The organism is Clostridioides sp. ES-S-0049-02 (assembly GCF_020658465.1).
Taxonomy (GTDB): Bacteria; Bacillota; Clostridia; order Peptostreptococcales; family Peptostreptococcaceae; genus Clostridioides.
The window spans coordinates 461,374-519,044 of the sequence record NZ_JACVWG010000001.1; the positions used below are offsets into that span (position 1 = coordinate 461,374).

General features: G+C 29.6%; 50 protein-coding genes and 2 riboswitches (2 of these 52 only partly in view). Of the genes, 45 read left to right on the forward strand and 5 right to left on the reverse strand.

All coding sequences use genetic code 11. The annotated features are described in order from the left end of the window. Nucleotides 1-963, reverse strand: partial view of a carbon starvation CstA family protein gene (locus IC213_RS02135; RefSeq protein WP_227862686.1) — the 5' portion only. It extends 495 nt beyond the left edge of the window; only the first 963 of its 1,458 coding nucleotides appear in the window; its start codon is at nt 961-963; the stop codon falls past the left edge of the window. Between the two features lie 419 nt (nt 964-1,382). Between IC213_RS02135 and nadA the strand changes: the two genes are divergently transcribed. The 12 genes from nadA (at nt 1,383) to saoL (ending at nt 11,074) form a co-directional block, all read left to right on the forward strand. Further along, on the forward strand, nt 1,383-2,297 hold the full coding sequence (nadA, locus tag IC213_RS02140) for a quinolinate synthase NadA (RefSeq protein WP_227830724.1): 915 nt from the start codon (nt 1,383-1,385) through the stop codon (nt 2,295-2,297). Between the two features lie 12 nt (nt 2,298-2,309). After that, nucleotides 2,310-3,611, forward strand: coding sequence for an L-aspartate oxidase (locus IC213_RS02145; protein ID WP_227482814.1), 1,302 nt, complete (start codon nt 2,310-2,312; stop codon nt 3,609-3,611). Next, the gene (nadC, locus tag IC213_RS02150; RefSeq protein WP_227432665.1) at nt 3,592-4,428 is read left to right on the forward strand and encodes a carboxylating nicotinate-nucleotide diphosphorylase; all 837 of its coding nucleotides are present in this window, start codon (nt 3,592-3,594) and stop codon (nt 4,426-4,428) included. Before IC213_RS02145 ends, nadC begins: the two co-directional genes overlap by 20 nt. 306 nt (nt 4,429-4,734) lie before the next feature. Then, nucleotides 4,735-5,067 (forward strand): DsrE-related protein SaoD, encoded by a 333-nt coding sequence (saoD, locus tag IC213_RS02155; RefSeq protein WP_227830721.1) that lies wholly within the window; start codon nt 4,735-4,737, stop codon nt 5,065-5,067. An 87-nt stretch (nt 5,068-5,154) separates the two neighbouring features. Then, entirely contained in the window at nt 5,155-5,412 is a 258-nt protein-coding gene (gene saoT, locus IC213_RS02160) for a thioredoxin-like (seleno)protein SaoT (protein ID WP_255613171.1), read from the forward strand. Nucleotides 5,413-5,438: 26 nt separating this feature from the next. Next, on the forward strand, nt 5,439-6,524 hold the full coding sequence (gene saoE / locus IC213_RS02165; RefSeq protein ID WP_227482810.1) for an efflux transporter SaoE: 1,086 nt from the start codon (nt 5,439-5,441) through the stop codon (nt 6,522-6,524). After that, entirely contained in the window at nt 6,517-6,975 is a 459-nt protein-coding gene (saoC, locus tag IC213_RS02170; protein ID WP_227860514.1) for a Cys-Cys-COOH (seleno)protein SaoC, read from the forward strand. The genes saoE and saoC overlap by 8 nt, the downstream gene beginning before the upstream one ends. A 35-nt stretch (nt 6,976-7,010) precedes the next feature. Further along, complete coding sequence (saoX, locus tag IC213_RS02175; protein ID WP_227862687.1) at nt 7,011-8,099, forward strand: ABC transporter substrate-binding subunit SaoX; 1,089 nt, start codon at nt 7,011-7,013, stop codon at nt 8,097-8,099. A 4-nt stretch (nt 8,100-8,103) separates the two neighbouring features. After that, the gene (gene saoB / locus IC213_RS02185) at nt 8,104-8,901 is read left to right on the forward strand and encodes an ABC transporter substrate-binding (seleno)protein SaoB (RefSeq protein ID WP_255612854.1); all 798 of its coding nucleotides are present in this window, start codon (nt 8,104-8,106) and stop codon (nt 8,899-8,901) included. Then, nucleotides 8,862-9,668 carry an ABC transporter permease subunit SaoP gene (gene saoP, locus IC213_RS02190; protein ID WP_255606496.1) on the forward strand — a complete coding sequence of 269 codons (807 nt, stop codon included), beginning with the start codon at nt 8,862-8,864 and terminating at the stop codon, nt 9,666-9,668. Before saoB ends, saoP begins: the two co-directional genes overlap by 40 nt. After that, nucleotides 9,668-10,420 (forward strand): ABC transporter ATP-binding protein SaoA, encoded by a 753-nt coding sequence (gene saoA, locus IC213_RS02200; protein ID WP_227482806.1) that lies wholly within the window; start codon nt 9,668-9,670, stop codon nt 10,418-10,420. Before saoP ends, saoA begins: the two co-directional genes overlap by 1 nt. A 12-nt stretch (nt 10,421-10,432) precedes the next feature. Continuing rightward, nucleotides 10,433-11,074 (forward strand): MerB-like organometallic lyase SaoL, encoded by a 642-nt coding sequence (gene saoL / locus IC213_RS02205; protein WP_255606497.1) that lies wholly within the window; start codon nt 10,433-10,435, stop codon nt 11,072-11,074. Between the two features lie 127 nt (nt 11,075-11,201). Here saoL and yidA read toward each other — a convergent pair whose 3' ends face one another. After that, a complete protein-coding gene (yidA, locus tag IC213_RS02215) occupies nt 11,202-12,023 on the reverse strand; it encodes a sugar-phosphatase (protein ID WP_227432677.1) in 822 nt (273 codons plus the stop codon). Nucleotides 12,024-12,529: 506 nt separating this feature from the next. Here yidA and IC213_RS02220 point away from each other — a divergent pair. The 11 genes from IC213_RS02220 (at nt 12,530) to IC213_RS02270 (ending at nt 25,164) form a co-directional block, all read left to right on the forward strand. After that, the gene (locus IC213_RS02220) at nt 12,530-14,224 is read left to right on the forward strand and encodes a M3 family oligoendopeptidase (protein ID WP_227432678.1); all 1,695 of its coding nucleotides are present in this window, start codon (nt 12,530-12,532) and stop codon (nt 14,222-14,224) included. Between the two features lie 319 nt (nt 14,225-14,543). Next, nucleotides 14,544-14,654: riboswitch (glycine riboswitch) on the forward strand. Nucleotides 14,655-14,757: 103 nt separating this feature from the next. Continuing rightward, nucleotides 14,758-15,129 (forward strand): GrdX family protein, encoded by a 372-nt coding sequence (locus IC213_RS02225; protein WP_227432679.1) that lies wholly within the window; start codon nt 14,758-14,760, stop codon nt 15,127-15,129. A 97-nt stretch (nt 15,130-15,226) separates the two neighbouring features. Continuing rightward, nucleotides 15,227-16,174 (forward strand): thioredoxin-disulfide reductase, encoded by a 948-nt coding sequence (gene trxB / locus IC213_RS02230; RefSeq protein ID WP_227432680.1) that lies wholly within the window; start codon nt 15,227-15,229, stop codon nt 16,172-16,174. Between the two features lie 76 nt (nt 16,175-16,250). Further along, complete coding sequence (trxA, locus tag IC213_RS02235; RefSeq protein ID WP_227432681.1) at nt 16,251-16,568, forward strand: thioredoxin TrxA; 318 nt, start codon at nt 16,251-16,253, stop codon at nt 16,566-16,568. A gap of 269 nt (nt 16,569-16,837) precedes the next feature. After that, on the forward strand, nt 16,838-18,124 hold the full coding sequence (locus tag IC213_RS02240) for a glycine/sarcosine/betaine reductase component B subunit (RefSeq protein ID WP_227482802.1): 1,287 nt from the start codon (nt 16,838-16,840) through the stop codon (nt 18,122-18,124). A gap of 134 nt (nt 18,125-18,258) precedes the next feature. Then, nucleotides 18,259-18,732 (forward strand): glycine/sarcosine/betaine reductase complex selenoprotein A, encoded by a 474-nt coding sequence (gene grdA, locus IC213_RS02245; RefSeq protein WP_227432683.1) that lies wholly within the window; start codon nt 18,259-18,261, stop codon nt 18,730-18,732. Nucleotides 18,733-18,763: 31 nt separating this feature from the next. Further along, nucleotides 18,764-20,074: a glycine reductase complex selenoprotein B gene (grdB, locus tag IC213_RS02250; RefSeq protein ID WP_227432684.1), complete on the forward strand. Its 1,311-nt coding sequence runs from the start codon at nt 18,764-18,766 to the stop codon at nt 20,072-20,074. Between the two features lie 252 nt (nt 20,075-20,326). Beyond that, nucleotides 20,327-21,859, forward strand: coding sequence for a glycine/sarcosine/betaine reductase complex component C subunit beta (grdC, locus tag IC213_RS02255; RefSeq protein WP_227432685.1), 1,533 nt, complete (start codon nt 20,327-20,329; stop codon nt 21,857-21,859). A 10-nt stretch (nt 21,860-21,869) separates the two neighbouring features. Next, nucleotides 21,870-23,015, forward strand: coding sequence for a glycine/sarcosine/betaine reductase complex component C subunit alpha (gene grdD, locus IC213_RS02260; protein ID WP_227824134.1), 1,146 nt, complete (start codon nt 21,870-21,872; stop codon nt 23,013-23,015). Nucleotides 23,016-23,362: 347 nt separating this feature from the next. Continuing rightward, on the forward strand, nt 23,363-24,442 hold the full coding sequence (locus tag IC213_RS02265; protein ID WP_227824133.1) for a M24 family metallopeptidase: 1,080 nt from the start codon (nt 23,363-23,365) through the stop codon (nt 24,440-24,442). Nucleotides 24,443-24,555: 113 nt separating this feature from the next. Further along, the gene (locus IC213_RS02270; protein WP_227862688.1) at nt 24,556-25,164 is read left to right on the forward strand and encodes a hypothetical protein; all 609 of its coding nucleotides are present in this window, start codon (nt 24,556-24,558) and stop codon (nt 25,162-25,164) included. A gap of 186 nt (nt 25,165-25,350) precedes the next feature. On the opposite strand, the gene IC213_RS02275 is transcribed toward IC213_RS02270, so the two are convergent. After that, entirely contained in the window at nt 25,351-26,223 is an 873-nt protein-coding gene (locus IC213_RS02275) for a LysR family transcriptional regulator (protein WP_227824132.1), read from the reverse strand. 427 nt (nt 26,224-26,650) lie between these two features. Between IC213_RS02275 and IC213_RS02280 the strand changes: the two genes are divergently transcribed. The 9 genes from IC213_RS02280 to IC213_RS02320 all read left to right on the forward strand — a co-directional run bounded on the left by IC213_RS02280 (nt 26,651) and on the right by IC213_RS02320 (nt 38,105). Then, entirely contained in the window at nt 26,651-28,054 is a 1,404-nt protein-coding gene (locus IC213_RS02280; protein ID WP_227482798.1) for a hypothetical protein, read from the forward strand. Nucleotides 28,055-28,080: 26 nt separating this feature from the next. Continuing rightward, nucleotides 28,081-29,625 (forward strand): acetyl-CoA hydrolase/transferase family protein, encoded by a 1,545-nt coding sequence (locus IC213_RS02285; RefSeq protein WP_227824131.1) that lies wholly within the window; start codon nt 28,081-28,083, stop codon nt 29,623-29,625. A gap of 31 nt (nt 29,626-29,656) precedes the next feature. Beyond that, nucleotides 29,657-31,048: an aldehyde dehydrogenase family protein gene (locus IC213_RS02290; RefSeq protein WP_227482796.1), complete on the forward strand. Its 1,392-nt coding sequence runs from the start codon at nt 29,657-29,659 to the stop codon at nt 31,046-31,048. A 194-nt stretch (nt 31,049-31,242) separates the two neighbouring features. Next, complete coding sequence (gene abfD / locus IC213_RS02295) at nt 31,243-32,739, forward strand: 4-hydroxyphenylacetate 3-hydroxylase family protein (protein ID WP_227432693.1); 1,497 nt, start codon at nt 31,243-31,245, stop codon at nt 32,737-32,739. A 142-nt stretch (nt 32,740-32,881) separates the two neighbouring features. Beyond that, entirely contained in the window at nt 32,882-33,157 is a 276-nt protein-coding gene (locus IC213_RS02300; protein WP_227432694.1) for a hypothetical protein, read from the forward strand. 16 nt (nt 33,158-33,173) lie between these two features. Further along, on the forward strand, nt 33,174-34,490 hold the full coding sequence (locus IC213_RS02305; RefSeq protein ID WP_413926662.1) for an acetyl-CoA hydrolase/transferase family protein: 1,317 nt from the start codon (nt 33,174-33,176) through the stop codon (nt 34,488-34,490). 19 nt (nt 34,491-34,509) lie between these two features. After that, nucleotides 34,510-35,628 (forward strand): 4-hydroxybutyrate dehydrogenase, encoded by a 1,119-nt coding sequence (locus tag IC213_RS02310; RefSeq protein WP_227432696.1) that lies wholly within the window; start codon nt 34,510-34,512, stop codon nt 35,626-35,628. Between the two features lie 283 nt (nt 35,629-35,911). Next, the gene (locus tag IC213_RS02315; protein WP_227862689.1) at nt 35,912-36,829 is read left to right on the forward strand and encodes a 5-bromo-4-chloroindolyl phosphate hydrolysis family protein; all 918 of its coding nucleotides are present in this window, start codon (nt 35,912-35,914) and stop codon (nt 36,827-36,829) included. A 118-nt stretch (nt 36,830-36,947) separates the two neighbouring features. Continuing rightward, entirely contained in the window at nt 36,948-38,105 is a 1,158-nt protein-coding gene (locus tag IC213_RS02320; protein WP_227862690.1) for a toxic anion resistance protein, read from the forward strand. A 74-nt stretch (nt 38,106-38,179) separates the two neighbouring features. Here IC213_RS02320 and IC213_RS02325 read toward each other — a convergent pair whose 3' ends face one another. Continuing rightward, nucleotides 38,180-39,679 carry an IMP dehydrogenase gene (locus IC213_RS02325; RefSeq protein ID WP_227432699.1) on the reverse strand — a complete coding sequence of 500 codons (1,500 nt, stop codon included), beginning with the start codon at nt 39,677-39,679 and terminating at the stop codon, nt 38,180-38,182. Nucleotides 39,680-40,218: 539 nt separating this feature from the next. On the opposite strand from IC213_RS02325, the gene IC213_RS02330 reads away from it, so the two are divergent. The 7 genes from IC213_RS02330 to IC213_RS02360 all read left to right on the forward strand — a co-directional run bounded on the left by IC213_RS02330 (nt 40,219) and on the right by IC213_RS02360 (nt 50,166). Next, nucleotides 40,219-41,640, forward strand: coding sequence for a PTS mannitol transporter subunit IICB (locus tag IC213_RS02330; protein ID WP_227862691.1), 1,422 nt, complete (start codon nt 40,219-40,221; stop codon nt 41,638-41,640). Nucleotides 41,641-41,666: 26 nt separating this feature from the next. Beyond that, complete coding sequence (locus IC213_RS02335; protein ID WP_227862692.1) at nt 41,667-43,805, forward strand: BglG family transcription antiterminator; 2,139 nt, start codon at nt 41,667-41,669, stop codon at nt 43,803-43,805. A gap of 31 nt (nt 43,806-43,836) precedes the next feature. Continuing rightward, a complete protein-coding gene (locus IC213_RS02340; protein WP_227432702.1) occupies nt 43,837-44,259 on the forward strand; it encodes a PTS sugar transporter subunit IIA in 423 nt (140 codons plus the stop codon). A gap of 18 nt (nt 44,260-44,277) precedes the next feature. Beyond that, nucleotides 44,278-45,429 (forward strand): mannitol-1-phosphate 5-dehydrogenase, encoded by a 1,152-nt coding sequence (locus IC213_RS02345; RefSeq protein ID WP_227432703.1) that lies wholly within the window; start codon nt 44,278-44,280, stop codon nt 45,427-45,429. Between the two features lie 106 nt (nt 45,430-45,535). Beyond that, a riboswitch (purine riboswitch) is annotated at nt 45,536-45,637 on the forward strand. A gap of 187 nt (nt 45,638-45,824) precedes the next feature. After that, nucleotides 45,825-46,397, forward strand: coding sequence for a xanthine phosphoribosyltransferase (locus IC213_RS02350; protein WP_227855559.1), 573 nt, complete (start codon nt 45,825-45,827; stop codon nt 46,395-46,397). Between the two features lie 57 nt (nt 46,398-46,454). Next, nucleotides 46,455-47,105, forward strand: coding sequence for a fructose-6-phosphate aldolase (gene fsa, locus IC213_RS02355; RefSeq protein ID WP_227432705.1), 651 nt, complete (start codon nt 46,455-46,457; stop codon nt 47,103-47,105). Between the two features lie 136 nt (nt 47,106-47,241). Beyond that, nucleotides 47,242-50,166, forward strand: coding sequence for a sigma 54-interacting transcriptional regulator (locus IC213_RS02360; protein ID WP_227432706.1), 2,925 nt, complete (start codon nt 47,242-47,244; stop codon nt 50,164-50,166). Nucleotides 50,167-50,781: 615 nt separating this feature from the next. On the opposite strand, the gene IC213_RS02365 is transcribed toward IC213_RS02360, so the two are convergent. Then, entirely contained in the window at nt 50,782-52,260 is a 1,479-nt protein-coding gene (locus IC213_RS02365; RefSeq protein ID WP_227824130.1) for an arylsulfotransferase family protein, read from the reverse strand. A gap of 487 nt (nt 52,261-52,747) precedes the next feature. Here IC213_RS02365 and IC213_RS02370 point away from each other — a divergent pair, with 487 nt between their 5' ends. From IC213_RS02370 to IC213_RS02395, 6 genes are all read left to right on the forward strand, one after another. Next, the gene (locus IC213_RS02370; protein ID WP_227824129.1) at nt 52,748-53,206 is read left to right on the forward strand and encodes a PTS sugar transporter subunit IIA; all 459 of its coding nucleotides are present in this window, start codon (nt 52,748-52,750) and stop codon (nt 53,204-53,206) included. Nucleotides 53,207-53,273: 67 nt separating this feature from the next. Beyond that, nucleotides 53,274-53,549, forward strand: a complete 276-nt coding sequence (locus IC213_RS02375; protein ID WP_021385190.1) for a PTS sugar transporter subunit IIB — start codon at nt 53,274-53,276, stop codon at nt 53,547-53,549. A gap of 57 nt (nt 53,550-53,606) precedes the next feature. Beyond that, on the forward strand, nt 53,607-54,881 hold the full coding sequence (locus IC213_RS02380) for a PTS galactitol transporter subunit IIC (protein WP_227482790.1): 1,275 nt from the start codon (nt 53,607-53,609) through the stop codon (nt 54,879-54,881). A 130-nt stretch (nt 54,882-55,011) separates the two neighbouring features. Further along, complete coding sequence (locus IC213_RS02385; RefSeq protein ID WP_227432710.1) at nt 55,012-56,064, forward strand: galactitol-1-phosphate 5-dehydrogenase; 1,053 nt, start codon at nt 55,012-55,014, stop codon at nt 56,062-56,064. Next, nucleotides 56,065-57,096, forward strand: coding sequence for a zinc-binding dehydrogenase (locus tag IC213_RS02390; RefSeq protein WP_227432711.1), 1,032 nt, complete (start codon nt 56,065-56,067; stop codon nt 57,094-57,096). It begins immediately after the preceding gene. Nucleotides 57,097-57,187: 91 nt separating this feature from the next. After that, nucleotides 57,188-57,671: the 5' portion of a transketolase gene (locus tag IC213_RS02395; RefSeq protein ID WP_227432712.1), read on the forward strand. It continues 329 nt past the right edge of the window; the window shows 484 of its 813 coding nt (coding positions 1-484); the start codon lies at nt 57,188-57,190; its stop codon lies beyond the right edge, outside the window.

Here is a 57,671-nt window from a genome sequence, read left to right on the forward strand (position 1 = left end):
AACAGAACCAAGTAAGTCTCTAGCAACTAAACCTATTACATCAGGAGAACCTATTAATTCACTAGGTATTCCTTTATTGTAAATACCCATAGCAGCTGCCGCCCAAATCATGGCAATTAAACCTTCCAAAATCATCATATTATAAAAAGTGCTTCTACCTTCTTTTTCATTTGAAACTGATCTTGCTATAAGAGTAGCTTGAGTTGAGTGGAATCCAGAAACAATACCACAAGCAACTGTAACAAAGAATGTAGGGATAAGAGGAACTCCATTAGGATGGATACCTTTCCAATTTGCTAGGCTTAAATTGGCTAAGTCATAACCCTGTGTAAATATTCCAATTCCAACACCAGCAGCAGATAAAAGTAGAATGGCTCCAAATATTGGATATATTTTTCCTATTATTTTATCAATTGGAAATAGTGTTGCACATAAATAATATACAAAGATGATTCCATAAACTATCCAAACGACTGGATTATTGATAGTTGATTTCATATTTAGAATTTGAGTAACTACCAAATCTCCAGGTGTATAAATAAAAACTGCACCAACCAAAAGCATTAATAAGCAAAGGAAGATATTATAAACTTGAAAGACCTTATTACCTAAAAATCTGCTGATAAGAGAAGGCATCTGTGCTCCTTTTTCTCTTATACTAATCATTCCACTCATATAGTCATGTAAAGCTCCTCCTAATACACAACCAATAGGAATTAGTATAAACGCAATTGGACCAAATAAAATACCTTGTATAGGTCCTAAAATCGGTCCTGTACCAGCTATATTAAGCAACTCAATAAGACTATTTTTCCATTTTTTCATTGGAACATAGTCTACTCCATCACTCTGAGCAAGTGCAGGTGTTTTTCTGTCATCTGGGCCAAATACTTTTTCACAATAAGCGCCGTATAAAGCACCTCCTATTAGTAAAATAGCCAAACCAATTAAGAATGTTGTCATAACATCACCCCATTTATAAAATTTTTTGGATTCTGTATACATATTGTCTAAATGTGTAAGTTTTTATAAGATTTTATACTTAAAACACTTACAAATTCTATAAAGTATTAAAACTAATATAATTTCAGAAATAAATACATATACATAATCATGCACTTAGTATACAGGTATTTGGAAAAAAATTCAATATTATAACAAGAAAGAATATAAAAAATATTCTGATAATATTCTACAAAAAATTAAAAAATACAAAAAAAATAATTTAAATAGAGGTAAAAAAATGATAAATTAATTGATAGTGTAAGTGTCTATATCTTAACAATATTAAGAGGTCTAAAATTCTTGAAGAAAAAATAGTCAAGTGATATAATGAATTTACAGGTGTATATACACTAGTACATATAGAAAGCGGTGCAATTATGGATAAAGATTTAACATATCAAATCAAAGAGCTAAAGAAAGAAAAAAATGCAATAATACTTGCTCATTTTTATCAACCACCAGAAATACAAGAATTAGCAGATGCAGTTGGAGATTCGTATTACTTAAGTGAAATTGCTAGAGATTGTAAAGAAGAAGTGGTTGTATTTTGTGGTGTGAGATTTATGGGAGAAAGTGCTAAGATATTATCACCTGAAAAAACTGTATTGATGCCAGTAAGTAACGCTGGATGTGCTATGGCAGATATGGTAGATGAAGAAGGCGTGATAAAACTAAAACAACAGTATCCAAATGCTTTGGTTGTATGTTATATAAACTCTACAGCTAAAGTTAAAGCACATTGTGATGTTTCAGTTACATCATCTAGTGCAATTAAAATATTAGAAAACATAGATAATAAAGAAATTATATTCCTCCCAGACAAGAACCTAGGAGGATATATTGCAGAAAAATTCCCTAATAAAGAATTTATATTTTGGGATGGATATTGTAAATATCACAACAATATAAAAGTTGCAGAAATAATTGAATTAAAAGAAAAGTATAAAGATGCAGAAGTATTGGTACATCCAGAATGTAAAAAAGAAATAAGAGACTTAGGTGATTATGTAGGTAGTACATCAGGAATAATAAAATATGCTACTAACAGCAAAAATACAGATTTTATAATAGCAACTGAAGAGGGTATCTTACATGAATTAAAGAAAAACAATCCTAATAAAAATTTTTATATTCCTGGTGGAAGAATACTATGTACAGATATGAAAAAAACAACATTAGAGAATTTGTATAGTACTCTTAAAAATATGGAAAACGAAGTTATTGTAGAAGATGAAATTATGGAAAAGGCTTTAAATTCACTGCTTAATATGCACAGATTAGCAGAAGGATAGAGGGATAGACTTATGAATTTAGAACAGGATGTTTTAATAATTGGAAGTGGTGTTTCGGGACTATATTGTGCATTAAATTTGGATAAAAATTTAAATGTGTTAGTAGTATCAAAATCTACAATTGAAAACAACAATACATATCTTGCACAAGGAGGAATTTCAACTGCTAGAAATATTGATGATATAGAATCTTTTGTAGAAGATACAATGAAGGCTGGTCAGTATAAAAATAGGGTTGAAGCAGTCAAAGTTCTTGCAGATGAATCTATAGAAAATGTAGGTCAAATAGTAGACTATGGTATGCCTTTAGACAAAGAAAATGGAGAGATAGACTATACAAGAGAGGGAGCTCATAGCGTAAATAGAATAGTTCATAGCAAAGATAATACAGGAGAAGTTGTTTTTAAGACTCTATTAAAAGAAGCTAAAACTAGGGAAAATATAACTCTTATAGAAGATGCTTATCTTTTAGATATATTAAAAGATGGTAATAAGTGTATAGGAGCTAGAATTTTTAAGTCTCAAAAAGAAATTCATATCTTTTCAAAGGTAGTAGTTTTAGCTACAGGTGGAATTGGTGGACTTTTTAAAAATTCTACGAATCAAAGACACCTTACAGGAGATGGAATTGCTATAGCATTAAGAAATAATATTAAAATAGAAAATTTAGAATATATTCAAATACACCCAACAGCTTTCTATGAAGAAAATAGTGAAGGTAGAAGGATGCTTATATCTGAATCTTTGAGAGGAGAAGGGGCTAAACTTTTAAACAAAAACAAAAAAAGATTTGTAGATGAACTTCTTCCAAGAGATGTAGTTTCAAAAGCTATTTTTGAACAAATGGAAAAAGATGATTTGCCTTATGTATATTTAGATGCAACACACTTAGATAGTGAATATTTAATCAATAGATTTTCTTTTATATACAATGAATGTTTAAATAGAGGAACAGATATAACCAAAGAATATATAAAAGTATCTCCTGCACAACATTATTTTATGGGAGGGATACATGTTGATTTAGATTCAAAAACATCTATGGAGAACCTATATGCAGTGGGTGAAATTAGTTGTACAGGTGTTCATGGAGCTAATCGACTAGCAAGTAATTCACTACTTGAAGGTCTTGTATTTTCAAAAAGAGCAGCTAAAAATATAAACTCAGTTATAGGTAGTATAGAAGTGAAGTTTATAGAAGTACCAAATATAGAGGTGGATGTAGAAAAAATAAAGGAAGAGAATAAAATATTAGTTATAAAAGAAATAGAAAGAACAAGTGAGGATTTTGGCGATGAATTATTTGATTATTGATAAAATGATACAAGATGCTTTAATAGAAGATGTTCCAAGTGAGGATATAACAACTAATTCTATTGTAGATGAAAATTCGAAGTCTACTGTAGATTTAATTTGTAAACAAGATGGTATAATAGCGGGTTTAGGTGTGTTTAAAAGGGTTTTTGAAATACTTGGAGATGTAGAGGTAGAGTTATATAAAAATGATGGCGATAGGGTAAATAATGCAGAAAAGATAGCTGTATTAACTGGAAATACTAGAAACTTACTTGTGGGAGAACGTGTAGCGTTAAATTATTTACAAAGAATGAGCGGAATAGCTACTGCTACAAGTATGTATGTGGAAAAACTTGAAGGTACAAATACTAAACTATTGGATAGTAGAAAAACAATACCTAATCTTAGAATTTTAGACAAATATTCTGTAAAAGTAGGTGGAGGATGCAATCATAGATTTAATTTATCTGATGGAATATTACTTAAAGATAATCATATTGGAGCTGCAGGTGGCGTCAAAAACGCAGTTGAATTAGCTAGAAAAAACACATCTTTTGTCAGAAAAATAGAGGTAGAAGTGGAAACTCTAGAAATGGTAAAAGAAGCTATAGAAGCTAAAGCAGATATAATAATGTTAGATAATATGAATTTGGAGACAGCAAAAAAGGCTATAGAAATGATAAATGGGAGAGCAGTTGTAGAGTTTTCTGGAAATGTAAATTTAGATACAATAGAATCTATAGGAAAAATTGGTGTTGATGTTGTCTCTGTGGGAGCGCTTACACACTCAGTGAAAGCACTTGATATAAGTATGAAAAACTTAAGAAATATATAAGACAGGACTAAAATAAATTTAATAAAAAAGTATTGAATAGATTTAATTTAATAATGTGATAAATAATTAAAATAGATTACTTAAATAAGCTAGATAAATTTAAGTAATCTATTTTTTATTTATTAAAGTTAACCAAAATGATGAAATAATCAAAAAATAATTAAATAAATATAGAAAAACACTATATTTCTATTGGATAATATTGTTATTATCTATTTTACAGATAAATACGAATAAACTTATAATATAATTACATATGTAAAATTTTGTATAAAATTTAGATAAAAAAGTATAGGGGGAATAAAAATGAAAGTAGCTTATATTTTTAGTAGTACTAACGCACATAAAATTCTAGACAAAATGATAATACCACAATTAGAACAAGGAACTCATGGAGTAGATGTCCTAGGTATGTTTTTCTTTATGGATAATACCTTATTTTTGTCTAAAGGTAACCCAGTGGGAGAAAGATTAAGTAAATTACATGAAAAGACAGATATGATAATAATGGCTTGTGACCAGTGTGCTATAGAAAGAGGGATAGAGGATAATTTGGTCGATGGAGCTACAATTGGATGTTTCCCAAATTTATATGCTTGTTTAGGTGGTGCAGGTGTAGACCAAGTTATAACATTATAAAATCTTGCGGAATACAATCCATAGAAAAAATTTTTCTGTGGATTATTTTAAGTAAAAGATAAATTGTTTAGAGTAGGGGATGAACAAATGTCTAAAATTTTAGTTGAATTCATAAATACTTGACCATCTTGTGATGAGCATGGAGTGTTTATAAAAAAAATTTCTGAGAAGTATACTGACAAGTTAGAAGTAAAACTTTACCAAGCAGGTAAAGATTTCTCATATGTCAAGAAGTATGGAATCATAACAAAAGGAACCTTAATAATAAACCAAAAAAAGAAGTACGATAGATTAAACAAAGATAACATTGAAAAGGCAATAGTAGAAGCTATAAATAATAGTTAAAAGTTTAAAAATTAGGAGCAGTAAAAATGAATATATTAGAAATTGTTTTAAGTGGAGTGAAAAACACTGTGGTAGCTTCTATAGTTACACTAAATGGAGCATCAGGATGGCTTATGATAAGTTTTATATTGGCAGGAGTTCTTCACAATGTTTTAACACCAAAAAGGTTTCAAAAGCAACTTGGAAATAAGAAGTTTTCTTCTCTGATTAAAAGCACTATTTCAGGAATGTTTTTACCAATTTGTAGTTGTGGCGTAATACCATTGGGCATAAGTATGTACTATTCCGGAGCATACTTAGGGCCAGTACTTGCCTTTATGACATCAACTCCAATAATAAATCCAATAGCTGTAGTTCTTTGTTTAGGTCTTTTGGGACCTAAAATTACAATCATTTATCTTATATCTGGATTTTTAGTACCATTTTTAGTAGGAGTTTTGGGGAATACCTTTGGAAAAGAAGAATTATTTTTGCAAAATGACTCAGATGAAGAAGCTATAGAATTAGAAGAAGAAAAGAGAAGCTTTATAGAAAATATGGTTGATGGGCTTAAATGGTCCTTTGGAGAGTTAGCACTTACTATTAGTAAATATGTAATAATGGGAATGCTTTTTGCGGGATTTATAACAACAATTTTTCCAAATAGTATAATTCAAAAATACTTAGGAAATCCAGGTTTACTATCTCTTGGAAGTATATCAATACTTGCATGTGTTATGTATGTATGTGCTGTAGGACATATTCCATTTATAGCAGCCCTTGTTGCAAGTGGAGCATCTCCTGGGATAGCGATAACATTTTTGATAGCTGGTGCAGCGACAAACTTACCAGAACTTATAAGTATGTGTAAACTTATTGGAAAAAGAACAGTTGTTATATACTCAGTTACACTAACACTCTGTTCAATAATAATAGGTTATATAACCAATTTACTTTTGGCAAACAACAATACTGTGAATTTAGAGACAACAAATTCTTCAATACAATTAGCAAATAAACTAATGTTAAATATACCAGATAGTTTTGAATATATATGCACTATTTTGATTATTTTATTTGCACTTAAAGCAGTAATACCAAAGATGAAAGAGGTCATAGGAAATCATGCTTAAAAAGGTAGTTATAATATCATGTGTAGTAATTGCATTAATAGTCTTATCAAGGGTAGTAGATGATAACCTTAAACAAAATGACTCTATTCCAAATGTAAATCAAGAAACATTAACATATTTCAAGAAAAATCATAAGGAAGATATAATAACCTGTGCTGAAGAAGACTTAAATAATGATGGAAAAAAAGATTTAGTAGTTATATATAAAAAAGGTAATAATTCAAATGAAATGGCAGTGGTAGTTTCTGATGAGGAGAGCCATTATATAACAAAACCAATACCAGCACCTATAGAGAATCAAACTATAACTTTTAAAAATATTGATGAGAAGCTACCAATAGAAGTAATAGTGTCAGGTTCTAAAAATGGCAATGTAGGATACGCTATTTATAGAGTAGAGGGTAAAAAACTTGTCGATTTATTTGGAGAAGATATGGACAAGTGTTGCTAAAAATAAAAATAATACATAAAAGAGGGGAAATTGAAATGAAAGTATCTAAAAAGATTCAAGCATTAATCTTAGTTAGTGCAGTGGGGGCATCTATATTAACTGGATGTAGCAGTAAACCAAAGGAAGAGGATGAAAAATCTGGAAAAGATGATTATGCGATAACAGTAGGGTATTATAATTGTGACCATATGACAGCTGGACCAGTAGCAGAAGCAGCAGGAATATATAAAGATTTAGGTCTTAATGTAAAAACTGTTGGGAATGGTAAAGTTCCTGAAGCCATGGCAGCAGGTAAGATGGATGCTGGTTATATAGGAACAAAGGGTCTAGTAGGAGCTATACCTAAAGGTTCACCAATAACAATAGCAGCAAATAATCACACTGGTGGGTCTGAATATTTAATAGTTTCAAATGATATAAAAGAACCTAAGGATTTAGTGGGCAAAAAAATTGCAACAGATATGAGTGATTTCTTATGGATAAGTGATTATGGTCCAGAAACAGGTTTACCAACTGACCCATCAAAATATGAAGTTGTAAATATGGATTCAGATAAAGATAAATATTTAGCTCTTAAAACTGGAAAGATACAAGCATTTACATCTTGTGACCCTTGGGGTTCTGTAGCTGAAAATGATGGAGTAGGAAAAATAATAGCATCAACTCAATATAAAGAAAAAGCTAATAATAAAGAATATAACTGTTGTTCATTCTCATTAAATAAAAACTTTATAAAAGAGCACCCAGACTTAGCAAAAAAATTGGTTTTAGCTCATACTAAAGCAATAGAATATATATATACAAATCCAGCAGAAGCAGCTAAAATATTTGCAAAATATTATAATGTAGAAGAAGAAGTTGCACTTAGAACTATTTATAAAAAGACAGTTGGAGAAGGTAGAACGCTTACTTGGAAAGTTACAGGAGAAGAATACAAAAACAATTTACAAATGTATAAAGATTTAAAGGCATTAGATGAGATACCTAAGTATGAAGATACAATTGATACAAGCTTATTAGATTCTTGTGGGGCAGACGACTTTGATAAGTTTATAAAAGAAAAAGTTAATCCCAAATTTCCAGAAGGTATGAGTTATGAAGATTGGAAAGCAAAGGTATTATAAATAAATGGAGAGAATAAAAAATATAATAATACTTTTTGTCATTATTTTAGGAAGTATATTTATAATATTTTTTAATTTTGAAGATAAAGAAGAAATAAAAGGAAAATTAAGAATAGGGGTATCTGATGATACCTCTGGTTTTGTAATAAATTATATGATAAACAAAGATTACTTTGAAAGCATAAAAGTAAGTGATGTAATGGAGACTTTTACAATTAATGATTGCTGAGCAAGTACAATGCAATGGGCTCTGAGTTCAGAGGAAATAGATATAGCAATCATATGTAAAGATGCAGCAAAACAGTATATAAATGCAACTAGTGAGTTTGAAATTGTTGGTACAGTAGTTCAAAATTCAGATATATTTTTATTAAAGAAGAACAATCCTCAAAAAATAGGAATAATTCAAAATAGAAATTATCAATCTGAATTAGTAAAAAAATACTATGAAAATATAAAAGTTTCTCCATTATTAGGGACAGCACTAGCATATGGGCTAGAAAGTAATTTAGTAGATGGTGTTGTAATAGACTGTATAAAAGCAATTGGATTAGAAGGCGAAAAAAAATCTACAGCTAAATTAGGTGACTATGATACCTATGTATTAGTTGTGAATAAGGAGTTTGAGAAAAGCAAGTCGTATAGTGATTTTATAAAACTATACAATAAAAGTGTTGATAATTTAAGGAAAGAAACTATATTTAAAAAAGCATTAAAAGAGTATAAGAATATAAGAAATATAGATATGGAGGAAATAAGAAGTTGGAAATTAAAATTTCTAAAGATAGAGGAGATACAATAGCTAAGAAAAAATCTAAAAGTAGTATGGACATTTTATATAAAATAATACTTTTAGTTAGTATATTTTTAGTCTGGCATTTTGCAGCAAAAGATATAGGGAGTTCTTTATTACTCCCAATGCCAGTAGATGTAATAAAAGGTTTCTTTTACTGTGTGACAGATGTAGAGACAGTGACTAATCTGTTTATAACATTGCAAAGAGTGCTTAAAGGATTTATGTATGCATTATTGTTTGGACTTCCAATAGGATTTATTATGGGATTTTCTAAGACTTTTGAAAAGCTTTTATCTCCAGTAGTAGATTCTGTAAGACAAGTTCCTATAATGGCGTGGGTTCCTCTTACAATAGTATGGTTTGGTATAGGGGATGGTCCAACAATATTTTTAATAGCTTTTTCAGGAGTTTTTCCTATAATTTTAAATACTATTCAAGGTGTAAGAGCAATATCAAAGGATTATTATAATGCAGCTAGAAGTATGGGGGCATCGCCAATTGTAATATTTGCAAATGTAATAGTACCAGCATCTCTTCCAGATATATTGACTGGTTCAAGAATTGCCATAAGTACAGGATGGATGTCTGTTATCTGAGCCGAGTTCATAGCTACGAGTGCCGGTCTCGGTTACTCCATGGTACAAGCTCAGACATTGATGCATACAGATGTATTAATTGGGCTTATGATATTTGCAGCTTTAATAGGATTTATAATAGATAGAGTACTAAAATTTATAAATAAAATCCTTTGTAGATGGAGGTTTGCAGATTAATGAAATTAAGTGTGAGAGATATAAATAAAACATTTGTAAATAGCAAAATACATACAAAGGTTTTGGAAGATATAAGTATAGATATAGAAAATGGTCAATTTGTTTGTCTTTTAGGACCCTCAGGATGTGGAAAAACAACTTTACTTACTATAATAGGTGGATTTCAAAAGGCAGAAAGTGGAGATGTCTTTATAAATGATAAAATAGTTAAAAAACCAGGTATAGATAGAGCTTTCATATTTCAAAACTACGCTCTATTTCCTTGGAAGACTATAAGGGGCAATGTTTTATTTCCTATGAAACAGCAGAAAATACCGAAAGAAAAGAGAGAAGAAATGTTGGAAGAGCTTTTGGTTATGTCTGATTTAAAAGGGAAAGAAAATCTGTTTCCTCATCAATTGTCTGGAGGAATGAAACAAAGAGTTGCTATGATAAGAGCTTTAGCATGTAATCCTGAAGTATTATTAATGGATGAACCACTAGGAGCAGTTGATTTTCAAATGAGACAAAACTTACAAGAAGAACTTGAAAGAATATGGACAAAAAAGAAAATAACTGCATTAATGGTAACTCATGATGTTGATGAAGCTGTATATATGAGTGATAGAGTTATAGTAATGTCAAGGGATAAGGGAAGAATTCTTGACGATATAAATATAGACATTCCAAGACCTAGGGCTAGAGGGAGCCAAGAATATGAAGAATATAAGAATAAATTAACTGACATTTTGTCAAAATGTTATGATGTTTAAAGAGGAGTAGAAATGAGTCAAATAGAAAAATACAATAGTTTAAATGACACACAACGAAAGATAAGAATATCTATTATGGATATGATAATAGATAATTGTTCTAGTGTTACACTTAAAGAAGTAATTGAACATATAAGTATAAATTTAAGCTTAGAAAAAGAATATCTAGAAACTACACTGAACCATTTTATTGATAAAAATATAATGGTTGTTGATGGAGATAGCATAAATTTTATATATCCAGTATCAGCATTACCTACTAATCATAAAGTTACATTAAGTGATAATAGAAGCTTCAGTGCAATGTGTGCTATAGATGCAATAGGAACTTCTTGCACATTTAATCAAGATGTAAGAATAAATTCTATTTGTAGTGCCACAGGTAAAGAAATAGAAATATTTATAAAAGATGAAAAAATTGAATATGTAAACAATCCAGATTTAAGAGTGCTTCATATAAACCTTGATAAGCATTCAAATTGGGCAGCAAGTTGCTGAAATGTAATGAATTTCTTCTGGACGAAGAATGATTTTGATGCATGGACAAAAGAAGCTGGATTATCAGATGATGAAGATATATATTGCTTGGACATTAATGAAGCAATAGTAGAATCGTATAAAATATTTAAACTTGAACAAAAAGTATTAGTATAGGAATGTACCTATCAAAAACTAAAAATATCCTTTAGACAAAATATCCATACAATATACACTATTAGTATTTAACATATATATGAGATGGATTTAAATCTAAAGGGATATTTTTAGTTTTTATAGATATTTAGATAGCTTTATTAAGTATATATTTGTTTATAACCTTTGCAACTCCATTTTCATTGTTGGTATCAGTAACATAATCAGCAATTTCTTTTATGCTACTACGTGCATTTCCCATAGCCACACCAAGCCCTGCATATTTTATCATATGTTGGTCATTTTCTTCATCACCAACAGCAATAGCATTTTCTATAGGTATATTTAGATTATTACATAATGTTTGAAGTGCAGTACCCTTATTAGTAGTTTTACCTAAAAATTCTAAATAAAAGGGAGCAGACCTTACTATAGTATATCTATTGAATAAATTCTTAGGAAGTTGTTTTATAATTTCTTCTAATCTTTCTGGTTCATCAACTATCATAACCTTACAGATTTTAATAGATTTATCAATTTTATCTTTATGTATATATTTAACTTCTATATCATTCAATTTAGCTTCATGAAGTGTGTACTTACCAGGAATTTCGTTTGGAGTAACTAAATTTGTCATGGTATTTATGTGTATTTTGGTATTATATTTTTTGCAAACATTGTTGTATATAAAATCAAAGTCGTCTAAAGTCATCTCTACATTATGTATTATTTTTTCACTTTTAACCTCTTGAATCATAGCTCCATTGAAGCATATAACATAATCACCTTCATCTGTTAGATTTAATTGATTTAAAAGTCCTTTGACACCAGGAAGGGGTCTACCTGTTGTTATAACTACTTTAGCTCCAGCTTTCTTTGCTTCTTGAATAGATTCAAATACTTCAGGAGTAACTTTTCTTTTTGTATTTAATATTGTTCCATCAATATCTAGTGCGATTAATTTGTACATATCAACCTCCAGTAATTTATATCCTCAATTTCCTAATGAAAACGTTGACACAACTAGTGTTGAACAAAATTTCAGTAGAAAATTTAATGTGTATATTATTATACCAAGAGATAAGCAATTTAGAAAGTTTAATAGTATTAATTTTTTGATAAAATTATTACTTATATAACATACTTATGTAAAATTGTATCTTTTATGAGTGTATAAAAGTTAACTATAAAAAATGGCATCGTTTGCATTTTGATGTAGAGATAAGCTTATACTATAAAGGTTAATAGTTTTATATGAAAGCTTTATTAAAGTTTGTATAGTAATTAGTTTTATTCTATAAAATATTGTAATTACAATAATCATATGTTATTATTCAACATGATTATAATGTAAATATTACTCAAAATAATAATTTATAAAGTCATAGTAGTATGTAATACATGTAAATAATAGCATGTAATGCATATAAAACTATATTTATAAATAAAGAACAAATTTATAAAGGAGAGTTTTAAATGAAGTTTTCAGAGTTTAAGTATGAAAGACCAAATTATGATAGTATAAAAAAAGAGTTTTTAAAGTGTGTAGAGGAAATAGATAATTCTTGTTGTTATGATGAACAACAAGAAAATATACATAAAATTAATTTTTTGAGAAATAAAATAGAAACGTTGTCAAACATAGCATCTATAAGATACAGTATAAATACTCTTAATAAACTCTATCAAGAGGAAAAAAAATATTGGGACGAATACATGCCTTTATATGAAGAATTAAATTCATATTTTTATAATGTTATAGTAAATTCTAAATTTAAATCTAATTTAAAAAAAGAATTTGGAGAACAATTTTTTACAATAGTGGATTATTCTTTAAAAAGTTTTTCTAAAGAGATAATAAAGGAATTACAAGAAGAAAATAAATTGTGTTCAGAGTATACTAAACTTTTAGCATCTGCACAGATAATGTTTGAAGGAGAAGAGAGAAACTTATCTGGAATGGGAATGTTTATGTGTTCTAAGTCTAGAAAAACAAGGGAATTAGCGAATAAGGCATATTATAATTTCTTTGAAGAAAATGAACCTAAATTTGATGATATATTTGATAAATTAGTTAAACTGAGAGATAAAATAGCAAAAAAACTAGGTTTTAAAAACTTTGTAGAGCTTGGATATATTAGAATGATGAGAAGTAATTACAGAGAAGATAGGATTGAAAATTTTAGAAAACAAGTATTAAAATATATTGTACCACTGGCTGATGAACTTTATGAAAAGCAAGCTAAGAGAACCGGTCTAGAATCTTTGAGTTACATAGATGAAGGCTTAGAATTTTTAACAGGAAATCCAACGTTAAAGGGCAATTCAGAATACATAATTGAAAATGGAAAAAGAATGTATGCTGAATTATCTAAAGAAACTGGTGAATTTTTTAATTTTATGTTAGAAAACGAACTTATGGATTTAGAAACAAAGAAAGGAAAAGGGGCTGGCGGGTACTGTACTTATATACCAGACTACAAGGCGCCATTTATTTTTTCTAACTTTAATCAAACATCTGATGATATAGATGTATTGACACATGAGGCAGGTCATGCATTTCAATTGTATATGTCCAGATGGATTGAAATGCCAGAGATTAATTTTCCTACACTGGATAGTTGCGAAATTCATTCAATGAGTATGGAATTTATAACATGGCCATGGATGGAGTTATTTTTTAAGGAAGACACAGATAAATACAAGTTTACTCATTTATCATCTGCAATTAAATTTATACCTTATGGAGTAGTTGTTGATGAATTTCAGCATTATATTTATAAAAATCCTAATATTGACAAATCAAAAAGAAAAGAAATATGGAGGTTTTTAGAGAAAAAATACTTACCACATAGAAAGTATGATGATAATTCTTTTTTAGAACGAGGTTGCTGGTGGTTTAAACAAGGTCACATATTTAAAAATCCTTTTTACTATATAGATTATGCATTAGCTCAAATTTGTGCATTACAATTTTGGAAAAAAATGATTAAAGACAAAGACTCTGGATGGAATGACTATATAAACATCTGTAAAGTAGGTGGAACAAAGTCATTTTTAGATATTGTAAGTATAGGAAATCTATATTCTCCATTTGACAATGATTGTATAAAATCTGTTATAGGTGATGTGAAATCATGGTTTGATGAAATAAATGACATCAATTTGTAAAAAATTATGAGAAATTTGTTTTCCCAGCTTAAGAATTAAAAACATATATCTTTCTTACAAAAATGATTATGTTTTTAATCAATATGAAATAATAAACCAAAAAAGATTTGTACTTAAAAAAAAAAGAAAATACAGGAAATATGTAATATCAACATTTGGAAAAAAAAGTAAAAATGTATACAAAATACATATAAAAAAACTATTGCAAATTTTATAGAATGTTTATATACTTAAGTCAACAGAGATAGAAAAAAGCTATTTATAAAAATAAAAAGATAAATTGCTAACTTTTCAATTTTCTGAAAATATAATAATCCGGGGGAAGAGTATGGGAGACTGCTTTATAAAAAGCGACCGAAGGGACAAATTTAATCTTACATACCCAGAAGATTAAATGAAATTCTCAGGTAAAGATGACTGTACTTGGACGGGTCTCTGAAAATGATTTTAACAGGGAAGACAAATTGGGAGATTTGTTTTTCCTGTTTTTTATTTATCGAGCAATAAATAAAAATTTGAAAGAGAGTAAAAAAATGATAATAATCACAAATAATCCAAAAGTAAAAGAAGAAGTTCAAGACAGAGAAGTTTTATTTAAAGATACAACTTATATTGGAATCTTAGAAACAAGTAGAGATTTGATACATGAAGGATATGAACTTTTATCTCATCCACTATATGGGAGTGTAAAACCAAATGAGACACCTTATAGAACAGTTATACTAAAACAAGGAAATCGTTTGGATATAAACTCTTTAACCTTAATTGAAGAAGCAATCATAACTGCAAGTAAATTTCAGAATAATAAAAAGACTCCAGCATGGACAGAAAGCGTTCAAGATGACTTTAGAGTAATCGATTATGACATATTTTATAATACAATACAAAGAATGCAGTATGAATAAATGAATTTGTTAAAAAGTTATTAAAATAGCATAAATATTAAATCTGATTTAATATTAAATAAAAATTAAGAAATTTAATTGGGGAGGATAAGTCAAAATGGAAAATGTGTATGACTTAGTAATAATTGGTTCAGGACCAGCAGGGCTTGCAGCAGGTCTTTATGGAGCAAGAGCAAAGTTGAAAACTCTAATCCTAGAAAAAGATAAGACTGGTGGGCAAATTGTAATAACACATGAAATTGCAAATTATCCAGGGTCAGTTCCAAATGCAACAGGACCAAGTCTAATAGCTAGAATGGTTGAGCAATGTAAAGAGTTCGGAGCAGAAATGTTAAGAGACAACATTGTAGATACTGAACTAGATGGAGATATAAAAGTTTTAAAAGGACAAAAGGCAGAATATAGAGCAAAAGCAGTAATAATAGGAACAGGAGCAACACCAAGAAAAATTGGTTGCCCAGGAGAAAAAGAACTTACTGGTAAAGGGGTTTCATATTGTGCAACTTGTGATGCAGATTTCTTTGAAGACTTTGAAGTCTTTGTTGTAGGCGGAGGAGACAGTGCATTAGAGGAAGCAATGTATTTAACTAAGTTTGCTAGAAAAGTAACAATTGTACATAGAAGACAAGGATTTAGATGCGCTAAAAGTGTTGAAGAAAAAGCAAAGGCTAATCCAAAGATAGAGTTTTTACTAGATACAGTAATAGAAGAAATAAAAGGTGATGGAATATTAGAATCAGTTGTATTTAAAAATAAAGTTACTGGAGAAACTCATGAATACTTTGCAGATGAAGAGGATGGAACAATGGGAGTATTTGTTTTCGTTGGATTAGATGCTCAAACTGATTTATTCAAAGGCAAAGTTGATATGGATGAAAAAGGTTACATAATAACTGATGAAGACATGAGAACTAATATACCAGGTGTATTTGCAGCAGGTGATTGCAGATCTAAGACTCTAAGACAGGTTGTAACTGCAACTAACGATGGAGCAATTGCATCTATAGTAGCTGAAAAATATATTGATGAAAAGTTTGAAAACTAAAAAGTTATAAAGTAAAGTTAATGAATAATATTTAAAATATTAAAATAAAATAAAAATTTCAAGGGGGAACATGAAAATGTTAGATTTAGATAAAAGTACTTTTGATGAAGAAGTTTTAAACGCAGAAGGTTTTGTATTTGTTGATTTCTGGAGTGAAGGTTGTGAACCTTGTAAAGCTTTAATGCCAGATGTTCATAAATTAGCTGAAACTTATGGGGATAAAATAAAATTCTGTAAAATGGATACAACAAAAGCTAGAAGATTAGCGATAAAACAAAAAGTATTAGGACTTCCAACTATGGCTATATACAAAGATGGAGAAAAAGTAGACGAAGTTACTAAGGATGATGCTACAATTACTAATATAGAAGATATGATTAAAAAATATCTTTAATACATTGATACAATATTAACAAAAAACAAAGAAAAAATCGATTTAAGTCTAGAAGTAAAATAAAAAGGATTTTTATGTCTTAGTTTGTTAAAAAAATAATTTTGGATAAAATATTTTTTTTACGATAAAGAATTTTTAGTAATAAAACAAATATCAAGACATAAAAACACAATATGAAAACATCTTTAAAATAAGTTAGAAAATATTGATATAACTTTGAGAAAAACTCAAATGCATATATACAAAATTAAATAACAGGAGGTGCAAGTATGCGTCTTGAATTAGGGAAAATCTTTATAAAAGATATTCAATTTGGTGATGTAACAGAAGTGAAAGATGGAGTATTATTCATCAATAAGCAAGAGATGCTACAAGAAATTGGTGGAGATGAGCATATTAAGTCTATAGATATAGAATTAGCTCGTCCAGGTGAAAGCATAAGAATAACACCTGTAAAAGATGTTATTGAGCCAAGAGTAAAAGTTGAAGGTAATGGGGGAATATTCCCAGGTATCATGTCTAAGGTTGACACTGTAGGAGAAGGAAAAACTCATGCTTTAAAAGGTGTAGCTGTTGTAACTACTGGAAAGATAGTAGGTTTCCAAGAAGGTATAGTAGATATGACTGGAGAAGGGGCTAAATACACTCCATTTTCTAAATTAAATAATGTAGTAGTAGTAGCTGAACCTATTGATGGTTTAAAACAATACGCTCATGAGAAAGCTGTTAGAATGATAGGATTCAAAGCAGCAATGTATTTAGGAGAAGCAGCAAGAAATCTTACTCCAGACGAAGTTTCAGTGTATGAAACTAAACCTCTTCTTGAGTCAATAAAAGAGTATCCAGAACTTCCAAAAGTAGGATATGTTTACATGCTTCAAACTCAAGGATTATTACATGACACTTATGTATATGGTGTAGATGCAAAACAAATAGTACCAACTTTATTATATCCAACAGAATTAATGGACGGAGCAATTGTAAGTGGTAACTGTGTTTCTGCATGTGATAAAAATCCAAGTTATGTTCATATAAACAATGGAGTTGTTGAAGACTTATATGCAAGACATGGTAAAGATATAAATTTTGTAGGTGTAATTATAACTAATGAAAATGTTTACCTAGCAGATAAAGAAAGATCTTCAAACTGGACTTCTAAGTTATGTAAATACTTAGGATTAGACGCAGTTATAGTTTCACAAGAAGGTTTTGGAAATCCAGATACTGACCTTATAATGAACTGCAAAAAAATAGAAATGCAAGGTGTAAAAACAGTTATAGTTACAGATGAATATGCTGGACGTGATGGAGGTTCTCAATCACTTGCAGATGCAGATGTAAGAGCAGATGCTGTTGTAACAGGTGGAAATGCTAACCAAGTTGTAGTACTTCCTAAGTTAGATAAGGTAATTGGACACTTAGAAGTAGTAGATGTAATAGCTGGTGGTTCTGATGGAAGTTTAAAAGCTGATGGAACTATTGAAGTTGAAATACAAGCTATAACAGGTGCAACTAATGAAACAGGATTTGGTCATTTAACTGCTAAAGGATATTAAGAGTTATTTCATTAAACGATTTAGTAATATCATGATTGAGTAATATCAATTAAAAAGATTGTAAATAAATCTATCAAAACATAATGAATGTTATGGATATATAAATAATTAGAAATATAATGAGGAGGATTATTATGAGTTTACTTAGTAATAAAAAGGTTCTTATAATAGGTGACCGTGATGGTATACCAGGACCTGCAATAGAAGAATGTGTAAAAACAGTAGAAGGAGCAGAGGTTGTTTTCTCATCTACAGAATGCTTTGTCTGAACAGCTGCTGGGGCTATGGACTTAGAAAATCAAAACAGAGTTAAAGAAGCTGCTGATAAATTCGGAGCTGAAAATGTTGTGATTTTACTAGGTGCTGCTGAAGCCGAAGCTGCAGGTCTTGCAGCCGAAACAGTAACTGCGGGGGATCCAACTTTCGCTGGACCACTTGCTGGAGTTGCTTTAGGATTAAGTGTTTACCATGTTGTAGAGGAACAAATGAAAGAATTATTTGATGAAACTGTATATGAAGATCAAATAAGTATGATGGAAATGGTTTTAGAAGTTGAAGAAATAGCAGAAGAAATGTCTGGTATAAGAGAAGAATTTTGCAAATTTTAATGCCTAAAAGCAAAAGGGGTGAAACTAAGAGATGGGAAAACTAAGAGTAGTACATTATATTAATCAGTTCTTTGCTGGTATAGGTGGAGAAGAAAAAGCTGATACTAAGCCACATGTGGCAGAAACTTTACCTCCAATAAGTTTACAACTTGATAAATTATTAGGTGAAGATATTGAAGTAGTTGGTACAGTAGTGTGCGGAGACAGTTATTTCAATGAAAATATAGATAGCGCAAGTGAAGAAGTTTTAGCAATGATAAAAGGTTTTGAACCACAACTTTTTATAGCTGGGCCTGCCTTTAATGCTGGTAGATATGGGGTTGCTGCTGGAACAATAACTAAAGTTGTAAAAGATGCTTTAAGTATACCAGCTTTAACAGGTATGTACATTGAAAATCCAGGTGCAGATATGTTCAAAAAGGATGTTTATGTAGTAGAAACTTCTGATTCTGCAGCGGGTATGAGAAAAGCACTTCCTAAGATAGCTAAACTTGCAATAAAACTTGCTAAAGGTGAAGAAATTGGAACTCCTAAAGAAGAAGGATACATAGCTAGAGGAATAAGAGTTAACTACTTCCATGAAGACAGAGGTTCTAAGAGAGCTGTTGACATGTTAATTAAGAAAATAAAAGGCGAGTCATTTGAAACTGAATATCCAATGCCAAATTTTGATAGAGTTGACCCAAGTAATCCTGTAAAAGACTTATCAAAATGCAAAATAGCTTTAGTTACTTCTGGTGGTATAGTTCCTAAAGGAAATCCAGATAGAATAGAATCTTCTTCAGCTTCTAAATATGGAACTTATTCTATAGCAGGAGTTATGGATTTAACAGAAGAAACTTATGAAACTGCACATGGTGGATATGACCCAGTATATGCAAATTTAGATGCAGATAGAGTATTACCTGTTGATGTTCTTAGAGACTTAGAAAAAGAAGGTGTAATAGGAAAATTACATGAAACTTTCTACACAACTGTAGGTAATGGTACATCTGTTGCAAACTCTAAAAAATATGCTTCTGAAATTGGAGCAGCGTTGGTAGCTGATGGTGTAGATGCAGTAATCTTAACTTCTACATGAGGTACTTGTACTCGTTGCGGTGCAACGATGGTAAAAGAAATAGAAAAAACTGGACTTCCAGTAGTTCATATGTGTACAGTAGTACCTATTTCGTTAACAGTAGGGGCTAACAGAATAGTTCCAACTATAGCAATACCTCATCCACTTGGAAATCCAGCACTTGACCCTACAGAAGAAAAAGCCCTAAGAAGAGGCCTTGTAGAAAAAGCATTAAACGCTTTAACTACAGAAGTTGATGGTCAAACAGTATTTGAAAAATAAAAATAACACACACATATATTATATAGATAAAAATATAAACACACACTAAAAATAAAAAATAACTATACACAAAAAAATAATATAGATTTCATGAATGGGTAAATGTGAGTTATTCATTCATGAAATCTTAAAAAATACCAAAATACATAAAAAAAGAATAAAATAAAATATACAATAAAATAAAAATATAATAATTGAAGTCTTTAATGAAATTAAAATTAGGTGTTCATAAAATTTATGGAGGTGCACAAAATGACTTATCCAGTTTTAAAAGGGGCAGGCTATGTACTTATTCATACTCCAGATATGATAGTGCAAAATGGAAGTACTTGTACAGTTGAAAGAGCAACAAATCCAGATTCAGAATTTTTACAAGAAGTAGGTAATCATATAAGAAGTTATGAGGATGTAGTTAACTACATGCCAAATCAAGTTTACATAGGAAACAGAAGACCAGAAGAATTAAGAGATTTGCCAATGCCATGGTGTGAACAAAAAGTTGAGGGAACTAGAAATGGTAAATTTGGTGAAATAATGCCTCAAGATGAGTTTATAGCTTTAATGCAAATAAGTGATGCATTTGACTTAGTAAAGTTATCGCAAGAATTTATTGATGAAGTAAAACCAAAAATCGAAAATAACTACCCTGAAATTGCACCATTTGTAGGAAAATTAAAGGGTGATGATATAGAAGAAGGTAAGGAATTAGTAGCAACACACATAGCAGAAGGATTATACCATGATGGAAAATTCGTTGGCTATGTAAAAAGAGCACATGACGTAGATGTTAACTTAAATGCTCATACAATGTTTGAAAATTTAGTAGTAAAAGCATCTGGAGTTTTATCTGCTATTCAAATGCTAAGACATAGTAAAATAGACCCTGCTGAAATAGATTATGTTATTGAGTGTTCAGAAGAAGCTTGTGGAGATATAAACCAAAGAGGTGGAGGAAACTTTGCTAAATCAATAGCTGAAATAGCTGGACTTCAAAACGCAACTGGTTCTGATACAAGAGGATTTTGTGCAGCACCAACACATGCATTAATTCAAGCTGCAGCTTTAGTAAAATCTGGGATACACAAAAATGTAATGGTAGTAGCAGGTGGAGCAAGTGCTAAACTTGGAATGAATGCTAAAGACCATGTTAAAAAAGGCCTTCCTGTACTTGAAGATGTTGTTGGAGGATTTGCAGTACTTGTATCTGAAAATGATGGTGTAAACCCAGTTATAAGAACTGATTTAACAGGTAAGCATACAGTGGGAACTGGTTCTTCACCTCAAGCAGTTATGACAGCACTTATAACTTCAGGTCTTGATAGAGCTAATTTAAAAATAACAGATGTTGATGTATATTCAGTTGAAATGCAAAATCCAGATATAACTAAGCCAGCAGGAGCAGGAGATGTTCCAGAAGCAAACTACAAAATGATAGGTGCACTTGCTGTTAAGCGTGGAGACTTAGAGAAGAAAGAATTAAAAGATTTTGTGACTAATAAAGGATTACCAGGATGGGCACCAACTCAAGGACATATACCATCAGGAGCTCCTTATATAGGATTTTTAATAGATGATTTAACTACAGGAGATAGAAATAGAGCTATGATAGTTGGAAAAGGTAGTTTATTCTTAGGAAGAATGACTAATTTATTTGATGGAGTATCTTTTATAGCTGAAAGAAATACAGGTGTTACTGAAGAGACTTCAGGAATATCTAAAGATGAAATTAAGAAGATAATAGCTGAATCTATGAAAAAACTAGCATTAGATATGTTAGAAGAATAGGGGTGAGGATATGTCAAAAAAAGTAATCGCAGATGTATTCTTAGAAGTAGCTAATGCAATAGAAAGCGGCGAATTTGGCAAAAAAATAAGAATTGGTGTGACTACACTTGGAAGTGAACATGGTGTAGAGAACATGGTTAATGGTGCACACTTAGCAAAATCTAACTTATTTGATATAGTACTTATTGGTCCAAAAGTGGAAACTGACCTTGAAGTAGTTGAAGTTAATGATGAAAAAGAAATGCATGGAAAAATGGAAGAATTATTAGATTCAGGATATATAGATGCTTGTGTTACTATGCATTATAATTTTCCAATAGGAGTATCTACAGTAGGTAGAGTAATAACTCCAGCAAAAGGAAAAGAAATGATACTTGCAACAACAACAGGAACAAGTGCTACTAATAGAATAGAAGCAATGGTAAGAAATGCTATTTATGGTATTGCTACAGCTAAATCAATGGGAAATAAACATCCAAAAGTTGGAATACTTAATGTTGATGGAGCTAGACAAGTTGAAAAATGTTTAAAAGAGTTAAAAGATAATGGATATGATATAGAATTTGCAGATTCAATTAGAGCAGATGGTGGATGTGTTATGAGAGGTAATGATTTACTTGTAGGTGCACCTGATGTTATGGTTACTGATACATTATCTGGAAATATATTTATGAAAGTATTTTCTTCATATACTACAGGTGGAGACTATGAAGCCCAAGGCTTTGGGTATGGTCCTGGAGTAGGAGAAGACTATGATAGAAGAGTACTTATAGTATCAAGAGCATCAGGTTCTCCAGTAGTAGCTAATGCATTAAAATATGCTTATGATGTTGTAAAAGGAGAAATAAATAATATTGCAAGAAGTGAATTTACAAAAGTTAAAAGTGCAAAATTTGATGATATTATAGCTTCTCTTACTAAAAAAGAAGTTAAAGCTGAAAAAGTAGAAGTTAAGATGCCAGATAAAGAGGTTGTTACTCGTCAAATAGCTGGTGTTGATATAATGGACTTAGAAGATGCAGTATCTGAATTATGGAAAAATGGAATCTATGCTGAAAGTGGTATGGGTTGTACAGGGCCAATAGTTCTTGTAAATGATGCTAAAGGTGATTTAGCTGTTGAAACTTTAATCAAGGCTGGATACACTGCAAAATAAATATAAATTATACATGTAAATGAATAACATATAGTTATAGCCTTCTACGCTATAACTATATGTTATTTTTGTTACTCAACTTATATTATTTTTATTATCAAAGTAAGTATATAAAGATAATTAAATATTTATAACTGATAAAACAGAAATAGGAAGGGTTTTTATCATAGTAATATTTTTTTACTTATTTGTTGTTACTTATACTAAGTAAAAAATTAGTGGAAATGTATAAACAATATTAATAACATATGAAAAAATTTTAGAAATAAAGCATCTATAAGATAAAAAATAACATTATTAGTGATATAATATAACTAAAGCAAAAATTATTTTTTGGAGGCAAAATCATGAGTAAAGTAGAAAAAGTAGTAGAATTGTTAGAAGCTAAAGGACTTGATGCATTATACTTAACAAAAAAAACAAATGTAAATTACATAAGTGGCTTTCCTGATGAAGAAGCATATGCAGTTATTTGTAAAGATGGAAATTTTTTAGTTACTGATAGTAGATATATGGAGCTTGCTGAAAATGTTTGTAAAGGTTTTGAAATTATAAACTGGCATAATTTTGATAGAAGTGTGGCAAAAGCTGTAAAAAGTGTGTGTGATAAAGTATGTATAAAAAAGCTTGGATTTGAAAGCACAAATATAATATTTGATAAATATGAAGAACTTAAAAATTTAGTTGAACAAGATGGAGGGGAATTGATACCTACAGAAAATATTGTAGAGACTCTTAGATATGTAAAGGATGAAGAAGAAATTAAAAATACAAGAAAAGCTTGTGAAATAGCTGATAAAGCATTAGAAGAGTTAGTTCCACATATAAAAGCTGGAGTTACTGAAATAGAATTAGCTACAAAACTAGAATATTTTATGAAAATGAATGGAGCTCAAAATATAGGATTTGAAACTATATTGATATCAGGAGCAAAAACTTCATTGCTTCATGGTAAACCAAGTGACAAGGTTATAGAAAATGGTGACTTTGTACTTGTAGATTATGGAGCTATGTACAATGGATATATTTCTGATACAACTAGAACTTTTATAGTTGGAGAAGCATCTGAAAAACAATTAGAGATTTATAATTTAGTTAAAGAAGCACAAGATGTTGGAGTTGAAAACATGAAGGCTGGTGTACATGCTACAATTCCAGATGCAGAAATAAGAAAAGTTGTTAAGAAATATGAAGATTACTATTATCAAGGGATAGGACATGGGGTTGGAAGAGATGTTCATGAAGAACCTTTTATTGGTAATTATGGTGATAAAACAATAGAAGAAGGATGTATAATAACAATGGAACCAGGTATTTATTTCCCAGGATGGGGAGGAGTTAGAATAGAAGATACTGTTTTAATTACAAAAAATGGACCTGAAAGATTAACTAAATTCCCTAAAAATTTGATGATTTTAGACAAATAATTTAATTTTTATATAATTTTTTACACAAAATAATATTGTAATCTCACCATTAAGCTCTCTCTACATATCTTAGTAAAGAGGGCTTAATTTTATTATGTGAGGTGATAATATCCATGAATAAAAAACATAAGTTTATGAAAAACATAAAAAAAGCCTGGTACAAAATTAAATTGATAGATAGATGTCTTATAATTGTTATGGTAATACTCATGTTTGAATCTATATACACATTGTTTGTCAATGAAGTTAACTCACAAGATACTACTACTATTGATGTAGTGATAAGAACTACTTCAGCAGCAATATTTGGATACTTTTTAAGTGCTAATTTTATAAGTAGAACTTCAAGAAAAGTTACAAATACTGATGCATATTCAAATATTTTTATAGATGATAATTCTTCTAATAACGGTCAAGTACCAAGTCAAAATAATATAATGAATGTGAAAAATACTATTGGATTTGAGTTAGAAAGTGACAATTATCAAAATAATGATAAAAAAGTGACTGTTAATAATGATGAAGAGATTGAAAAAGGAGAAACTAGTGAATTGCAAATTGTTATAGCTACTGTGATTTGTATAGTAGCATTAATAGTACTTTTTATTGTAAGAAATTTTACAACACCAGCAACAGCATCTCTAGGAACTATTTCACAGATGAGAGATTTTGTCTCTGGATGCGTGGGTTTCTTGCTAGGTTGTCCAAGTAAACCCAATTAAAAATATGAGTATTAAAATAGGTAAAATTAATATTAAAGGTATCAGTATAATAATATTTAAGTTATGAATGTATATCATTGTAATTCTTTTGAGATAATATATTTTATTGTTATACTGATACTCAAAAATATTTATAATATTTATCAAAATATATATAATGCTGTATTTACATAATATGTAGAAATATTAATTTATATGAATAGAAGCCATATATTCAATAAAAAGTTTCATACTATGAGATATATATTGATGTTTTCTCCAAAGAACACCAATATTGGCAGTAATTGCACGTTCTAAAGGAATTGAACAGAGATTTTCGGTATTCTGGAATATTTCTTTATATAGTATCGTTGAAGCTAAATCATTTTCTAATAAATAACGAATAGTAGAAAGTTGATTTGAGTGTAAAATTATATTTGGTTTAACCTTCTCAAGTCTTTTTGTAATAATTTTGTAGTGATAAGAACCTTCAGATAGTATGACAAAAGGAATATTTTTCAACATATAGTTTGAAATAATGGACTGTTTTGCTAATTCATTTTTAGGATTTGTAACTAAATATAATTCTGTTTTATATATTGTTTTTGAATCTATATCATCATAAATATCACTATCAATTATACCAATGCAAAAATCAAGTGTAGATTCTTCAATCATTTTGGCACCCACAAAGGTTGGGACTTCAAAAATTTTAAGCTCAATATCTGGATAAATTACATTAAATCTAGGTAGTATTTTTGAAAGTAAAAAAGTACCTAAAACTGTAGGAATTCCTATTTTTAGAGATGCTTTTCTTTTTTTTCCTAAATCTAGTGCATCACTTTGAAAATCCTCAAATTGTCTCGTGAAATTTATTGACTTATCTAAGAAAATCTTACCTTCAGGAGTTAAATCTATTTTATTACCTATTCTAAAAAAAAGTTCAAAACCGAGTTCCTTTTCCAATTCTTTAATAGCTAAGGTTATAGATGGTTGAGAAATATGAATACTTTCTGCTGCTTTAGTCATGTTTTTATATTTACAAACAGTTTGGAAATAATATAGATAATTTATGTTCATTGGTTAATAGTTCCTTTCATTTATGTAATTAGTGACAAGTATATAATTAACAACAATATAAGTTTTGTATATTATTGTAGAAAAATAGAATAGTTTTAAACTATCATATCATAAGTTTTTGATATTTTCAATCTATTAAGAATAGTGCTATTATTAAATTAACAAAAGATGATAGCTGATATAATTTAGGTAACAACTATTTAAAACCTAGTTATATCAATGAATATTAAAAATTTAACTATCTAAAAATAATTAGCATTTATGTAATTTAACTGTTAACTAAATTGTAACATAAAAAACTAATGTTAGAGGGATGAAATTTTTTTAATTAGAAATGTTAATTTAATAACAAAATATAATTTTGTAAAGTTTGCAAAGAGGGGAGAGATATATTTTTTAATAAATATCGTTAATTTAATAACAAAATATGAAAGGGAGTGGTTTGGTGAAATTTGAGTTAATGGATTTTTTAATGAACCCTTTTGTCCTTATGTTCGCTGCTGTAATTACAGGAATATTATTTGGAAAAATTAAATTTGGGAAGTTTAATTTTGGAGTGTCAGGAGCGTTATTTACAGGATTATTTATTGGATGGCTTGTGTATAGCTTAGGAAATTCAGTAATAGCAAAAGGAGAGACAGCAGCAGGGTATAAGGCAGCAACTATCATGATGGGTAATGGAATTATTTCTTCTGATTTCTTTGATTTTTTTCTAATTATATTTGTTGCAGCAGTTGGTTTATTGGCTGCTAAGGATATGAAAGCTGTACTTAAGAAGTATGGAGCTAGATTTGTAGTTTTAGGAGTGCTTATAACTTTTATAGGAGGCTCTATGACTTATGCAATGACTTTGCTATCAAGTAATAAAGGAAGTAGTGCATATGAGGTTTCTGGTGTTTATACAGGAGCACTAACAAGTTCTCCTGGTCTAGCTGCTGCTCTAGAAACAGCTGGTAAACATGCAGAAGATGTATCAAAAGAGTTTGAGAAAGCATCAATAAAAGATAAAAAAGAAATATTAAAAGTAGTTGATCCAGAGGGAAAATTGGATGTAGCTACAACTACATCACTAACTCAAGAGCAAATAGATAAGTATATCGCATATGCTGAAGCAGGTGTTGGTATAGGGCATGCAGTTGCCTATCCTTTTGGAGTATTAATAGTGATTTTAGGAGTAAATTTCCTTCCTAAAATATTTAGAATGGACCTTAGAGAAGAAAGAAGAAAATATGAAAAAGAAATGAAAGAAGCTAGAGATAGCGTTGGTGGTAAAACGATACCAGAAGTTCCATTTAATATAATAACATTTTTCTTAACATGTCTTGCCGGATATTTAGTTGGAGGAATACACGTGTTCATGGGACCATTAGGATACTTTACATTAGGGGCAACTGGTGGTTCTTTAATTGTATCTCTAATACTTGGATATATAGGTAAGATAGGTATAGTAAATTTCAGAATGGAAGAAAAAGTATTAAATATTCTAAAACAAATAGGGCTAGTATTTTTCTTAGCAATAGTTGGATTAAGATATGGTGGTAAAGTTGTTGATTCAATTATGACATCTGGGATGCATCTAGCTTTAGTAGCTATAGTAGTAGGAATTACAGCTATGATGATTGGATTTTTAGTTGGTAAGTATGTATTCAAACTAAATTGGATTTTGTTATCTGGAGCTGTCTGTGGTGGTATGACATCAACACCAGGTCTTGGAGCTGCTGTTGATGCTCTTGATAGTGATGACCCAGCAGCAGGGTATGGTGCTACCTATCCATTTGCACTGTTAACTAAAGTTATATTGGTTATAGTTTTACACAAACTTCCAATGTAAATAAGATTTTATATGGGGGGATATTTATGAATAATGAAGGAGTATTTGAAGAATTAAGCGAAAGATTAAGAAATAAAAAGTTATGTGATTTAATTATGAATGCAGATGAAGCTGCTAAACTTATAAATAATGGGATGGTTGTTGGACTTAGTGGATTCACACCTTCAGGTTACCCAAAAGCAGTACCATTAGCGGTTTCAGAAAGGGTTAAAAGTGGAGATAAGATAAAATTAACTGTATATTCAGGAGCATCTTTAGGACCAGAAGTAGATGGAGCATGGGCAGAAGCAGGAATAATTGAAAGAAGACTTCCTTATCAAACTAATTCAATACTTAGAAACAGTATTAATAAAGGTGATGTCAATTATATAGATATGCATCTAAGTCATTCTACTCAATTTTTAAACTATAAAACTATACCTAAAGTGGATGTAGCGATAATAGAAGCACTTGCCATAACTGAAAATGGAGATATTGTACCAACTAGTGGGATAGGAAATTCACCATCTTTTGTAAAAAGTGCAGACAAAGTAATTGTTGAAATAAATCTGGCAAAACCAATGGAGATGGAAGGTATGGCAGATATATATATTACAGAAAATCCGCCAAACAGGAAACCAATAGAAATAAATCATCCTAAAGATAGAATCGGAACGACATATATACCTTGTGGTTTAGATAAGATTGCAGGAATAGTAATCACTAATATGCAAGATAAAACACGTCCATTGGGTGTTGTAGATGAAGCTTCAAAAAAAATATCAAATAATATTATTGCATTTCTTAGAGAAGAAGTAAAATCAGGTAGATTGTCAAAAAATTTACTTCCTCTTCAATCTGGTGTAGGAAGTGTAGCAAATGCAGTTTTATATGGACTATGTGAATCTGAATTTGAGAATTTAACTTGTTATACAGAGGTTGTGCAGGACTCTATGTTGGACTTAATAAGAATGGGTAAAGTTACAATGGCATCAACTACATCTGTAAGCCCATCACCAGAAGGATTAATAAAATTTGAAAATGATATAGATTTCTTTAAAGATAAGATTATATTGAGACCTCAAGAGATTAGTAACAACCCAGAAATAGCTAGAAGAATTGGTGTAATTGCAATGAATACTGCAATTGAGGTTGATATTTATGGAAATGTAAACTCAACTCATATCATGGGTTCAAAGATGATGAATGGAATCGGTGGTTCTGGTGATTTTGCTAGAAATGGAGCAATAACTATATTTAGTACTGAATCAATTGCAAAAAATGGTGATATATCATCAATAGTACCTATGGTATCTCATGTAGACCACACTGAACATGATGTAATGGTAATTGTAACAGAACAAGGATATGCTGATTTAAGAGGTCTTGCACCTAGAGAAAGAGCTATTAAGATAATAGAAAATTGTGTTCATCCAGATTATAAAGATCAACTTATGGATTACCTAAATAGAGCATGTCAAAATGGAGCAAAACAAACTCCTCATATATTAGACGAAGCTTTATCATGGCATAGTAAATTTATGAGTACAGGTACAATGAAGAAGTCAGAAACTTTTGAAAGTGCACTATAAAAATATTTAATAAATTGGAGGAATATTAAAAATGGAAAAAGCAGTAGAAAACTTTGAAGATTTAAGCAAAGAATATATTAATGGATACATTGAGAGGGCTAGAAAAGCTCAAAGGGAGTTTGAATGTTATACTCAAGAACAAGTGGATAAAATAGTGAAGATAGTTGGAAAGGTAGTATACTATAACGCCGAATATTTAGCTAAACTTGCAGTAGAAGAAACTGGAATGGGTGTATATGAAGATAAAGTAGCTAAAAATAAAAGTAAAGCGAAAGTTATATATAATAATTTAAAAGATAAGAAATCAGTTGGTATAATTGATATAGATAGAGAAACAGGAATAACAAAAGTAGCTAAACCAATTGGAGTTGTAGCAGCAATAACTCCTTGTACAAATCCAATAGTTACACCTATGAGTAATGCTATGTTTGCATTAAAGGGAAGAAATGCAATTATTATAACACCACATCATAAAGCAATTGGATGTAGTACTAAGACTGTTGATATGATTAATGAAGAATTAGAAAAAATAGGAGCACCAGAAAATCTAATACAAATACTTGACCAACAATCAAGAGAAAATACGAGAAATTTAATTTCATCAGCAGATGTAGTAATTGCTACTGGTGGAATGGGAATGGTAAGAGCTGCATATTCAAGTGGAAAACCAGCTCTTGGTGTAGGAGCAGGAAATGTCCAATGTATTATAGACAGAGATGTAGATATTAAAGAAGCAGTACCTAAAATCATAGCTGGAAGAATATTTGATAATGGTATAATTTGCTCAGGTGAGCAATCAGTGATAGTGGCAGAAGAAATGTTTGATAAAGTAATGGATGAATTTGAAAGTAACAAAGGATTTATAGTTAGAGATAATGCACAAAAAGAAGCTTTTAGAAATGCCATGTTTGTCAATAAATCTATGAATAAAGATGCAGTAGGACAATCAGTTCATGCAATTGCAAACATTGCAGGAGTTGAAATACCAAAAGATACAAAAATAATAGTAATAGAAGCAGATGGACCAGGTGAAGAAGACATACTTGCAAAAGAAAAAATGTGTCCAGTTATATCTGCATATAAGTATAAAGACTTTGAAGAAGGAGTAGCTATTGCAAAAGCAAATCTAAATGTAGAAGGAAAAGGACATAGTGTATCTATACATTCAAATACAATTAAGAACATAGAATATGCAGGAGAAAATATAGAAGTATCAAGATTTGTAATTAATCAATGTTGTGCTACAAGTGCTGGAGGAAGCTTCTTTAATGGTCTTGCACCTACAAATACCTTAGGTTGTGGTTCTTGGGGAAATAATAGTATTTCTGAAAATCTTGACTACAAACATTTAATTAATATTTCTAGAATTGCTTATTATATGCCAGAAAATGAAGTACCTACAGATGAAGAACTTTGGGGATAAAATTCAAATATAAAAAAGTATTCATTCTAAATTAAAATAGAAATATATTTTAATTTAGAATGAATCTAAACTAAAAATGAATTTAATTTAAAATATTGAAGTAAATTTAGAAGATTGAAAGACGAACAAAAGAAGGAAGTATTATAAATTAACATAAATAAAAATTATTATAAAAGAGAAGGAGTGGTTTTATTATGGCATTAATGACAGGAGCTCAATATATTGAAAGTTTGAGAAAATTAAATACTAAAGTTTATATGTTTGGTGAAGAGGTTAAAAATTGGGTTGACCATCCAATGATTAGACCATCTATAAATTGTGTAGCAGCTACTTATGATTTGGCACATGACCCAGAATATGCAGATTTAATGACAGTTACTTCAAATATTACAGGAGAAAAAATAAATAGATTTGGTCATCTTCATCAAAGTACTGATGATTTGATAAAAAAAGTTAAAATGCAAAGACTATGTGGTCAAAAAACAGCTTCTTGTTTCCAAAGATGTGTAGGTATGGATGCTTTTAATGCGGTATATTCAACAACGTTTGAGTGCGACAAAGCGCATGGAACTAATTATCATGATAATTTTGTAAAATACTTAACTTATATACAAGAAAACGATTTAGTAGTTGATGGAGCTATGACTGACCCTAAGGGAGATAGAGCATTATCACCTAGTGCTCAACCTGACCCAGATATGTTCCTTCACATAGTTGAAAGAAGAGAAGATGGAATAGTGGTAAGAGGAGCAAAAGCACATCAAACTGGTTCAATAAATTCACATGAACATCTTATAATGCCTACTATAAGCATGACTGAAGCAGATAAAGACTATGCTGTATCATTTGCAGTTCCTTCAGATGCTGAAGGTGTATTTATGATTTATGGAAGACAATCTTGTGATACTAGAAAATTAGAAGAGGGAGCAGATGTTGACTTAGGAAATAAAGAGTTTGGAGGTCAAGAAGCTCTAGTAGTATTTGATAATGTATTTGTTCCAAATGATAGAATCTTCTTATGCGGAGAGTGGGATTTCTCTGGTATGTTGGTAGAAAGATTTGCTGGATATCATAGACAAAGTTATGGTGGATGTAAAGTTGGAGTAGGTGATGTAATAATAGGAGCAGCAGCTTTAGCAGCTGATTACAATGGAGCAAACAAAGCTTCTCATATAAAAGATAAATTAATAGAAATGACTCACCTTAATGAAAGTTTATATTGTTGTGGTATAGCATGTTCATCAGAAGGACATAAGACAGAGGCTGGAAACTATCAAATAGATTTACTTCTTGCAAATGTATGTAAACAAAATGTAACTAGATTCCCTTATGAAATAGTGAGACTTGCAGAAGATATAGCTGGTGGGCTTATGGTTACTATGCCTTCAGAAAAAGACTTCAAGTCAGATTTAAAAGTTGGAACAAGTGGAATGACAATAGGTGAAGTATGTAATAAATATTTTAAAGCTTCTTCAGTAGCTTCAACAGAAGAAAGAATGAGAATATTAAGATTCTTAGAAAATATATGTCTTGGCTCATCTGCTGTTGGTTATAGAACTGAGTCAATGCATGGAGCAGGTTCACCACAGGCACAAAGAATAATGATTTCAAGACAAGGAAATATAAATCAGAAGAAAGAATTAGCTAAGACAATTGCAGGAATAAAAAAAGAAAAAGCTCTAAATTTATAAAAAGTTAATATATAAAAAAGTTGATATATAAATGGGAAAATATATTGACTTATACTAATTAATGAAAAAATATATCGTATAAGAATGATTATAAAGTAGTAGTTTGAGTTATAAAAAGAGCTTTTAGAAGGAGAATTTACACATGACCTGTGGAGTTAGATTTTGTGGGGGCTGTAACCCTAGATACGAAAGAGGGAAGGCTCTAGCAATAATCAAAGAGCACTTCAATGGTAGAGTAGATTTTAGCGTAGCAGAAGAAGATGTAGAATATGATTTATTACTTATAATTGGAGGATGCACAACTTTATGTGCATCCTACCAACAATATAAAGTTAAGAAATCATATATTAAAATTTGGGATTTTAGTCATATAGAAAGAGCTATAAATATAATAGAATCAGCGATTTGTGAGGCTTAAATAAGAGTTAGATGGGGTGATTTCATTGAATTGGCGAGAATTGTATCAAAGTAAGTTATGTACTGCTATAGAGGCTGTAAAGCATATTAAAGATGGGGATACAGTAGTATTTGCACATTGTGTAGGTGAGCCACCTGCACTAGTAGAGGCAATGATTGAAAATGCAAAACAGTATAAAAATGTTGAGATTAAGCATATGGTAAGTCTAGGCAGTGGTGGATATACTGGTGAGGGAATGGAAACTCACTTTAGAGTAAATCCAATGTTTGTAAGTGGAAATGTAAGAAAGGCAATTGAAAATGGAGATGGAGATTTTACTCCTGCATTCTTTCATGAAGTACCAAAATTAATTAGAGAGAAAAGATTAAAATGTGATGTTGTTTTAGCTCAGGTAACTCCACCAGATGAACATGGGTATTGTAGCCTAGGAACATCAGTTGATTATACTTATGAAGCTATTAAAACTGCTAAAACAGTAATTGTTCAAGTAAATGACCAATTTCCTAGAACTTATGGTGAAGTAGTTCATGTATCAGAGTTTGACTATATAGTTGAAAAGTCACAACCTTTATATGAACTGCAACCTGCTAAGATTGGAGAAGTAGAAGAAGCAATAGGTAAAAATTGTGCTTCTCTAATTGAAGATGGTTCTACTTTACAACTTGGAATTGGTGGAATTCCAGATGCAGTTATGCTATTTTTAACAGATAAAAAAGATTTAGGAATTCATTCAGAGATGATTTCAGATGGAACCCTAGCTCTCTATGAAAAAGGTGTTATAAATGGTAAATATAAAAATTTTGATAAAGAAAAAATGACAGTTACATTTTTAATGGGAACTAAAAAATTATATGATTTTGCTAATAATAACCCAGTAGTTGAAGTGAAGCCTGTAGACTATGTAAATCATCCAGCAGTTATAATGAAACAACATAAAATGGTGTCTATAAATTCTGCTATACAAGTTGATTTGATGGGACAGGTAGTTGCAGAGGCAATGGGTCTTAGACAATTTAGTGGAGTTGGAGGTCAAGTTGACTTCATACGTGGAGTATCTATGGGAGAAGATGGAAAGGCAATTATAGCAATGCCTTCAATAACTACAAAAAAAGATGGGACAGTAATTTCAAAAATCGTCTCTATTGTGGATGAAGGTGCTCCTATAACAACATCTAGAAATGATATTGACTATGTTGTAACTGAGTATGGTATAGCAGAACTAAAAGGGAAATCTCTTAGAGAAAGGGCAAGAAATTTAATCAATATTGCTCATCCAAGTGTAAGAGAAAATTTAGCATTAGAGTTTGAAAAAAGATTTAAGGAGAAATATTAATAGTAGAGGGGTGTTAAGTATGGAAGCACTTAGAGTAGTTCCAAAAATATTTTATTTTGATACATTTAAAGAATTCAATGAAGAATTTAAAATAGGAAAAAATGATTTAGTAATTACAAATGAATTTATATATGAACCATATATGAAGCCTCTTGGAATAGATACCAATCTAATTTTCCAAGAAAAATTTGGAACAGGTGAACCATCTGATGAAATGATAGATTCTATGACAAAAGAAATGAAGAAATACAATTTCGATAGAATTATCGCTTTTGGAGGAGGTACAATAGTTGATATATGCAAGATATTAGCACTTGATGTTCCAGAGAAGTCTATTGACTTATTTGAAGGAGAAGTAGCACCTAAAAAAGTAAAAGAATTGGTGGTAGTTCCTACAACGTGTGGTACAGGAAGTGAAGTAACAAATGTAGCCATTGCAGAGTTAAAATCTAAGCATACTAAAAAGGGTCTTGCAGTAGAAGAAACTTATGCAGATTATGCAGTATTAATTCCAGAGTCAGTAAAAGGATTGCCTTATAAATTTTTTGTAACAAGTTCAGTGGACGCTCTTATACATGCTATTGAGTCTTATCTATCTCCAAAAGCAAGTCCATTTACAGAAATATATTCTTTACAGGCTATAAAAATGATTATGGATGGATATAAAAAGATTGTGGATAAAGGAGAAGAAGAGAGATTCAATCATCTTAAGGACTTTGTACTTGCATCAAACTATGCAGGAATTGCTTTTGGAAATGCTGGTTGTGCAGCAGTGCATGCTTTATCTTATTCGATAGGTGCAGCTTTCCATGTTGCACATGGGGAAGCAAATTATCAGTTCTTTACTGAAGTATTTAAGATGTACTCTAGAAAAAATCCTAATGGAAAGATTACGCAATGTACAAAAATTTTAGCAGATGCTCTTGAATGTGACTCTAATTGTGACGTTTATGGAGAATTAGAGAAATTCTTAAACAAATTAATAACTAAGAAAGCTCTAAGAGAGTATGGAATGGTAGAAAGTCAGATAGATGAATTTACTGATAGTACGATAGCCAATCAACAGAGATTACTTGCCAATAATTATGTAGAACTTAGTAGAGAAGAAATAAGAGAGATATTTGCAAATCTTTATTAATATAATTTTTTATTTGGATTAAGTATAGATGAGATAAATAATGATAATTATATAAATATAAAAAATGAGAGGGCTTAAATTTACTTAAAATTAAGTTCTCTTATTTTTGTATAGCATTAAATGTAAGTACATTTTTAGTTAGAAAATGTACTTACATTTAAGTCTATTACTTTATTTGAAATAATTTGTAGAATTTCAAATTCCTTGACAGTAATAAGTAAGTAATTGTATAATCAAACTGAAATATAATAATAATATTAGTAAAAATGAAAGGATATAAATCATGTATAAACCAGAGAATTTTTCTAAAAAATCTGTATTAATAAATTCGTTTTTAAGTAAGTTTTTGAAGATCGTTGGATGGGGTCTAGTAGGCTTATTTACACTATCAGCCTTAGTATTGTCAACTATTTCAATTATAATTGGATGGGCAGTTATACTTCCTATTCAAGTATGTGCTTTATTCTTAATAATAGGTGGAGTTTGTATTTTTAAAGGTAAAAGATTAGGAGACCAAATTTCTCGTTATAAAAAATACTGTACAATCATAAGTAATAAAAATATTATTCCAGTAGAACTTATTGCAGAAAGTACATCTAAATCACTAAAATTTATAATAAAAGATGTGCAAAAGATGATAGATAAAAATTACTTTATAAATACTTATATTGATAAAAGAAATAATCAAATTGTATTGACAAATGAAGATGGAGTTCCACCAACATATGAAGATGTAGTATATGAAGTTGAAGAAGATGAAGTTGAGAATAGCAATGAAGCTGATATGATTATTAAAAAGGGAATGGACTATTTGAGACAAATAAAAGAGGCTAATGAAAATATTAAATCAGAATCAATGTGCAAGAAAATTATACAAGTAGAAGATGTTACAAGTAAAATATTTGATGTTGTAAAACATGACCCATCAAAACTTATTCAGATACAAAAATTTATGGATTATTATATTCCAACTACTTTAAAGCTTTTAAATTCATATCATACATTGGAAGAACAAGGAATAGACAGAGAAAATATAACAACAACTATGGAAAGCATTGAAAGTACAATGAGTACAATTGTAGTGGCTTTTGAAAACCAACTGGATTCTCTATTTGAGGATGAAGCTATTGACATATCTACAGATATTACTGTTTTAGAAAATATGTTAGTTCAAGAGGGATTAACAGGTGGAAAGTTTTAACTGTAATATAAAAAATATTCTGTTATTTTTGAACAGTTAAGTAGTTATGAAGTATAAAAATATGTAAGATATAAGTATATAATTAGTACTTTATGAAGGAAGAGGAGAGAACTATAGAATGAATAATTTAGATGATATACCAGTTATGCCAACACTAACACTTGACCCATTTGGTGAAGAAACAAAAACAAATGATATAAATAATTCTGACCTATTAATGAAAAAGAATGAAAAAGACCCAGAAGAAGAAAAACTATCAGAAGCTGAGCGTAAAATGGTAAAAGAGTTTACAGAAAAAATAGATATTACAAATACAAATATGATTTTGCAATATGGAGCTGGGGCTCAAAAAAAGGTAGCGGGATTTTCGGAAACCGCTTTAAAGAGTGTTAAAACTAGAGATTTAGGCGAAGTTGGTGATATGCTTACAAATCTAGTTACTGATTTAAAATCATTCTCAGCTGACGAAAAAGAACAAGGTGGTTTTTTAGGAATTTTTAAAAAGGCAAATAATAAAATTTCAAATTTAAAAACTAAGTATGATAGCGCAGAAGTAAATGTAGACAAAGTAAGTAAAGAACTTCAAAAGCATCAAGTTAAAATATTGAAAGATATAGCAATGCTTGATAAAATGTATGAATTAAACTTAGCTTATTCAAAAGAGCTTACAATGTATATTATAGCAGGGAAACAAAAGCTAAAAGATATGAAAGAACTTGAGATGCCAAAATTAAGAGAAAGAGCAAGTTTGTCTGGTTCAACAGAAGATGCTCAATCTGTAAACGATATGGTTTCACTTTGTGACAGATTTGAAAAGAAGATTCATGACTTAGAATTAACTAGAATGGTATCACTTCAAATGGCTCCACAGATAAGATTGGTTCAAAATAGCAATAATCTAATGGCAGAAAAAATTCAATCTACTATAGTAAATACTATTCCATTGTGGAAAAATCAAATAGTACTTGCTCTTGGAATATCTCATTTGAATCAAGCTATGAAAGCACAGCGTGAAGTTAGTAATATGACAAATGAACTTCTACTAAAGAATGCAGAGACATTGAAAATGGGAACAATAGAAACAGCCAAAGAATCAGAAAGAGGAATTGTAGATATAGATACAATTAAGAAAACTAATCAATCTTTAATATCAACTATTGATGAAGTAGTTAAGATACAAAATGATGGTAGAATAAAGAGACAGGAAGCAGAAGTTGAATTATCAAAAATAGAAAATGAACTTAAAAGTAAGCTTCTTGAATTTACAGTTAAATAATAACTCATAAATAATAGCTTATATTAAAATAAAAAGTGTAGTTGATTTTACAATTAACTACACTTTTATTTATATTATAAGTTTCTGTTATCTTTTAGCATAACATCATGAGCTCCACCTTCAACGATACTAGTAGAAGATACAAGTGTTAGCTTAGCATTTTTTTGAAGTTCAGGAATACTAAGAGCACCACAGTTGCACATAGTAGAACGAACCTTACTTAGAGAAAGTGTCACATTGTCTTTTAAAGAACCAGCATAAGGAACATAAGAGTCAACACCTTCTTCAAAAGAAAGTTTCTTATCTCCACCAAGGTCATATCTTTGCCAGTTTCTAGCACGTGCAGAACCTTCTCCCCAATACTCTTTCATGTAACTACCATTTATATTAACCTTATTAGTTGGACTCTCATCAAAACGAGAGAAATATCTACCAAGCATTATAAAATCAGCACCCATAGCTAAGGCTAAAGTTATATGATGGTCATAAACAATACCACCATCAGAACAAATTGGAATGTAAATACCTGTTTTTTCAAAGTATTCATCTCTAGCTTGAGCAACTTCAATTATAGAAGTAGCTTGTCCACGTCCTATACCTTTTTGTTCACGAGTGATACATATAGAACCACCACCAATACCAACTTTAACGAAGTCAGCACCAGCTTCAGCAAGGTAAAGGAATCCTTCACGGTCAACTACATTCCCAGCTCCAACCTTAACCGTATCACCGTATTTTTCACGAATAAAATCAAGAGTTATTTTTTGCCACTCAGAAAAACCTTCTGAAGAGTCTATACATAAAACATCAGCACCAGCTTCAACCAAAGCAGGAACACGCTCAGCAAAGTCTCTAGTATTGATACCAGCTCCAACTACATATCTTTTAGAAGAATCTAAAAGTTCAAGTGGATTTTCTTTATGAGAAGAGTAATCTTTACGGAATACCATATATACAAGATTACCATTGTCATCAAGTACAGGAAGAGAATTAAGCTTATGGTCCCATATAATATTGTTTGCTTCTTTTAAAGTAACATCTTTGTTAGCATAAACTATGGATGACATAGGAGTCATAAACTCACTAACTTTAGTGTCTAAGTCCATACGACTTATACGATAATCACGACTTGCAACAATACCTAATAATTTACCAGTTGAAGTACCATCTTCAGTAACTGCAACCGTAGAATGACCAGTTCTCTCTTTTAGTTCAAGTATGTCTTTTAATGTATTGTCAGGTTTAATATTTGAATCACTCACAACAAATCCAGCTTTATGAGATTTAACACGTGCTACCATAGCAGCTTCACTTTCAATAGATTGAGAACCATATATAAATGAGATGCCACCTTCTTTAGCAAGTGCAATAGCCATCTTGTCATCAGAAACAGATTGCATAATAGCAGAAGTTAAAGGTATATTCATATGAATATCTGCTTCCTCGCCCTTTTTAAATTTAGTAACAGGTGTTTTTAAACTTACATTAGCAGGTATACAGTCAGTAGAAGAGAAACCTGGTACAAGTAGGTATTCACTGAAAGTATGTGATGGTGTATCAAAATAAAACGCCATTTTTTAATCACTCCTTATATTTTTATACTTTATTATAATTGATAGTATTAATTATAACTTATTCTTTAATTTTATTAAAGTATTTTGTCAGATATTGAGATTTTTGAAAAATTTAAACTATTTTAACTGAATCTGTTTAATATATGTTGCTTTATACAATCAAACTGTATATTAAATAATGTTTTATTTAATGTGGTAGCTAATTTGAAGTTAATTCTTATTATATAATATCTTACATTATATCTATATACTCCTGTTGTTAATATTAAGTATATAGTATTTTTTACTGAAAGTATAAGTCAATTAAATCTATATTAGTATGTCCAAAAGTGTCCCTAAAAAATTTATTTCATTAAATTCTTAATTTAAAATACTACATAAATAAAACTAAACAAAAACTAAAGTGACAAATGTCATTATCTTAAGTGACATAGAAACGATTTCTTAAAGTTGTTACTATAAAATATAAACTCTATAATAAAAGTATAACAAAAGGGAATCATATCGATATAGAATATAATTCAAATGGAGGTAAAATTATGAGCAGTTCTAATCAATCGACAATAAAGACATCTATACAGCGAGTAGGAAAGTTTTTAAGTGGGATGGTAATGCCAAATATAGGAGCTTTTATAGCATGGGGTCTTATAACAGCATTATTTATACCAACAGGGTGGATGCCAAATGAAAAATTAAGCACTATAGGCGATCCAATGATAAAATATCTTTTACCACTATTGATAGCATATACTGGTGGTAAAGCTATAGCAGGACAAAGAGGCGGAGTAATAGGTGCAGCAGCAGCGATGGGAGTAATCGTTGGAGCTGATATACCAATGTTTATTGGAGCAATGATAATGGGACCATTTGCAGGATGGGTAATCAAGAAGTTTGATAAACTTGTAGATGGTAAAATACCAACAGGATTTGAGATGTTAGTAAATAACTTTTCAATAGGTATAATAGGTATGCTTCTTGCAATATTAGGTTTTTATGCAATTGGACCAGCTATAGTAGCAGGTACAGCTCTTATAGAATCAGGAGTGCAATTTATAGTTAGCAAAAGTTTATTACCTTTAGTTTCGGTATTTATAGAGCCTGGAAAGGTACTGTTCTTAAACAATGCAATAAATCATGGTATATTAGGTCCTATAGGTATAGCTGAAGCAAAAGAAGCAGGTAAATCTATAATGTTCTTATTAGAAAGTAACCCTGGACCAGGTTTAGGTGTTCTATTAGCATATTGGATGTTTAGTAGAGGAAGTGTAAAACAATCAGCACCAGGAGCAGTAATAATACATTTCCTTGGTGGTATACATGAAATTTACTTCCCATATATATTAATGAATCCAGTTTTAATATTAGCTACAATGGCAGGTGGAGCAGCAGGAATATTAACTTTTTCAATATTAGGAGCTGGACTTGTAGCAGCACCATCACCAGGAAGTATATTTGCACTTATGGCACTAGCACCAAAAGGAGGATTACTTCCAGTATTAGCAGGGGTTGCAGTTGCGACAGTTGTATCATTCTTAGTGGCAGCACCATTTGTTAAGAGAGCTTCAGCAAACCAAAGTGAAGAAGATGGTACTTTAGAAGAAGCTAAAGCAAAGATGAGTGATATGAAATCTGCAAGCAAAAGTTCAGAACAAAAAGTTGAAGAAAAGCAACTTGAATTAAATGAAATTAAGAAGATTGTATTTGCATGTGATGCAGGAATGGGTTCTAGTGCAATGGGAGCTTCTAGATTTAAAAATAGAATAAAAAACTTGAATTTAGATATAGAAATTACAAATTCATCTGTTGATAATCTTCCAGATGATACACAAATAGTAGTAACTCACAACACATTAGTTGAAAGAGTTGCCAAAAACAATTCAAATGTTGAGATAGTATCAATAAATAACTTTTTAAATGACCCCAATTTAGATATACTGTTTAAAAGATTAGAATCTAAATAAAAAATAAAAAGTACCACTGATTAGGAGTGGATGATTTGAAAAAAAAGAAGATTACATCTAGACAAAAAAAGATAATACTCATGATAGTAGAAAATTCTAAAAAAAATATTCCAATAACTGTTTCTGAAATTGCAGGAGAGTTAGAGTTAAGCTCAAGAACTGTACTTAGAGATATGTCAGGAATTGAAAAATGGTTTGATGAAAATGATTTTAATTTTGTAAAAAAACCAGGTGTAGGTTTGATTTTAGAAGAGAATACAGAAAATCAAAATTTTATAATTGAGTTGTTAGAAGAGGAAAAAATAGAAAAAGAATATAACAAAGAAGAAAGAAACTTAATTATATTATCAAAGCTACTAGTTTCTAATGAGCCAGTAAAATCTTACTACTTTGCAAAAATATTAAAGGTATCTGAAGGAGTACTAAATAATGATTTTGCACTAGCAAGTGAATGGCTAGAAAGATTTGATATTGAGCTTATTAGAAAACCAGGGCTTGGTGTGTATCTCAAAGGTCAGGAAAAAAACTTTAGAGAAGCATATGTAAACCTTATATATGACTCATTTAATGAAAAAGAAATATTGGATATGGTCAGAAATATAAGTGAGAATATACAAACTGATAAAGCAATAGAAATTTTAAGTGAAAATAGACTTTTAAATTTAATGGACAAGTGCATAATAAGAAAAGTTGAAAGTACATTAACAAAGAAGCTTTCAGAGTTAGATGTAAATTTAGCTGATAGTGCATATATAGGGCTTGTAGTTCATATTTCATTAGCTTTACAGAGGATAAAAAATGGTGAAAATATAACTATGGAGAAAGATTTTCTAAAGGAATTATCTTTAACCGAAGAGTTTAAATTAGCTCAGGAAATCGTAAAAGGTATGGCAGTTGATTTTAGTATGGATATACCATTAGATGAAGTTGGATATATAACTATGCACATTAGAGGTGCAAAGCAAAGGTCATCTTCAAGTCATAAAGAGTTAAACTTAGATGACATAGAAGTAATGGACATTACAAATAAAATGATAGATTTGGCAGAAGATGAATTTAAGATAAGTCTTAAAAATGATGAAAGATTATTTAAAGACCTAGCAAACCATCTGGGACCTTCCATAAACAGATTGAATATGGGACTAGAAATAAGAAATCCCCTTTTAGATGAAATAAAAACTAAGTATTCATATGCTTATAATGGAGTCGAAAAGGTTTCTAAAGTCATAAAAGATAAGCTAAATATAAATTCAATACCTGAATCTGAAATAGGATATATTGCAATGCATTTTGCATCAGCCATAGAAAAAAATCTAATGATGCATGCTAATATAAATATTGTTGTAGCATGTCCTACTGGAATAGGAACTTCAAGGTTTTTATCAACTAAAATTGAAAATAAATTTCCAAATCTAAATATACTTGAAACTATTTCAGCTATAAACATAGATGAGGAATATTTAAAAGAAAAAGAAGTCGATTTAATTGTATCTACAGTAGAATTAAATACAAACTTAGATTATATATGTGTAGGTCCATTTATGAGTTCAGATGATGAGCTGATAATCAAAGAAAAAATAAAGTCTATAGCTCAAAACAAATTAATGGGTTTAAAAGTAAAAGGTGATACTAAAAATAAAAATAAAGTATATGAACAGATAACAGAAAGTATGAACATAGGAAGAGATATTCTTCAGTTTTTAGATGAAATTCAATTTAAAAAATTTAAAAGTAAAAACTTAGATGAACTTATTATGGATTCATCAAAAATATTTGTAAAATCTAGTGAAGATGCAATATCTATAAAAGAATCCTTAGAAGAAAGATTAAAAATATCAATTCCATATATAGAAGAATCAAGGATTTTATTATTACATTGTATGAGTGAAAGAATAGATATTATGAAGTTAGCAATAATAAGATTAGAAAATAACATAAAGCTAAATTCTAAGGAAGAAATTGAGAATGTGGTTTTTATGTTACTTCCTAAAGATTCACCAAATTATCAAAGACAAATAATGAGTGAAGTAAGTGGCTCATTAATAGATAATTTTGTTTTTACTAATAAAATAAACAAATTTTCTATACAAGAGATGACATTAGAAATAAAAGATATAGTTTTTAATTTTTATACAAATAAATTAAAAACATTAATAGATAAATAAAATTTACATTAAAAAAAGGAAGGTTGATATTATGAGTAAAGTATTAAATGAGAATAATATATTTTTAGGATTAGATAGTGTTTCAAAGGAAGAAGCTATAACTTTAGCAGGAAGAAAACTATTTGAAAATGGATATGTAAAAGAAGAATATATACCAGCAATGTTGGAAAGAGAAAAGGTAATGACTACATACATGGGCATGGGTGTTGCTATTCCACATGGTGTAAATGAAGCGAAAAAAGAAATATTATCTTCTGGAATAGTTATACTACAATTCCCTAATGGTATAGATTTTGATGGAGAAAAGGCATATTTATTAATAGGAATAGCTGGTGTTGGAGATGAGCATTTAGAGATACTATCTAATATAGCAATAGTTTTAGATGATGATTTAACAGAGAGACTAAAAAATTCAAATGACAAACAAGCTTTTATGGAAGCTTTTGCCAACTAATCTTAGGAGGAACTTAAAATGAAAAAGGCAATCCAATTTGGAGCAGGAAATATTGGAAGAGGATTTATTGGAGGTTTGTTAGTTAAGTCAGGTTATCATGTTGTATTTGCTGATGTTAATGAAGAAATATTAAATTCAATAAATAAAGATAAAAAATATACTATACACATAAGAGATGTAGAATGTGTAGATGAGATAATTGACAATATAAGTGCAGTTTCATCTATAAAAGAAGAAATAATAGATGAGATTGTAGAAGCTGAAATAATAACTACAGCAGTTGGCCCTTTGGTTTTAACTAAAATAGCCCCTACAATTGCTAGAGGTATAAAAACTAGAAAAGAAAAAGGATTAACAAATAATTTAAATATAATAGCTTGTGAAAATGCAATATATGCAAGTTCTTCTTTAAAAGAGGAAATACTTAAGTGTCTAAATAAAGAAGAAGAAGACTATTTAGAGAACTATATTGGTTTCCCTAACTGTTCAGTTGACAGAATAGTTCCTCCTGGTAAAAATGAGAATCCTCTTGATGTAACTGTTGAAAATTTTTATGAGTGGAATGTTGAAAAGCAAGGATTTAAAGGAGAAATACCTAATATAGTTGGAATGAATTTAGCTGATAACCTTATGGCTTATATAGAACGTAAGTTATTTACACTAAATACAGGCCATGCTATAACTGCTTATATAGGGTACTTAAAGGGATACAAAACAATAGAAGAAAGTATAAATGATGAATATATTTGTAATATAGTGAAAAATGCAATGACAGAAAGTGGAGAAGGATTAATTAAAAAATATAATTTTGATTCAGAAGCACATTATAAATATATTGATAAGATTTTAAATAGATTTAAAAATCCATATCTTAATGATGATGTAGTCAGAGTTGGAAGAGAGCCACTTAGAAAATTAAGTGATAAAGATAGATTAATTAAACCTCTAATGACTGCAAAATCATATGGCTTAACAGTTGATAACTTAATTCTTGGAATAGGTGCAGCACTTCATTATAACAATAGTGAAGATGCTCAAAGTGTAGAATTACAAGAACTAATAAAGTCTAATGGAGTAAAAAAAGCTATTGCTAAAATAGCTAATATAAACAAGGATGAAGTACTTCTAGATAATATAGAAAAAAGTTATATCTTTATGGAAAATCTATAAGTTTACTTAAAAAGGTTGAATTTTGTCAAGTAACTAGTGAATGTTTTATTCTACACAGTTTGAATTATTTGTTGAATAATAGAGAATTATAATATATAATTAAAAAGAATAAATTAATATGTTTACCTGTATACTTTTGATAATATGGTTCAAATGTTTCTACTAAGCTACCAATAATAGCTTAACTACAGGAGTGAAGATGATATAGTTTATACTTATTTTAAATTATATATTAAGTTGGTTACTTTGAATTTTAAGCTCCTGTCTATGATATAGACAGGAGCTTTTTTAGTATTCTAAGATAAAATACAAGCAATGTAGAGAGTAAAATTAAAGAGAATATAATTTTTTTTATTAAGATTAATATAATTTAGAAAGGTTTAGGTGGGAGTACAATGAAGGCTTTAGAGGAAAAGATATTAAGAGAAGGTAGTGTTTCAGGAAATGATATACTAAAAGTCGATAGTTTTTTAAATCATCAAATTGATGTAGCTTTTTTAAATGAAATAGGAAAAGAATTTAAAGAGAGATTTACTGGAGAAAAGGTAGATAAAATATTTACAATAGAGGCTTCAGGAATAGCTATAGCATCAATTGTTTCACAATACTTTGACAATGCACCTGTAGTTTTTGCGAAAAAATCAGAATCTAAAAACTTAGATACTGATGTGTATGAAACTAATGTATATTCATTTACTAAGGCAAAAGAATATGCAGTAAAAGTTTCTAAAAAGTATATAAACGAAGGTGAAAACATATTGGTAGTAGATGATTTTTTAGCTAATGGAAGAGCCGCTCTTGGTCTTAAAGATTTAATTGAACAAGCAAATGCAAACTTAGTTGGAGTAGGGATTGTTATTGAAAAAGGATTCCAAGCTGGAGGAGCACTTTTAAAGGCCAATGATGTAAGATTAGAATCTTTAGCAGTAGTTGAATCTATAGATAATGGAACTGTAAAATTTAGATAATTTATGATATTATATACTTGTGTTTAGCACATATTCTAATTATGGAGGATTTTTTAAATGAGATTTTTTATAGACACAGCTAATATTGAAGAAATAAAGGAAGCAAATGATTTAGGTGTAATATGTGGAGTTACTACAAATCCATCTCTAATAGCTAAAGAAGGTAGAGATTTTATAGAAGTAGTTAAGGAAATCAGTGAGATAGTAGATGGACCAATAAGTGCAGAAGTAATAAGTTTAGAGCACAAGGGTATGATAGAAGAAGCAGAAAAATTATCTAAGATACATAAAAATATAGTTATAAAAATACCTATGACAGCAGAAGGTTTAAAGGCAGTAAAAGTATTATCTAGTAAAGGTATAAAAACTAATGTTACACTTATATTCTCTGCTGGGCAAGCTCTTTTAGCTGCTAGAGCTGGAGCTACATATGTAAGTCCTTTTGTTGGAAGATTAGACGATATATCACAAAATGGTCTTGATTTAATTGAAGAAATTGTTGACATCTTCAGTGTAAATAGTATTGAGTCTCAAATAATAGTTGCTAGTGTTAGAAATCCAATACATGTTTTACAAGCTGCTAGAATGGGAGCTGATATAGCAACAGTTCCTCTTAAAGTTATAAACCAAATGATTAAGCATCCTTTGACAGACAAAGGAATAGATAGCTTTATGAAGGATTGGGAAGGTGCTTCTTTAAAATTATAATCATATAGTTATGGTTATAATTTTAATAGAAGTTCTTATGGAAATTCTAAGTAATAAGGCTAGGCTATTTTGCCTAGTCTTATTTTGGTGTATAATATATTGAAATAAACTAAAATTTAAAGTAAGGAGGCGAAATATGGATAAAATATTAAGAGAGATACAAAGAGAAGACAAGAAAAATCCATACACTGACCAAGAACTTGCTGAAATATTAAATGTAGCTAGGTCTGAAGTAATAGCGGTTAGAAAAAAGAATAATATTTTAGATTCAAGAGAAAGAAGAAAACAAATATTAATAAAGGATATATCTAAGATTGTAAATGAGAATCCTCAAATGTCTGAAAGAAAAATAACTGAAATTTTAACCGAAAATGGCTATAATATATCAAGAAGTGCAGTATCAAAATTACTAAAAGAAGAAAACTTAAGTCAATCGAAAGCTGAAATAAAAGATAAAGAACTAGTATCATCTGGAAAACATGTAAAAGTTAGTAAAGCTGTAGAAGAAGATGGGTTTGAAGAATTAATAGGTATAAAAGGCAGTTTGAAAGAAAAAGTAAACCTAGCTAAATCAGCAATAATGTATCCTCCTAATGGTCTTCATACTATAATATATGGAGAAACAGGTGTAGGTAAGAGTGAGTTAGCTACATGTATGTACAAATATGCTGTGAAAAATAATATCAAAGAAGAAAATAGTCCATTCATAGTATTTAACTGTGCAGATTATGCAGAAAATCCTAATCTATTGATAGCTCAGCTATTTGGAGTAGTAAAAGGTGCATACACAGGTGCAGATGCAAATAGAGAGGGTCTTGTAGAGCAAGCCAATAATGGAATTTTGTTTTTGGATGAAATTCATAGATTACCTGCTGCTGGTCAAGAAATATTATTTTCTTTAATAGATAGAGGTGAATTTAGGAGGTTAGGAGAGAGTAGTTCTAATAGAAAGGCAAATGTTCTCATAATAAGTGCTACAACAGAAAATCCAGATTCTAATTTACTTCAAACATTTAGAAGACGTATACCAATGGTAATAAACTTACCAAATATGAGTGAAAGACCAAAATCTGAAAGATATGAAATAATAATAAAATTCTTTGAAAGAGAAGCAAAAAGAGTAAATAAAAACTTTATAATAACTAAAGAAGTGATGTGTGCACTTATGAATTATAAATGTACTGGGAATATAGGACAGTTAAAGAGTGATATACAAGTAACTTGTGCTAGAGCTTTTAGTAAGGCAATATTTTCTAGTGACAAGGTAATTATAGATTTAGATAGCTTGAGAGATTATATAAAAAGTGGATATTATGATTGTAATTGTGAAGATGAAAAGTATTCTGAGTTTTCAGTTGAAGATATATATATAGATATTAGTGAATTAGTAAGTGGGAAAAATAGAATTTTGTCTGATAATGAGATAAGTGAAATATACAATTATGCAGAAAAAGAATTAAAAGTTCTAGAAAGTAAGTGTTTTTCAGAAGAAGAGTTAAAAAATGCATTTATAGAAAAGTTAGACAATAAATTTAATGCTATTAAAAACAATAAAAACTTGTCTGATAGAAGAAGTCGAATAGACTGGGGTGGACAGTTAAAAGAATCCACACTAGAGATAATGGACAAAGTAATTGTATTTATTAAAGAGCAGTTTAAGCATGTAAATCAGGGGCTGTATTTAGCTTTAGCAATTCATATTGAGCATGCTATAGACAGAATAAGAGATGGAAAAACTATAATAAATCCAAGTTTGGATAAGATAAAAGCATCAATGCCAATGGAATATGAATTATCCAGATATGTAATGGGAATAGTGGAAGATTTAACACAAGTTACATTCCCAGAGGATGAACTTGGATATTTAGCATATTATATAAATAAATTTTGTTACAATGAAGAAAGTATAAAAGATAAAGTAAAAGTAGTTATAGTTACGCATGGTAAAGTTGGAATTGAAATGTCTAATGTTGTAAATCACATTCTTGGTATAGAATGTACACTGGGTATAGAAATAGCACTTACAGATTCACCAGCAGAGGGAATAGAACATGTATTGGATGAACTTAAAAAGATAGAAGCACAGAAAGGAATTTTGGTTCTAATTGATATGGGTTCTCTAGTAATCCTTGGTGATGAGGTTGAAAAAAGACTTGGTATTAGATGTAAGACTGTAAACAGGGTGGATACATTATTAGCAATGGAAGCAGGAAAATTGGCGACAATTGAAGGAAAAAGTTTAGATGGTATAATAGCAGATTTAAAGAAAAATAAAAATTATGCTATGGTAAATACGAATAAATTTAGTTATAGAAAAAATGAATATGGAAAGAAAAATGTAATTATTACATTATGTTTAAGTGGGGTAGGTACAGCTTTAAACTTAAAGGAACATATAGAAAAGCAAATTGAGGAATATGATGCTTCAATTGAAGTAAAGCCAATTGCTTTTTTAAATAATAATTTAGAAGATGAATTAAATGACATTGAAGCTGAATATAATATTATTGCTATTTGTGGCACAATTGATATAGATTATAAAAATGTACCTTTTATTTCTTATAATGAGGTACTTGGAAAAAATGGAATTAACAAGGTATTAGAACATTTAAATAATAAACAACCATCTTTGAGTAGCGATAATCAATTGGATAATTTAATACATGAAGATTTGATTTTATATGATTTTGAAGGAATCTCAAAGGAGTATATAATCGACACTCTTGTATCAAAGCTTGAAGAAGGTGGGTATGTAGACTCAAAATATATATTAAGTGTGTATAAAAGGGAAGCTATGGGAAGTGTTGTAATGGCTTCAAAAGTTGCTGTACCACATGGGCTTCCAGAAAATGTTATAAAACCAGCAATAGCTATAGCAAGATTAAATAAGCCTATAGTGTGGGATAATAAATTTATGGTAGATTTAGTGGTTTTATTAGCACTTAAAGAGAATAATAAAAAAGAAATACGAAGCTTATTTTCAAAGATTAATGACCAGCATACTTTGGAAATTTTATTAAATACTGAAGATAAAAATGAAATAAAAAAGATATTAAGTTAATTTTAAACATGAAAAATAATATAAAAAATTAAATAGAAAAATTTATTTTAGCACAAGTTTTAAGGTAAGTTTAATTGATAGATAGTTAATTGTTTAATATAAGGTTAATACTATAAGATTGATTTATTTAATTTTATAGTGTTAGCCTTTTTATTTGTAGATAGCAAACATACAAAATAATAATAATTAGTGATTTTATTTTTTATAGACTTGTTATAAATTATTAAAAAGCAAATATATTGCTAAAATACAGGGCTTTTTTTATATTAATTTATGAAATTTTAGAATCATAAAGATTTGTATATGCAGATACTAAGAAAGAGCAGTAATAAAAGATGGAATATGTATTATAATAATTTATACATATACCAAATAAATAGAAATATCTAGTAGAATATAAGAAATTAAAAACAGTAGTCAGGAAAATATCAAATATGTTGGTGTTATAGTAATTTTCTAATATCAAAGCAGGTGTTATAGAAACATAAAAGTTGACACCTGCTTTTTATATTAAAATTAAGGAAAATAATAACCCTGCAAGTAAAAATAATAGATTTATTTTCCTTGCAAGATTTGTATTAATTAAAATTGATATTTTATTTTAAGGTAAGTTTTTTATTGAATTTTATAGCATCTATACATACTTTCACCACTCTTAAAGGAGAATCTGAAATAAACTTTATCATTAGAGAAATCTTTTTCTATAGCTACTAAATCTTGCTTTTCTCCAGCCTTTCCACCAGTTCCAACTAAGAATACATCTTTTTCACTATCTATTTCTTGAACTGAACCCATATATTTGTAATAGTCATTTATGTCATATGAGCGATATTCAGTAACTTTTTTATTTTCTTCATCCAATTTTATTTTAATAACTCTTGTAGATTTATTTTTTACACCATTATCATATAAGGTTATATATCCATCATCTGTAATTCTAGCATTATGCTGTCTTGAGAACTTTTGATTATCTGTTAAATTGAACTCATCACCCAATCCTCCTAGGGTCCAAATAATTTCTCCTGTTTTTCTATCTAATTTAATAACTTCATCTAAATTTCTAAATGAGCAGATTAGATTTCCGTCCTTGGGGTCAATAGTCATAGAATTAAAATGTACATAGTCTAAAGATGTATCACTTTTTTCGCTAAAATTATTTTGTTCAACACTTTCTTTATATAGTTTTTCATGGTCAATACTTTCCCACTGCCATACAACTTTACCATCTTTTATTTCTTGTAGTACACTATTTACCACATAAGGTGAATTTCCTTTATTCAAGTTTGAAGGAATGTTTGTTGCCTTAGATTTTTGATAACTAGAAACAATATAGTGATTATCATTTATGTATATAAAGTCATGGTTTTCTAACTCAGTACCAGATTCTATGTTTTTATTTTTTTCCATAGTAATTTTATTTATTTCATTATAATTTTCATCTAATATAACAAGATATGTTGGTGAGTATCCAACAGAACTTATTCGTTTTGTTGAGTCTTTATCTTGAAGTAAATATCCATATCTAACTTTACCATCATCTGTAGTGATTTTTTTAAAATCAAAAGGATTTGATTCGACTTCCTTGTAAAAAACTATATTTCCTTTGTTATTTAATTTAAATACAAAATTATATTCTTCATTGTGTGTAGTAAGATAATAATCACCATCATAAGGGCTATTTGCAGTAACAGTATACTTTGGAAAATCTTTTGAAAGAGAATTTATGTAATAATTTCTATATGAATTCTCACCACTATACATTACAGATATTTTTATTTTAGAAGAGCTACTGATTTCTTTCAATTTAAAAGTTGATTTATCATTTACATTAATTTCTTTATCATCTATTTTGACACTGTTTACACTTTTAGAGTTTTTTATTGTTATACTATTTTGATTTGTTGAATTAAGTTGCTTTACGTTTTGACTATTAAAAATTCCCTCTTTAGATAGTGTTACATCATAACCATTTACAGTTATAGTAAGTGTTTTTTTCGACTTACTTTGAGATGCAAAGACTTGCTTTGCGAAAACACCAGAAACAAATAAAATACTACATAAAAATACTATCTTTAATAAATTTTTTCTTTTCATTCTTATCTCCTTTTCATATTAAGTTTTATATATTTTCATATTGATTTTATTATATAAATAAAAACATACTATGAATTTAATTATGCGTAACGTGAATTTTGATAGACAATTATATGAAAATTCATTCACACTGAAATAATTAAACAATAAATACGAAAATTAATGTTGTTTAGATTGAATAATTTTATAAAATAGCTAAGAAACAGAAAAAACCACCCATAAAAAATAAAAAAACCATTTCTATAACAAAAAAAACCACGAAAATATAAAAATATATGGATAGTTAAGTGCTTAACAAGTGAAAATTAAAATAAAAATTAAAAAAAATTTATCTATGAAAGTCGGCTAAAATCCTGCGATTGAACATTATTTCAAGGAAAACATTTTCTTTTATTTCACAAAAAAAGCCACTTTTTGGCACGGCATATGCTTTATATAAAGACAAGAAAAACAAGATATGAGATAAGAGCAATTAGGAGGTGCAAATATGGAGTTTATAAATTTTGTAAGTGATAAAGTTATAAACCTTAAAATGGATTGTAAAACAAAAGAAGATTTCTTTAAGGAAATACATAATAAAGTTTTTGAATTAGGCTTTGTAAAAGAAGAATTTGGAGAAAAAATACTAGGGAGAGAAAATGTATTTCCAACAGGTTTAAACTTAGGTGATTATGGAGTAGCTATACCACATACAGATGCAGAATATATTAAAGAACAATTTATAGCAGTCTGTACTTTTAATGAACCAGTAGTATTTAGTTCTATGGAAGACCAAGATGAAAAAGTACCTGTAAATTTAGCTTTCGTTTTGGGGCTTAATCAACCACACAGTCAATTGTCTGTATTAACAGAATTGATGGGGATTATGCAAAATAAAGAATTAGTTGAGAAGCTAATGGATTCTACTGACAAAGAAGAAGTTTTAAAGACAATAAAGTCTTTATAAAAAATAAAAGAATAAAAGATACTAACAATAAAAATAAGAAAATAAAAATTATTAGGAGGAAATAAAAATGAAAAAAATATTAGTAGCATGTGGAGCAGGAATAGCAACATCAACAGTAGTTTGTGATAAGGTAGAAAGATTAGTTAAAGAAAATAATATACAAGCAGAAGTTATACAATGCAAAATAGCTGAATGTGCAACAAAGCAAGATGGAGCAGATTTAATAGTATCAACAACTATATTACCAACAACTTATAATATACCAGCAATAAAAGCAACAGCGTATATAACTGGAGTTAATACAGCAGCATTAGATAAAAAAATATTAGATGCTTTAAAATAATCCTATCATAAATAAATTGAAATCATATTAAAAAAACAGAAAAAGGAGGATTTATAAATGGATAAATTATTAGCAGTAGTACAGTACATTTTAAACATGGGACCAACAGTAATACTACCAATAACAATTGTAGTCTTAGGAATGATATTTAGAATTAAATTTACAAAAGCTTTAAAATCAGGTCTTACAATTGGTATAGGGTTTGTGGGTATAAACTTAGTTGTAAACCTATTAACTTCAACACTAGGGCCAGCAGCTCAAGGAATGGTTGAGAGATTTGGACTTAATTTAACAGTAATAGATGTTGGTTGGCCAACAACAGCATCAGCAACATGGGCTTCACCAGTTGCACCAATATTAATACCAGTTTGTTTATTAGTAAACTTACTATTATTATACTTCAATAAAACAAAGATATTAAACGTTGATATATGGAATTATTGGCACTTTATAGTAGCAGGTGCAGTTGGATATATAGTAACAGGAAGTTATATCTGGGCTATATTCTGTGCAATATTAATGGAATTATTAGTACTATTTATTGCAGAAAAAACAGCCAAGAATGTTCAGGAGTTTTATGATTTAGAAGGTATAGCATTACCAACTGGTTCAACAGCTTCATTTGCTCCACTTGGATATTTAGTAGGTAAATTTGTTGAAAAAATACCAGGAATAAATAAAATACAAGCAGACCCAGATTCTATACAAAAAAAATTCGGTATATTTGGTGAACCAATGATGATGGGTATTATACTAGGGATAATACTTGGAGCTCTTGCTGGATACGATGTAGCAGGAATATTCAATGTAGGTATATCAATGGGTGCAGTAATGTTACTTATGCCTAGAATGGTTAGAATATTAATGGAAGGTTTAATTCCAATTTCAGAATCAATAAGAGATTTCTTACAAGCAAAATATGGAGATAGAGAACTTTATATAGGCCTAGATGCAGCAGTAGCAACTGGACATCCAGCAGTTATATCAACAGCTCTTATACTTGTTCCTATAACTCTATTCTTAGCAGTTATATTACCAGGAAATAAAGTTTTACCATTTGGTGACTTAGCAACAATACCATTCTATATGGCATTTATAGTATGTTTTAGAAAAGGTAATATAGTTCAATCAGTGATAACAGGAACTATAGTAATAGCTATATCACTTTATATGGCTACAAATTTTGCAGATGTTCATACGCAATTATTACAACAAGCAAATATGATGCCAGAAGGAACAACAATGGTTACAAGTATAGATACAGGTGGTAACTTACTAAAATGGGGAATATTGAAATTATCTCAATTAGTTTCTTCACTTGGAATATTCTAATATTTAGTTAATAGAGATTACTCTTTTTTAGTAAAGTATGCGAAAATTTAACATTTAGCAGCTACTAGAAAAGAGTAATATTTTTTATAAATTTTTAAAAAATACAAAATACAAAAGGAGGAGATTTATCGTGAAAGCAGCAGTATTACATGGCACAAATGATATGAGATTTGAAGATATAGAAATAAAACCATGTGAAAGTGATGAAGTAAAAATAAAAGTTATGGCAGCAGGAATATGTGGGTCAGATCCTCCAAGAGTATTAAAACATTGGAAATATCCAGTTCCAGCTATACCAGGACATGAATTTTCTGGAGTAATTGCAGAAGTTGGTAAGGATGTAAAAAATGTAAAAGTTGGAGATAGAGTAGTTGCGATTCCTTTTATACCTTGCAATGAGTGTGAATATTGTAAGAGAGGGTTATTTTCATTATGTGATGACCATGGTATGTTAGGAGCTAAAACTTTTGGAGCTTTTGCAGAATATGCAAACATAAAAGCTACAAATGTTTTACCAATAGGAGACATGGATTTTGAAGATGCCGCTATGATAGAACCACTTGCAGTTGCTATGCATGGAGTACTTAATATAGGTATCCAAGTTGGAGATACTGTAGCTGTAATGGGTAGTGGAACAATGGGTCAACTAGTAATACAAGGACTTAAGATAGCAGGAGCTGGAACAATTATAGCAGTTGATATATCTGATAATAAATTAAGAGAATCAAAAGAATTAGGTGCTGATATAATAATTAATGCTAAAGATGTAAACCCAGTAGAAAAAATAAAAGAACTTACTGGTGGAAAAGGTGTTGATATAGCACTTGAATGTGCAGGCTCTAAAATAACTCAAGAACAATGTTTACTTATAACTAAAAAGAAAAGTAAAATAGGATTTTTAGGGATAGCATATTCAGATATAACTTTATCTGAAGAAGCATTTGAAAATATATTTAGAAAAGAACTAGAGTTAAAAGGTTTCTGGAATTCTTATTCTGCACCATTCCCAGGACAAGAGTGGACTAAAGGAATCACTCTAGTTAATGAAGGAAAAATAAAATTAAAAGAAATGGTATCTCATAGATTTTCACTTGAAGATACTTATAAAGCATTTGAAATGATAAGAGATAGAAAAGAAGAATTTAATAAGATATTAATTTTACCACAAGGGGTTGAAAAATAAATGAAGGCAGTAGTTAAAACTAAACCAGGTTATGATAATGTAGAAGTATTAGAGGTAGAAGAGCCAAAAGCTACAGGAGATAAAGTTAAAATAAAAGTAGAATACAGTGGTATATGTGGTTCAGATATACATTCATTTAAAGGGGAATATGCAAATATAAAAGCTCCAGTAACTTTAGGTCATGAATTTTCTGGAATTGTCGTAGAAATTGGTGAAGATGTTAAAAATATAAAAGTAGGAGATAGAGTTACATCAGAAACTACTTTTGCAACTTGTGAAAAATGTATATATTGTGCAACTAAAGACTACAATTTATGCCCAACTAGAAAAGGTATTGGTACTCAAGCAGATGGAAGTTTTGCTGAATATGTATTATCAAGAGAGGAAAGCATACATGTACTTCCTGAAAATGTATCTTTATTATCAGCAGCTCTTACAGAGCCACTAGCTTGTTGTGTTCATGCAGCTCTTGAAAAAACTACTATAGAAAGTGATGATACAGTATTAATAATAGGACCAGGACCAATAGGTTTACTATTAGCTCAAGTTGTTAAATCTCAAGGTGCTACAGTTATAATGTCTGGTGTTACAAAAGATAAAGAAAGATTAGAAATAGCTAAAAATCTTGGAGTAGATAGAACTGTAAACGTAATGGAAGAAAGTCTAGCAGATGTAGTAAATGAAATGACTGATGGAAATGGAGTAAATAAAGGATTTGATTGTTCTGGATTTATGCCAGCAGTTAATGAAGCTTTAAGATTACTTAGAAAGAAAGGAACTTTCGTACAAGTTGGGATATTTGCCAAAAAACTAAATGAAATGGATCAAGAAGCAATAATTCAAAGAGAGTTACAATATATTGGAAGTAGATCACAAAAACCAAGTTCTTGGATTATAGCATTAGATTTAATGGCTAGTGGAAAAGTAAATACAGAAGCATTAGTTACAAGAACTGTTGGTTTAGACGAATTTAAAGAGGGTATTACAGCTTTAATGAACGGAGAAGAAATAAAAGTTGCAGTAAAATCTTAAAAAAACATTTGTATTATTTTAAAAAAAATTGTAAAATCTACTGTAGGATAAGAAAATGTAAGGTCTTAAAAAATAACAGGAGGAAAAAAGTATGAGCACTCTTAGAGATCATTCTAATAATATTAGAAAAAACATAATAAAAATGGTTGCAGAAGCTAAAAGCGGGCATCCAGGTGGTTCATTATCAATAGCTGACATGTTAACAGTGTTATATTTTGATAAAATGAACATATGTGTAGAAAATCCAAAAATGGATGATAGAGATAGATTTGTTCTATCAAAAGGTCATGCAGCACCAGCTTTATATGCTACATTAGCAGAAAAAGGATTTTTCCCAGAAGAAGAATTATTGACACTTAGAAAGTTTGGTTCTAAGTTACAAGGACATCCAGACATGAAAAAAGTAGCAGGAGTAGATATGTCTACTGGTTCTCTTGGACAAGGTTTATCTGCTGCAAATGGTATGGCACTAGCTGGTAAATTAGATAATAAAGACTATACAGTGTATACTATATTAGGTGATGGAGAAATCCAAGAAGGTCAAATATGGGAAGCTGCAATGACAGCATCACATT

Coding starts and splice junctions, on each gene's coding strand:
- IC213_RS02145 (WP_227482814.1), top strand. CDS start 2,310: ATGAATTTAGAACAGGATGTTTTAATAATTGGAAGTGGTGTTTCGGGA.
- trxA (WP_227432681.1), top strand. CDS start 16,251: ATGTTAGATTTAGATAAAAGTACTTTTGATGAAGAAGTTTTAAACGCA.
- grdC (WP_227432685.1), top strand. CDS start 20,327: ATGACTTATCCAGTTTTAAAAGGGGCAGGCTATGTACTTATTCATACT.
- IC213_RS02310 (WP_227432696.1), top strand. CDS start 34,510: ATGGAAGCACTTAGAGTAGTTCCAAAAATATTTTATTTTGATACATTT.
- abfD (WP_227432693.1), top strand. CDS start 31,243: ATGGCATTAATGACAGGAGCTCAATATATTGAAAGTTTGAGAAAATTA.
- IC213_RS02365 (WP_227824130.1), bottom strand. CDS start 52,260: ATGAAAAGAAAAAATTTATTAAAGATAGTATTTTTATGTAGTATTTTA.
- IC213_RS02280 (WP_227482798.1), top strand. CDS start 26,651: ATGAAAGGGAGTGGTTTGGTGAAATTTGAGTTAATGGATTTTTTAATG.
- saoC (WP_227860514.1), top strand. CDS start 6,517: ATGCTTAAAAAGGTAGTTATAATATCATGTGTAGTAATTGCATTAATA.
- yidA (WP_227432677.1), bottom strand. CDS start 12,023: ATGTACAAATTAATCGCACTAGATATTGATGGAACAATATTAAATACA.
- IC213_RS02380 (WP_227482790.1), top strand. CDS start 53,607: ATGGATAAATTATTAGCAGTAGTACAGTACATTTTAAACATGGGACCA.
- IC213_RS02375 (WP_021385190.1), top strand. CDS start 53,274: ATGAAAAAAATATTAGTAGCATGTGGAGCAGGAATAGCAACATCAACA.
- IC213_RS02300 (WP_227432694.1), top strand. CDS start 32,882: ATGACCTGTGGAGTTAGATTTTGTGGGGGCTGTAACCCTAGATACGAA.
- IC213_RS02340 (WP_227432702.1), top strand. CDS start 43,837: ATGAGTAAAGTATTAAATGAGAATAATATATTTTTAGGATTAGATAGT.
- nadC (WP_227432665.1), top strand. CDS start 3,592: ATGAATTATTTGATTATTGATAAAATGATACAAGATGCTTTAATAGAA.
- IC213_RS02275 (WP_227824132.1), bottom strand. CDS start 26,223: ATGAACATAAATTATCTATATTATTTCCAAACTGTTTGTAAATATAAA.
- IC213_RS02345 (WP_227432703.1), top strand. CDS start 44,278: ATGAAAAAGGCAATCCAATTTGGAGCAGGAAATATTGGAAGAGGATTT.
- IC213_RS02360 (WP_227432706.1), top strand. CDS start 47,242: ATGGATAAAATATTAAGAGAGATACAAAGAGAAGACAAGAAAAATCCA.
- saoA (WP_227482806.1), top strand. CDS start 9,668: ATGAAATTAAGTGTGAGAGATATAAATAAAACATTTGTAAATAGCAAA.
- IC213_RS02325 (WP_227432699.1), bottom strand. CDS start 39,679: ATGGCGTTTTATTTTGATACACCATCACATACTTTCAGTGAATACCTA.
- IC213_RS02320 (WP_227862690.1), top strand. CDS start 36,948: ATGAATAATTTAGATGATATACCAGTTATGCCAACACTAACACTTGAC.
- IC213_RS02290 (WP_227482796.1), top strand. CDS start 29,657: ATGGAAAAAGCAGTAGAAAACTTTGAAGATTTAAGCAAAGAATATATT.
- IC213_RS02240 (WP_227482802.1), top strand. CDS start 16,838: ATGCGTCTTGAATTAGGGAAAATCTTTATAAAAGATATTCAATTTGGT.
- IC213_RS02330 (WP_227862691.1), top strand. CDS start 40,219: ATGAGCAGTTCTAATCAATCGACAATAAAGACATCTATACAGCGAGTA.
- grdD (WP_227824134.1), top strand. CDS start 21,870: ATGTCAAAAAAAGTAATCGCAGATGTATTCTTAGAAGTAGCTAATGCA.
- IC213_RS02285 (WP_227824131.1), top strand. CDS start 28,081: ATGAATAATGAAGGAGTATTTGAAGAATTAAGCGAAAGATTAAGAAAT.
- nadA (WP_227830724.1), top strand. CDS start 1,383: ATGGATAAAGATTTAACATATCAAATCAAAGAGCTAAAGAAAGAAAAA.
- fsa (WP_227432705.1), top strand. CDS start 46,455: ATGAGATTTTTTATAGACACAGCTAATATTGAAGAAATAAAGGAAGCA.
- saoX (WP_227862687.1), top strand. CDS start 7,011: ATGAAAGTATCTAAAAAGATTCAAGCATTAATCTTAGTTAGTGCAGTG.
- IC213_RS02220 (WP_227432678.1), top strand. CDS start 12,530: ATGAAGTTTTCAGAGTTTAAGTATGAAAGACCAAATTATGATAGTATA.
- IC213_RS02225 (WP_227432679.1), top strand. CDS start 14,758: ATGATAATAATCACAAATAATCCAAAAGTAAAAGAAGAAGTTCAAGAC.
- IC213_RS02350 (WP_227855559.1), top strand. CDS start 45,825: ATGAAGGCTTTAGAGGAAAAGATATTAAGAGAAGGTAGTGTTTCAGGA.
- IC213_RS02390 (WP_227432711.1), top strand. CDS start 56,065: ATGAAGGCAGTAGTTAAAACTAAACCAGGTTATGATAATGTAGAAGTA.
- IC213_RS02270 (WP_227862688.1), top strand. CDS start 24,556: ATGAATAAAAAACATAAGTTTATGAAAAACATAAAAAAAGCCTGGTAC.
- trxB (WP_227432680.1), top strand. CDS start 15,227: ATGGAAAATGTGTATGACTTAGTAATAATTGGTTCAGGACCAGCAGGG.
- IC213_RS02265 (WP_227824133.1), top strand. CDS start 23,363: ATGAGTAAAGTAGAAAAAGTAGTAGAATTGTTAGAAGCTAAAGGACTT.
- IC213_RS02370 (WP_227824129.1), top strand. CDS start 52,748: ATGGAGTTTATAAATTTTGTAAGTGATAAAGTTATAAACCTTAAAATG.
- saoE (WP_227482810.1), top strand. CDS start 5,439: ATGAATATATTAGAAATTGTTTTAAGTGGAGTGAAAAACACTGTGGTA.
- saoD (WP_227830721.1), top strand. CDS start 4,735: ATGAAAGTAGCTTATATTTTTAGTAGTACTAACGCACATAAAATTCTA.
- IC213_RS02315 (WP_227862689.1), top strand. CDS start 35,912: ATGTATAAACCAGAGAATTTTTCTAAAAAATCTGTATTAATAAATTCG.